The organism is Arthrobacter sp. H35-D1, from assembly GCF_030063185.1.
Taxonomy (GTDB): Bacteria; Actinomycetota; Actinomycetes; order Actinomycetales; family Micrococcaceae; genus Specibacter.
In genome coordinates, this window is sequence record NZ_JASISP010000024.1 from 1 (window position 1) to 56894 (window position 56894).

Below are 56894 nucleotides of genomic sequence, written 5' to 3' on the forward strand. Positions count from 1 at the left end.
AACCGCCGGCAAACTGTCCGCGGGCCGAGCGCTTGGACAAATCTTCCGGCAACGTGACGGCAGCGAGGACTTTTTCCTTTTCGGCACGCAGGTGGTCGGCGTTGAAGGAGATGGGTTCCTCCATGGCTGTCAGCGCCAGCAGCTGCAGCAGGTGGTTCTGCATGACGTCGCGGGCCGCACCCACACCGTCGTAGTAGCCTGCACGGCCGCCGGTGCCAATGTCCTCGGCCATGGTGATCTGCACATGGTCCACGTAGTTGGCGTTCCACAACGGCTCGAAGAGCTGGTTGGCAAAGCGCAGGGCCAAAATGTTCTGGACCGTTTCCTTGCCCAGGTAGTGGTCAATCCTAAACACTGCATCCGGCGGGAAGACCGACTCCACAATGTCGTTCAGGGCCCGTGCAGAGGCCAAGTCGTGGCCGAAGGGCTTTTCAATGACAACACGGCGCCAGCTCTCGTCCTGGGTCTGTGCCAGTCCGTGCTCGGAGAGCTGGCGGCACACCAATTCAAAGGCCTTGGGTGGAATGGAGAGATAAAAGGCGTGGTTGCCGCGCGTGCCGCGCACTTCATCAAGCTCGGCAAGCGTCGTCTTCAACCGTTCAAAAGCGTCGTCGTCGTCAAATTCGCCCTGGACAAAACGGATGCCCTCGCGCAGCTGGTTCCACACGCTCTCGTCAAAGGGGGTGCGGCAATGCGCCTCGACGGAGGCCTTGACCTCCGCGGCGAAATCTTCATCCGCCCAGGAACGGCGGGCAAAGCCCACCAGGGCAAAACTGGGCGGCAACAAGCCACGGTTGGCCAGGTCGTACACGGCAGGCATGAGCTTCTTGCGTGCCAGGTCCCCCGTGACTCCAAAGAGCACCAGGGACGAAGGACCCGGAACCCGGGACAGCCGCCTGTCGCGACTGTCCCGGAGCGGGTTTCCATTGGAGGTTGAGGCAGAGTTGGACATCTGTTGGAAGGTACCCTTATGCGTCGAAGGGGCGGCCGGCAAGTGCGGCCACCGCGGTTTGAAGTTGAGCCACGCCGGCGGCCACATCCGTCATGTGCAAGCGCAGCACCGGACGTCCATGGTCTGCCAGCACGGCGGCATCGCCGGCGGCTTGGGCGGCAATCAGCTCCCCAAAGCTAAACGGCCGCTGCGGAATTGCCAAGTCCTGTGCGGCGGCACCGGTAACTTGCAGGAAGACGCCAACGGCCGGGCCACCCTTGTGGAACTGTCCCGTGGAGTGCAGGAAACGCGGGCCCCAGCCAAACGTGACGGGACGGTCCGTTGCTTCCGCCAGCCCGTCCCGGATCTCCGCCATGGAAGCGTGGGCCAGCCGGTCAAGGTACGCCTGAACGCTGAGGTAACCATCGGCCGGGAGCGCTCCGGCCAAGACGGTGAGCGCCTGGGCCAGCGTGGCGGCGCCAGCCAGCCATCCGGCGTCGTGGTTGGCTGTGCGCACCTCGATGGCACCGTCGGTGAACAGTGCCGGCGTGGGGGCCGGGGTGGCGTCCAGCATGCCGCGGGCCGCGGTCTTGGCCGCCTCTACGTCGGGCTGGTCGAAGGGGTTGATGCCGAGCAGGCGGCCGGCGACGGCGGTGGCAAATTCCCACACCATCATCTGCGCGCCCAGGCTGCCGGCAATGCTCACTTCATTTTCGCCCAGCTCAACGTCGGCATCCCCGGACACGAGGCGGACCACAAGTACATCCGCAGCGCCTGCACCGACCTCGGGCGATGCAGGTTCGGCGACGACGGGCAGCACGCCCGTGCCCTGCTTGCCGGTGGATTCGGCGATGAGCTGCTCGGCCCAGTCGGCGAAGCCAACGATGCCCGAGCCTTCATCGACGATGACAATTTTGTTGCGCAAGGGCGCGGTTCCGCCCAGGGCGGCGCCGAGGCGCAGTCCCACGTTGTCAACGTCGTCGTCGCGCAGCATTTCAGCGGCTTCTTCGGCCGAATCAAGCAGTGCGGCGATGTCCACGCCGGCCAGGCCGGAGGGGACCAGGCCAAAGGCTGTCAGCCCGGAGTAACGCCCGCCCACGTTGGGGTCGGCGTTGAAGACCTTGCGGTATCCGGCTTCGCGGGCCGCACAGTCAAGGGGCGAGCCCGGATCGGTGACAATGATGATGCGCGAAGCGGCATCGATGCCGGCCTTCGTGAACTCCTGCTCGAAGATGCGGCGCTGGGAATCAGTTTCCAGGGTGGAACCCGATTTGGAGGACACCACAATGGCCGTGGTGGACAAGCGGTCGCCCACCGCCGCCCGGACCTGGTCGGGATCCGTGCTGTCCAGGACGCCGAGTTCGACTCCGGCGGTGGCCGCTATGACTTCGGGTGCCAGGGAGGAACCGCCCATGCCGCAGAGCACGATGTGGTTGATGCCCTCGGCCCGAAGTTCATCGCGCAGGGCAATGATCTCCGCAAGCAGGGGTGCGGAAACTTCGGGTGCCTCGACCCAGCCAAGCCGGACGGCAGACTCGGCTTCGGCGTCGGCGCCCCACAAAGTGGGGTCCTTGGCGAAGATCCGGGAGGGCACCTGGTCGGCAACAAGGGACATCAGATGGGTGGCGCCGGCTTCCTGCGCGGCGCCGGTCGCTGCAAATGCCAGTGATGTCATGGTGCTTAGGATTCCGCACCTGCAGCATCCAGGGCGTCCTGGACATGCTTGAGCAATTCTTTCCAGCTGGCAACGAACTTCTCCAGGCCTTCAGTTTCAAGCAGTGCCACAACCTCGTTGTAGGAGATGCCGAGGCCTTCGAGCTGGTTGAGCAGGGAGTTGGCTTCCGCGTAGGTGCCGGTGATGGTGTCGCCGGTGACAACGCCGTGGTCGAAGGTCGCGTCGAGGGTCTTCTCCGGCATCGTGTTCACCACGTTGGCTGCCACCAGTTCGGTAACGTACAGCGTGTCCGGGTAGGCCGGGTTCTTGACTCCGGTGGAGGCCCACAAGGGACGCTGGGGGAGGGCGCCGGCGTCGGCCAGCAGTGCCCAGCGCTCGGAGCTGAAGACTTCCTCGAACACTTGGTAGGCAAGCCGGGCATTGGCCAGCCCGGCCTTGCCCTTCAGCGCTGCCGCCTCTTCGGTGCCAAGGGCGTCCAGACGGCTGTCAATCTCCGAGTCCACGCGGGAGACGAAGAAGGATGCCACGGAGTGGATGTCGGCCAGGTTGTGGCCGTTGGCCTTGGCCAGTTCCAGGCCGCTGAGGAAGGCGTTGACAACCGCGCGGTAGCGCTCAAGGGAGAAGATCAGGGTGACGTTGACGCTGATGCCTGCGCCGATGGTGGCAGTAATGGCTTCAAGGCCCTCAACCGTTGCCGGGATCTTGATGTAGACGTTCTTCTTGTCCACCTTGGCGTAGAGACGCTTGGCCTCGGCAATGGTGCCTTCGGTGTCCCAGGCCTTGCGTGGGTCGACTTCGATGGAGACGCGGCCGTCAACACCCTGGGTGGCTTCGGCGACGGGGGCAAAAAGATCGCAGCCGTCGGCAACGTCGGCCGTGGTGAGTTCAAAGACGGCATCCTCGGCACCGACGCCTGCGGCGGAGAACTTCTTCAGCTCCGGCTTGTAATCGGCACTCTTGGTGATGGCTGCTTCGAAGATGCTGGGGTTCGTGGTGACCCCTACAACGTTCTTTTCCGCAATGAGCTTGGCCAGGCTGCCGCTGTTGAGGCGGGTGCGGGACAGGTCGTCAAGCCAGATGGAGACACCGGCGGCGGAGAGAGCGGCGGTGGGTGTTGAGTTTGTCATATTGCTACTTCCTTAAGTTCGAGGGTCCTGCATTCTTCAGCACTGCAGGCGGGGGTTCCATTCCCCGTGCCGCCGGGAATCGCCGACGGCACAGAGGACGGGAGGAACAGGGCAGGCGGTTTTTGCTCCGCCTGGCGCGCCGGTGGGGCTAGGCGCTTGCTGCGACCAGGGAATCCTTGGCCGCGGCGGTGACGGCTTCGGCGGTGATGCCAAATTCGTTGAACAAGACCTTGTAGTCGGCGGAGGCGCCGAAGTGTTCCAGCGAGATCGACCGGCCTGCGTCGCCGACGATTTCCCGCCAGCCCAGGGCAAGTCCGGCTTCGACGGAGACACGGGCTTTCACGGCCTTCGGCAGAACCCGCTCCCGGTACTCGGCGGTCTGGGCGTTGAACCACTCGACACAGGGCATGGAGACAACGCGGGCGGCGATGCCTTCCGCGGCCAGCGCCTCGCGTGCCTCCACAGCCAACTGGACCTCGGAGCCGGTCGCGACGAGAATCACGTGGGGGGCGACCACTGCGCCGTCGGACACTGCCTCGGCCAGCACATAGCCGCCCTGTGCCACGCCGTCGGCCGATGCGAATTCGGTGGCGGTGGCTGCGCCGGTGCCGCGTGCATAGGTGGGGATGTTCTGGCGGGTCAGCACGATGCCGGAGGGGTTGGCAGTGGTTTCCAGGATCTTCTTCCAAGCTCCAGCCACTTCGTTGGCGTCGCCTGGGCGCACCACGGCCAGGCCCGGAATGGCGCGCAGGGTAGCGAGTTGTTCGACCGGCTGGTGGGTGGGTCCGTCCTCGCCCAGGCCGATGGAGTCGTGCGTCCACACGTAGATGGAGGGCACGCCCATGAGGGCGGAGAGGCGGATGGCCGGGCGCTGGTAGTCGCTGAAGATCAGGAACGTTCCAGAGTAGGCGCGGGTGGGGCCGCCCAGGTGGATGCCGTTGACAATGGCGGCGGCCGCATGCTCCCGGATGCCAAAGTGCAGGACGCGGCCGTAGGGTCCGCCGGACCAGGCAGCGGTCTGCCGTGAAGCGGGCACGAAGGAGCCGGTGCCTTCAAGGGTGGTGTTGTTTGAACCGGCCAGGTCGCAGGAGCCGCCCCAGAGTTCGGGCAGCACCTCGGCGATCGCGTTGAGCACCTTGCCGGAAGCGGCGCGGGTGGAGACGTCCTTGCCGCCTTCAAAGGCCGGAAGGTTCTCTTCCCAACCGCTCGGCAACTCCTTGTTCCTGATGCGCTCCAGCAGGGCTGCGTTCTCGGGATTGGACTGGGCCCAGGCGTTGAATTCCGTGTCCCAGTCCTTGTGGGCTGCGGCGCCTCGCTGCACAAGCTGGCGGGCGTGGTCCAAGACATCCGGTTCAACGTCGAAGTGCTTTTCCGGGTCAAAGCCGAGAGCTTCCTTCACTGCGGCAACTTCGGAAGCGCCCAGGGCAGAGCCGTGGATCCCGCCGGTGTTCTGCTTCTTCGGCGCCGGGTAGCCGATGATGGTGCGCAGGGAGATGATGGAAGGCTTGTTCGTCTCGGCCTTGGCTGCGGCCAACGCCGAGTGCAGCTCTTGCACGTCCTCGACGTATTCGCCGGTCTTCGTCCAGTCCACCCGCTGCACATGCCAGCCGTAGGCTTCATAACGCTTGAGCACGTCTTCGGAGTAGGCGATGTTGGTGTCGTCTTCAATGGAGATGTGGTTGGAGTCGTACACAACCACCAAGTTCCCCAACTCCTGGTGTCCGGCCAGGGAGGACGCTTCGCTCGTGACACCTTCTTGCAGGTCGCCGTCGGAGGCAATGACCCACACGGTGTGGTCGAACGGGCTGGTGCCCGCTGCGGCGTCGGGGTCCATCATGCCGCGCATGCGGCGCTGGGAATAGGCAAAGCCAACGGCGGAGGCAAGGCCCTGGCCCAGGGGGCCGGTGGTGATCTCAACGCCCTTGGTGTGCTTGTATTCGGGGTGTCCCGGGGTCAAGGAACCCCAGGTGCGCAGTGCTTGAAGGTCGGAGAGTTCCAAGCCGTAGCCGGAGAGGAACAGTTGCACGTACAGGGTGAGCGAGGTGTGGCCGGGGGAGAGAATGAAGCGGTCGCGGCCCAGCCAGTCGGGATCCGAGGGGTCCAGACGCATGATTTTTTGGAACAACAGGTATGCGGCGGGCGCCAGGGACATGGCGGTTCCGGGGTGTCCATTGCCCACCTTTTCAACGGCGTCGGCAGCCAAAACGCGGGCAGTGTCCACTGCACGCTGATCGTTGGCGGTCCAGGTGAACGATGGCAAATCCAAATGTGACACTGACGGGTCCCTCTCGTTATGGGCATAGATGGTGCGGGTGCATGCAGGCATGCACAACAAACTAAAAACCTGTCGCGACCGTTCTTTCACGAAAACCCCTGCCACCCCCATGATGCTTGGGGGTCATGGGTGGGGGAAGTGGATTCCCGCACGCCAAGGCTGCAGCATGCTCCGGCCGGGTCGGACGTCTCTAAAGTTACACGAGTTGGGGCCCCACATGCGATTAGTTTTCATATGTTGAGAATTTCCATCTCAATCCGTCCCTTGTGCGGCCTTGGTGCAGTAGTCGGGGGAACGGCTATGATATGTAGAGTCCCAAACCTGTGCGTTGGCCTTTCCTTGTGGGAGCGGCGGCGTCATGGGTGAATTATCTGCGCCGAATCAACAACGAAACATGGTGACATTACCCGTGAGTGCAACGCATCGCCCGGCCGCCGAAACTTCTGCAAAAGTTTCGATCGGTTTTTCGGAAAAGGCCAAGGGCTACCTGGCCCTGACAAAACCGAGAGTCGTGGAACTGCTTCTCGTCACCACTTTGCCCACCATGTTTTATGCGCACGGCTTTGCCGGCAACATTGGCGTGCCGAGCCTGTGGCTCATGGTTGCCACCATGGTGGGCGGCGCCTTGGCAGCGGGTGCCTCCGGCGCCTTCAACTGCTACATCGACCGCGACATTGACAAGGTCATGCACCGCACCTCCAAGCGGCCGCTGGTGACGGGCGTCATCACCCCGCGTGAAGCGCTGGTGTTCTCCTGGATCCTGACGGTGCTGGCGGTGGTCCTGCTGTGGAGCATCAACCCACTCACGGGAATGCTCGGAATCGGTGCCATCTTCCTGTACGTGGTGGTGTACTCCCTGATTCTCAAGCGGCGCACCACGCAGAACATCGTGTGGGGCGGAGCGGCCGGTTGCATGCCGGTGCTGATCGCCTGGGCGGCCGTGACGAACACTGTTCAGTGGCCCGCCGTGATTCTTTTCATGATTATTTTCCTCTGGACCCCGCCGCACTACTGGCCCCTGTCGATGCGGTACAGCGACGACTACAACGCCGTGAACGTCCCCATGCTCGGCGCCGTGGCCGGTTCACGCACTGTGGCAGTGCAGGTTGTGCTTTACACCTGGGCCATGGTGGTCTGTTCGCTGCTCATGGTCCCGCTGGGCGGGGCCGGGATCGTCTACACGGTGACCACCGCTGCCGCCGGCATCTGGTTCCTGTACGAAGCCCACACGCTCTACAACAACTCCACGAAGAACCTTGTCACCAAGCAAAACGCCATGAAGGTCTTCCACGTCTCCATCACGTATTTGACGCTCGTGTTCCTGTCCCTGGCCGTGGACCCCTTCGTCGGGTCGCCCTTGATGGGCTAGCAGGTTCTTGCAGAACGACGGCGGACGGTGCCTCCCAGCGCGGGGGCACCGTCCGTTTTTTTGTGCCCGCAACTGCTGTGTCACGGGGGCGAACGTTGTGTTGACACGTCGGGACGACACCGGAAGGTGCCACAACGCCAGGGGTTTGGTGGCGACGCAACTCACTTCGAACGCGGGAGGTCACGTGGAACTGTTGACCAGCGCCGACACTGCTGCCTTGGCGAAGCCTGGAGCCGGGAAAACAAACGTTTCCCTGTTCATGCCGACGCACAGGTTTGGCAGGGGAGTCGAGAGGGACCGGCCTAGATTCAAGAACCTCGTGGCCGGCGTCGAGGCGGTGCTGGAGAAAACGATGCGGTGTCCCGAGATCGACTCGCCACTCGCCCCCAGCGCACCTTCCGGGTGGCGGCACCGCTGCCGACACTTGCCACGGTTGGGGACAAGCCGGTGCTGGGCCCATGCTCCGGCTGCTCTCCGGCGACGGCCAGTTTCTGGTGCTGGCACTGAGCCAGCGTGAGATTCGTTGGATGGAAGGCAGCCGCAACACGGTGGAGGGTGTCCAGCTGACCGCCGTGCCCACCAGCCTGAAGGATGCGGTCACCCCCAAGGAGCCCCGTTCGGACACCATGGCCCGGCCAGCGGCGACAGGCGGCCGTGGCGGCGGTTCCGCCATCTTCCACGGGCACGGAGCAGGGGATCGTCACGTGAAGACCATAGAGGTGGAACAGTTCCTTCGGGACGTTTCCAATGGGCTGAAGGAGGTGCTGGCAGGCCAGACCGTCCCGAGGGTGTTGGTCGGGCCTGATCACCTGGTCTCCGCCTACCGCGAGGTCAACACCTACGCGAACGCCGTCGAAGGGGCTGTCAAGCACAATCCGGACAAGCTCTCCATCGAGGAACTGCACAAGATGGCGTGGCCGCTGATCGAACAACGGCTGCGCGCCGACCGGGCACGGGTGATCGACCGATTCCACGAACTGCAAGGTACCGGGCGTGTCTCCGGCGATCTGGCGTCCGTTGCCGAGGCGGCAGCTGCCGGCCGTGTGGAGACGCTCTTCGTCAAGGCACACCCGTGGTGCTGGGAACGAGTTGTCGGCGAAGACGTGCCTGTCGTGGAGCTCGGCGCGGACCCGCGGTTCGCGGACTATGAATTGGTTGATGCAGCGGCGGTGGCGACGCTCGCCACGAATGGGCGAATCTTCACAACCTCCGAGACAGTCGCTTCCGGCAGCGAAGTTGCGGCAATCCTGCGGTACTAGGAGCCGGCTGCGACGACGTCCTTGCCGCGTCGCAGCGCCACGTCGATCAAGTTGGTGGCCACGGCCAGCGTCAACGAAGCACCCAGCATGTGAACCCCCACGAGGATCACCGGGATGCCGGTGAAGTACTGCCAATAGCCGATGAAGCCTTGGAACAGCACCGAGACAACGAGCAAGAATGCTGCGTTGCGGAGCATGTCGCCGCGGGGACTGCGCCAGAGCAGGATCACCAGCAGGACGGCGGTGGCCACCAGCACATAGACGGGCACCACGTGGATGCGCGTGGTGAGGTATCCGTCCAGTTCCATGCGGGGGGAGGTGGAATCGCCGGAATGCGGCCCCGATCCGGTGACAAGGGTCCCGAGCACCACGGCCAAGTAGCTTGCGACAGCGGCGACCACGCTGAGTTGGCGCACCAGTGGTCGGGCCCGGACAGCCGTGGCCGGGGACGTGCTTCCCGTGCGTCCATAGGCGCGGTTCACAAGCAACATGGAGACCACAACCAGGGCCGCCGAGACCAGGAAGTGCAGGCTCACCACATACGGGTTCAGGCCCGTCAGCACTGTGATGCCGCCGATGACGGCCTGCGCCGGAATGCTGGCCAGCAGCCCAAAGGCCAGCCAGAACAAGTCCTTGCGCTCCTTGCGCAGATTCCACAGCATCACCAGCAAGGCAAGCCCGACGGCGGCCAGGGCGAAAGTGAGCGTGCGGTTGGCGAACTCGATGAAGCCGTGAATGCCCATTGCCGGAGTGTTGGTCAGCGATTCGGCCGTGCACTTGGGCCAGGTGGGGCAGCCAAGCCCGGAACCCGTGACACGAACAACGCCGCCGGAGACAATCAGCACGCCCTGGCCGAGCAGCGAGGCAATGCTCAGGCGCCGGATGGCAGGGGTGACCGCTGTGGGAAGTTTGCCGGTGATGTTCCGCACCGTATTTGGCAATGGTGGTTGCGGCGCTCCCTGCGATGTTCCTTGTGATGCCTTGCTGCTATGACTCACTTCAGTGACGCCTTTCAATTCCATTTGAACCATTTGACTGCAGCGACGGAGGCCATTGCTGCCCACGCCAGCAGAACGAGGAGACCCCACAGGTCAAGCCGGCTTTCGATCAGGGCCGCCCGCATGAGGTTGCCCAACGCCCCCGAGGGCAGCCACTGCACGATTCCTTCGAGGGTGCTGGAGAACTTGCCCGCCGGCAGCACAATCCCGCCCACGGCTGCAAACAAGATCCAGCCCAGGTTGGTGATGGCCAACGTGGCTTCCGGGCGCACCGTGCCAGCAATGAGCAGGCCAAGGGCGGTGAATGCGGCAGCGCCCAAGACCAACAGGGGGATGCCCAGCAGTACCCCGGCCAGCGGCGGACGCCAGCCCATGAACGCGGCAACTGTGGAAATCAACACCACTTGAAGACTCAATGCCACCAAAACGGCCAGGACCTTGCCCGCTATCAAGCCGCCCTTGCCCAGTGGAGTGGTGGAGAGGAATCGCAGCACGCCGTAGCGCCGGTCGAATCCGGTGGCAATGCCCTGGCCCGTGAACGCGGTCGAAAGCGCGCACAACGCAAGGATGCCCGGAGCCGCGATGGCCACGCGCGAATAACCCATGCCGTCAAGCAGGGGAGTGGCGACCAAGGCCACCAGGCCCAACAACGGCATGACCACCATCAGCACCAATTGTTCCCCGTTGCGCAGCATGGTGGCTGCTTCATACTTGCCTTGGCTGATGATTCGGCTCGTCAGTGATGCCGCCTGGCCGCCAGGGGCTTGGTGGAATAGCGTGCTCATGAAATCCCCATGGTTTCAGTTTTGGCGGCCAGATCCGATTCAGCTGGTTCGTCCGGTTCAGCTGAAAGGCCGCCGTTGGAGATGGCCAGGAACACATCCTCCAGCGACTGCGACGCCAGGTGGACCGCAGTGGGCATGATGTGGTGCTGTGCGCACCAGGAACCGAAACGGCCCAAGTCCGCCGATTCCAGCTCGCCGGCAAGGCTGTAGCTCCCGGGACGGGTCTCGGTGCAGGAAAGTCCGGGGCGCAGCAGGGCAGAGACGTCCAGCCCCGCGGCAGCTTCAAAAGTCATGACGCGGTGCTTCTGGGCCGACGTCGAGTGTTCCAGCAGCTCCTGCACGGTGCCTTGGGCCACGGACTCGCCCCTGTCGACGATGTAGACGTAGTCGGCGAGGCGCTGGGCGTCGTCGAGCAGGTGGGTGGTGAGAACAATCGCCTTGCCGCTGTCGCGCAGTTCCCTGATCAGCTCAAAGACCATCAGACGCGACTGCGGGTCCAATCCGGCGCTTGGCTCGTCAAGGAACAGTACCTCGGGATTGCCCAGCAGGCTCGCTGCCAGGGCGACGCGCTGCTTTTGCCCCCCGGAGAGTCGACGGATGGTGGTGTCGGAAAAATCGCCGATGCCCAGTCGGGCAACCAAGGCGTCGACACCGAGCGGGTTGGCATACAGGCCGGCAACGTGGCGCAGCAAAGGAAGCGGGCGGGAGGCAGGAGGAAGCCCTCCATCCTGCAACATGACGCCCACCCGGGCACGAAGGCCGGCGTCGGCGTGTTGCGGATCATGCCCGAGCAGCGAAATGCTGCCTCCGGTCCGCTCCTGCAGGCCCTGCGCACACTCAATGGTGGTGGTTTTGCCTGCCCCGTTGGCGCCGAGCAGCGCGGTGACTGCCCCGAAGTGCGCTTTGAGGCTAATGTTGGAAACGATGCGTTTCATCCGGCCGTCCAACGCCGCAAGGGGCCCCACGTCCTTGATGAGCCCCGAGATTTCCAGGGCAGGGGAAAGTGTCTTTGTCACGCGGCCATTGTACGCGAAACACTTGGGTGTTCCGTCCGCAAATGCGGGGACGGGGCGACGTCGGGGCGTGGGTAGGCTCACCTTAGTGGAAACGGTACCTCAATTACGGCATACTTGTGTTGTCTATTGTTGTGCATTATTTCCATTGTGCGGAGGTGTTAATGAGTCAGCACGTTGAACCCGGGAAGCTTCCCGCGCTCGAGCCGGATGAACGGACCCGAGACCGCGTCTTAACAGCTGTGCTTGAACAAGGACCTGTCAGCGCGGCACAACTGGGCACCTTTTTGAAGTTGACCCCGGCAGCCGTGCGCCGCCACTTGGACACGCTCACGCGTGAAGGGTTGATCGAGGTCAAGCTCATCAGCAACGCCAAATCAGGTGCCGGACGGCCCGCGCGACGCTATGTTGTTTCGCGCCGCGGGCAAACGGAAATTGGCGACGACTACCTGGAGATCGCACGGCTAGCACTGGAAGAAATTTCCGGTCTTCGCGGCGAGGCAGGCGTCATCGAATTTGCCCGGCGCCGCTTTGCGAAGATGGAGGCGAAATACCAGCCTCTCGTTGACGCCGCCGGCAGCGACGTTGCGGCACGGTCCAAGGCCTTGGCTGCAGCATTGAACACCGACCAGTTTGTGGCCAGCTCCAATTCCCTCAACGCGGGAACGGCCATGGCAGCGGAGCAATTGTGCCAGGGGCACTGCCCCATCCAGGAACTGGCCAGTACCTTTCCCCAATTTTGCGACGCGGAGACCGAAGTGTTTGCCCGGCTCGTAGGCGTCGACGTTCGCAGGCTCTCCACGATGGCGAGTGGCGGACATGTCTGTACCACGCACGTGCCCACCGGCCGTGCCGTGGTCCGAAAACTTGCCGGAACACCGGCACAGAATGTTCCGACGGGTGCTCAGAGCCCGTCGAAGCGAATTTCCACCCATCAGCAAGAAAGGCCGTGATGACGGATCAACTAGCGCAGGATGTAGGCGCCGAGGCTGCTGTCGAAGACACCACACTCCACCACATCCTCGATGCAAACCCCGAACTGGAAGGCTTGGGAAACTATGCCTTCGGCTGGTCGGACAAGAACGAGGCCAGTGACAACGCACGCCGAGGCATCAATGAAGAGGTAGTCCGCGACATCTCAGCCAAGAAGGACGAGCCGGCATGGATGCTGGACATGCGCCTGAAGGGCTTGAAGTACTTCGACCGCAAGCCCATGCCCACATGGGGTGCGGACCTGTCGGGCATTGACTTCGACAACATCAAGTACTTTGTGCGCTCCACGGAGAAGCAGGCCACCACGTGGGAAGAACTGCCGGAGGATATCCGCAACACCTACGAAAAGCTGGGCATCCCGGAAGCTGAGCGCAACCGCCTTGTCGGTGGTGTGACGGCACAGTACGAATCCGAGGTTGTCTACCACCAGATCCGCGAGGATTTGGAGGAGCAGGGCGTCATCTTCACCGACACCGACACCGGCCTGCGTGAATACCCGGAACTGTTCCAGGAATACTTCGGCACCATGATTCCGGTGGGCGACAACAAGTTCGCCTCGTTGAACACCGCTGTTTGGTCCGGCGGTTCCTTCGTGTACGTCCCCCCGGGCGTCCATGTGGAAATCCCGCTGCAGGCCTACTTCCGCATCAATACCGAAAACATGGGCCAGTTTGAGCGCACCCTCATCATCGCCGATGAAGGCAGCTACGTGCACTATATTGAAGGCTGCACGGCACCGATCTACACCTCGGACTCGTTGCACTCCGCCGTCGTCGAGATCGTGGTGAAGAAGAACGCCCGCGTTCGCTACACCACCATCCAGAACTGGTCCAACAACGTGTACAACCTGGTGACGAAGCGCGCCATTGCCCACGAAGGCGCCACCATGGAATGGGTCGATGGCAACATCGGTTCCAAGGTCACCATGAAGTACCCGGCCGTCTACCTTGTGGGCGAGCACGCCAAGGGCGAGACCTTGTCGGTGGCTTTTGCCGGCGAGGGACAGCACCAGGACACCGGTTCAAAGATGGTCCACATTGCGCCGAACACGCAGTCGTCGATCATTTCCAAGTCGGTGGCACGTGGCGGCGGGCGCTCTGCGTACCGCGGCTTGGTTCAGATCCGCGAGGGTGCCAACCACTCGGCCAACACTGTTCGCTGTGATGCGTTGCTGGTGGACACCATTTCACGCTCCGACACCTACCCCTACGTTGACGTTCGCGAAGACGACGTCTCCATGGGCCACGAGGCAACCGTCTCGAAGGTCAGCGAAGAGCAGCTGTTCTACCTGCAGTCCCGCGGCATGCCCGAGGACGAGGCCATGGCCATGATTGTGCGTGGCTTTATTGAGCCCATCGCCAAGGAACTGCCCATGGAATATGCGCTTGAACTGAACCGCCTGATTGAACTGCAGATGGAAGGGGCCGTCGGCTAAATGACCGAGCTCACGCAAGAACACGCAACAGATTCAAAAGCCTGGTCACAGGACTTCATCAAGGGAATGACGGAGGAAGGCGAAAGCCTGTCCGAAATCAACCCCGAATCCGGTCCCCTGGGCGGCAGTGCCGCAAAGGCCCACAGCCACGGCGGCGACAGCCACGGCGGCGGCGTCGGGGTTCCCGACAGCTCAAGGGCAGGTCGGCTGACCTCCTACAAGCTCGCCGACTTCCCGGCCATCACCGGACGCGAGGAGGACTGGCGCTTCACCCCGCTCAAGCGCCTGCGGGGCCTTGACCGGGTTGGCATCAAGGGCCAGGAAATCAATGGCCCGGCACCCCTGGTCGAGTTTTCCTCGCCCGACGCCGTGAGCGTTGAGACGGTGGGCCGCGACGACGTGCGCATCGGCTCGGCCGGCATCCCGGAGGACCGTGTGGCAGCAGCCGCATGGGAGCACTTCAGTGAAGCCACCATTGTCACCTTGCCGGCCAACTACGAAGGCACCATCGATGACATCACCACGCTAACGCTGACAGGCCAGGGCGACGCCCCTGCCGCAGCGCACGTTGTGATCGAAGCCAAGCAGTTCGCCACCGGCGTTGTGGTCCTCGACCACCGCGGTACGGCCGTGTTGAGCGAGAACGTGGAAGTCCTCGTTGGGGACGGCGCCAACCTGACAGTTGTCAGCATCCAGGACTGGAACGACGACGCCGTGCACGCAAGTGCCCAGCACATCAAGGTGGGCCGCGACGCCAAGGTCAAGCACGTTGTGATCAACCTTGGAGGCAACCTGCTGCGCACCACGCCTTCGGCCCGCTACACCAGCACCGGCGGCGACGTGGAAATGTTGGGCCTGTACTTTGCCGATGCCGGCCAGCACCTCGAGCAGCGCTTGTTTGTGGACCACTCCACCAAGCACTGCAAGTCGCGCGTCACCTACAAGGGTGCACTGCAGGGCGATTCCGCCCACGCAGTGTGGATCGGCGATGTGCTGATCCGTGCCGAGGCAGAGGGCACCGACACCTACGAGCTGAACCGCAACCTGATCCTGACCCGTGGAGCCCGCGCCGACTCGGTGCCCAACCTGGAGATTGAGACGGGCCTGATCGAGGGCGCCGGGCACGCAAGTGCCACGGGACGTTTTGACGACGAGCAGCTGTTCTACCTGCAGACCCGCGGCATTGAGGAAAGCGTTGCCCGCCGCCTTGTGGTGCGCGGCTTCCTCAACGAGGTCATCCAGCAGATTCGGGTTCCCGCCCTTGAAGAGCGTTTGCGCGAATCGGTGGAACGCGAATTGGCGGCGACCCCCGTATGAGCGATTCCTCCACGCCCGCCGGCGTCGTGGTCTGTCAGGACGGCGACGTGTCGGTGAAGTCCGCCATGCTGGTCGAGATTGACGACTACCCCGTCGCCATCGTCAGGGACTCCCATGGAGAACTTCACGCGATCGGGGATACCTGCTCGCATGCGGAAATCTCGCTCAGCGAAGGCGACGTGGAGGACTGCACCATTGAATGCTGGGCCCATGGCAGCTCTTTCGACCTGAAAACAGGTCAACCGCTGACCTTGCCCGCGTTCGAGCCCGTGCCCGTCTTCGCCCTGGCGATCCAGGGCAGCGACGTCTATGTCGACGTCACCAACATTCTTAACGGCGTCAGCACGCAGTAGCGTTTGCGACCCGCACAACAAATTTTTAGGAGAAAATAGAGTATGTCTACTCTGGAAATCAAGGACCTGCACGTCAGCATTACCACTGAGCAGGGCACCAAAGCCATCCTCAAGGGTGTCAGCCTGACCATCAAGACCGGCGAAACCCACGCCATCATGGGCCCCAACGGTTCAGGCAAGTCAACCCTCGCCTCCACCATTGCCGGGCACCCCCGCTACAATGTGGACAGTGGCACGATCACCCTCGACGGCGAAGACGTCCTGGCGATGACCGTCGACCAGCGTGCCCGCGCCGGCCTGTTCCTGGCCATGCAGTACCCGGTGGAAATCCCCGGCGTCACCATGACCAACTTCCTGCGCACCGCCAAGACGGCCATCGAAGGCGAAGCCCCCAAGCTGCGCACCTGGACCAAGGACGTCAAGGCGGCCATGGCGCAGCTGCGCATTGAGCCGGAGTTCGCGGAGCGCAATGTCAACGAAGGCTTCTCCGGTGGTGAGAAGAAGCGTCACGAGATCCTCCAGCTGGAGCTTCTCCACCCGAAGTTCGCAGTCCTGGACGAGACCGACTCCGGACTGGACGTGGACGCGTTGAAGGTTGTCTCCGAAGGCGTGAACCGTGCCATCGACGCCGGCGGCCTGGGCACCATCCTCATCACCCACTACACGCGCATCCTGCGCTACATCAAGCCCGACTTTGTGCACGTTTTTGTTGACGGCAGCATTGCCGAGCAGGGTGGCCCCGAGCTTGCCGACCGTCTGGAAGCAGAAGGTTACGACCGCTACCAGGTGGCCGAGACCGCATCCGCCTAATCGACGCGCAACCCAACCACCGCGAAGAAGGAACCATGACTGACATCAGCGAATCAAGCCAGGCCGTTGCGCCGGGTCAGACTGATCTCGAAGACGTTGAAGAAGCACTCAAGGACGTCATTGACCCGGAACTCGGCGTCAACATCGTTGACCTGGGTCTGCTGTACGGCCTGCGGTACGGCGACGATGGAGCCTTGCTGTTGGACATGACGCTCACCACGGCGGCCTGCCCCCTGCAGGACGTCATCGAGGAGCAAGTGGAAAACTCACTGAATCCCATCGTTGACGAATGGCGCATCAACTGGGTGTGGATGCCGCCGTGGGGTCCGGAACGGATCACCGACGACGGTCGCGACCAGATGCGGGCCCTCGGCTTCAACATCTAGCATTGGTGCTGCGGCGCCAACCTTCTGAACCGCCGTCGTGCGTGGCATTTGCCAGGCACGACGGCGGTTCTCTGTTTTGGACGGCGGCACACAGTGTCGTTGATGTGATCTACCATGAAAACCATGCCCTTCATTGACAAGCTCAGGTACTGGGCCAAGAACGACGGCGGCCGGGCGGCGCTGTCGGTGGGCGGTCCCCTGCTGACGTACGCCGAGCTTCTGCAGGCAGCCGAAGCCGGGGCGACAGGTTCCGCGGCTGCCGAGGGTCCCGCTCGCAGCGTAGCCGCCATCGACAGGCCCACGAGCGTTGAGCTGGTGATTGATTTCTGTGCAGCGCTGCTCCGGGGCCGAACCGCCATGGTCATGGACACCGGCTGGCCCGCAACCCTGCGTCGGCAGTTGACGGAGTCGGCAGAAATGTGGGCCGGCTCCCACGACTTCATTGCGCGGCCCTTCCTGCTGGGACTTTCCTCGGGGACCAGCGGGCTGCCCAAGGCCTTTGTTCGCAGTGCAGTCTCCTGGAGTGAATCCTTTGTGCGCAGCACCGAGTACTTCAATCTGGGGGCCACCAGTGTCACGCTTGCGCCGGGGCCGCTGGCGGCCAGCATGAACCTCTATGCGCTGGGGGAGTCGATCCACGCCGGTTCCACTTTTGTGGCGCTGCCGCGTTTCAGCCCGGATGCCGCCTTGGACGCCATGGCAGAGCACCCGGTGAACCGGCTCGTGCTGGTGCCGACCCTCTTGGAGATGATGGCAGCCCGCGGCATGGAGACGGGACGGGACGGTGGGCAACTGGAGTCGATCGTATGCGCCGGCTCTGCGTTGCCCGAGAGGACCTTGGCCCTGACACGACAATGGGCGCCCAATGCACTCGTCCAGCACTACTACGGGGCGGCGGAGCTCGGTTTCGTGGCAGCCTCGACAGTGCAGCCCGCAACGATTGAACCCTCCACCGGAGCAGGTGTGGGCACGGCAGCTGTGGGCACAGCTTTCCCCGGAGTTGAAATCAGCATCCGCGACGACCACGGCCACGAGGCGGCAAGGGGACAGCAAGGCAACATCTGCGTCCGCAGCCCCTACGTTTGCAGCGGTTATGCCTGGGGCGACGACGGCCTCGCCTTCAGCCCCCTGTCCCCGAGCCCCCTGTCCTCGAGCCTCCTGTCCCCAGGCTCTCTTTCTCCGGGCCTGCGTGCCTCCGAACCCCAAACCACACAGTGGCACACGGTCCACGACCAGGGACACGTCGACGGAAACGGGGTCCTGCACGTGGCCGGCCGTGCCAGCGAGATGATCATCAGGTCCGGGGCCAATGTCTATCCGCACGCTGTGGAGGAGGGGCTCGCCGCGGGCTGCGACGAAGCTGCCACCGTGGTGGTGACAGGGGTTGCCGACCCGCTGCGCGGCCAACGCATCGCCGCTGGAATATTTGTCCCGGAGGGCGGCGGACACCTCGACGTGGCGGCACTGCGCAGGGCCGCGGCCCTGCTGCCCGCCCACCATCGGCCGGGCTTGTACTTTTCCCTGGGCGCCATGCCGCTGACCGGAAGTGGCAAACCGAGCCGTGCACTCCTTGGCCAATGGATCACCGAGGGGGACGCCCGTGCGCAACGTATCCGCTAGCCCTACCAACTCTCACACTGCCACCGGCTTTCACGCCGCCACTGAGACTCACACGGACGCCGCCGGCACCACAGCCGTCATCCTTGCCGCGAAGCGGCTGCCCACGGCCAAGGCCGGCGGGCCCTACAAGGAATACCGGGCCCACGAGCTGGCCGCTGCCGTCATCGAAAGTCTCGTGGCCGCCAACCACTTTCCGCCCGAGGAGATCAAGGACGTCATTTTGGGCAATGCCACCGGCGGCGGCGGGAATGTTGCAAGGCTCGCCGCTCTGACGGCAGGCCTGCCCCAGGAGGTGCCCGGCCTCACGGTCGACAGGCAGTGCGGCTCCGGGCTGGAAGCCATTGTGCTGGCCTGCCGGCTTGTTCAGGCTGGCGCGGGGGACCTTTATTTGGCCGGGGGAGTGGAGAGCATCAGCACAGCTCCGGCACGGGCTCATCGCGCCGCGGACGGCACTCTCGAGTTCTTCCAGCGCGCCCAATTCGCCCCGCGGGAAACCGGAGACCCCGATGCCGGGCAAGCTGCGGAAAACGTCGCCGCCCACTACGGGATCACCCGAAAACGCCAGGACGCCTACGCACTTGCCAGTCATGTCAAGGCAGTCTCCGCAGCCCAGCGCGGACACTTCAGCGCCGAGCTCATTCCCTTTGCCGGGCTCAACGCCGACCAAGGCCCCCGCAGGCACCTCACCCCGGAGCTCATGGCCCGTTTCCCGGCCGCGTTTGTCCCCGGCGGAACGGTCACGGCAGGCAATTCATGCCCGTACAGCGACGGTGCCGCAGTGGTGGTCGTCACGTCGCTGGCGCGGGCACGTGCCATCGCGGCGAGCGACAACACAATCGTCATGGGCCTGGTTTTCCGCGACAGTGCCACGGCAGGCAACGATCCCACGTTGCTCGGGGCTGGTGCCGCCCATTCAACGCGGCAGCTGATGGCCCGCACTGGTTGGGGCGCAAAAGAGCTGGGCGGCGCCTTGGTGGAGTTCAATGAGGCGTTTGCCGCCCAAGTCCTTGCCGTTGCCGACCTCCTTGACGTTGATCCCGGCCTGTTCAACCACGACGGCGGCGCGCTGGCCTTGGGGCATCCCTACGGTGCCTCCGGCGCTGTCCTGGTGACGCGGCTGTTGGCGCGGGCGCGTCGCGGGGCCGCAACCGGCACGGACGCACTCGCGATGATCAGCATGGCAGGCGGCATGGGCATTTCCGCCCGGTTCCAATGGCAGTCGCTTTAGCAGACGCTGCAGCAGACGGAAAGGATCATGCACCAAGTTCGGGCGCCCACGCCTGGAGGCCCGGTTTCTACGATTCGTGGGCGAAGACGCGCTTCCAGTCGTTCGCCACGCTGATCGTCGTCCAGCCTTGGTCCTGCGCTTTCTCGAGTGCCGCCTCTGCACCGGCGGCTGTAGGATCCCAAGTTGTCTGTCACCGTCGGATCGCTCTGACCTGCGTCGATGCTCAACGCTGGATCTGCGGAATTCTCAAATTCATGTCACTTTCCTACGGGGCGCATCATCGTTGGTGGAGACGCGCCATCCAGTTCCACGTGCCATGACCAAATCAACTGGGGTCAGGCGGTATTGGCGAGCATCGGGCCAGCGCCTGTCGGAGTCAGAAGAATGGACTCGTGGCGGGCGGAAATTCTGCCCCGGATAAGGTCCGGGCATTATTGCGGGCGGGTCTTACGGGAATCGGAGGTCAGTGGATTATCGTGGATTTCTGTTTGGGAAAATTTTGGTTGCACTTGCGCCTCCGATGGACCGGCTTGCGGGACGCATCTCGCTATCTATATGGGACACCCATTGCGGAACGGTATGGCTCTTGGTGGGATCAAGGTTTGGCGGAATTGGATTCGCTGTTCGCGCTGGCAGCGACTCACCGTCTCTGTTGGCGAATGGGCACTTCGGCTACGCTAATTGCCATGCAACCCTTACCACCGCACGAGGCCATTGCTGATATGGACTTGAGTCTTCGAGCCACGTGGCGGGGCCAGTCTTGCTTGGGAATTTTTGGGCTCACGGCACTGCTGATCGTACTGACAGGGTGCGCCAGCCCTCAACCCGCCCCAACCACATCCCAACCTGTCAGCTCGGCCTCACCTTCACCCATCCGAGTTGCCGCCTTACCAGAGGCCAAAACGACCGTTGACTGTGCCATGTCTCGGCCCCAAAAGGACTCTCTCCCAATCCAAGCGGACGACCTGGCGCTTGGCCCCTTGTTGTATCCAGGAATCCTCGATGGGTATAAATCACCGCGCCCGGATGCGGTGAACGGGATCATCTTTGCCAAGATAGGGCCCGAGCTCTCTCCGGATGCGACTGTTGCGGTGTCCATAGCCCCGGAAGCCAGTAGCTGGGCCAGTATCGTCACTGAAAAGGGTCCGCCAGCCGGCTACCTGTCCGTGACGTACAAAAGCTGCCCCTCCTCCCAGCATGCAGCGGGCTCCTGGTGGGTCGGCGGATTCGCACTCAGGAACCAAACTTCTGGATGCTTACTCCTCAACGTGCAGGTTGAAGGAGAAACTTCTATCCGCAGGGTCAGCATTTCCTTCTGGGATAAGACGTGCGGCTCATAGTTCCACCGACGGACTGTTCCGTCTTCGGTTCCCCAGCGGGCATCTGCTCACTGGGTCGCAACAGGGCTTTTGCGGGCTGCCTGAATCGCCGCCATCTGTTATCAAACGAAGGGCTGGGCGGCTCGTTTATCGAAGAGTTTTTCGTTGCCTCCAAGTGGTTTGGTGCTCTTGGTGATGATCCCGGCCGATATGGAACCTAGCACAATGACGATGCCAGCATCTGCATGGGTGTGAAGACTTCACCGGCGACCGCCCAGCCAAGGAGTATTGCCACAACCGGGCTTAGCAGCCCAAGGAAAGCTGTGGTGCTTGCCGGAAGTCGGGCGATGCCGGGGAACCACATGACGTAGGCGAATGCGGTGCCGACGATGGAAAGATATGCGTATCCGCCAAGATTTGACGGCGTTAGGGGCGTTGTGGGAGGCCCCTCGAAGGTGAGCATCACGATTAGGAGCGTAAGTCCGCCGGTGATGAGGTGCCAGGCTGTCATGGTCAGCGGGGCTGCGGGTTGCCCCCACTTCTTGGAAAGTACGATCCCGGTTGCCATGGAAAGGGTTCCGCCGACTGCGGCCAAGATACCGATGGCATCCAAGCGGGCTTGGGCTTGAAGCGCTATCAAGCCCACCCCGAGGACACCTGTCATCCCAGCCGCCACGATGCGGGTTGTCAGCCGTTCGTGGAGGAGCCGACTGGCCAACAAGGCGACAATGAGCGGCTGAACGCCGCCAACAATCGCTGCAACCCCGCCCGGAAGCCGGTACGCCGCAATGAAGAGCAATGCAAAGAAGGCCCCGATATTCAGCACTCCGAGGATCCAAGATTTCCACCACCATTCACCAAGGGGCAGCTGGCGGCAAACCACCAGGAGCAGGACTCCTGCGGGAAGCGCACGCAACGTCGCGGCCAACAACGGACGATCGTCCGGCAGGAACGTAGTAGTGGTGAGGTAGGTGGTGCCCCAAAGCGCGGGCGCCAGGGCAGTGGTGAGGATGAGGAACCAACGATTACTAAGTACTTAGCCATTATGGCTAAGTGCTTAGCAAAAGCATGGACTTGGTTCATGACCGACCAAGTAGATCGTATTCTTGAGCAGTGGCACGCGGAGAAACCAGGCCTTGATATCTCCTCCATGGCCGTTATAGGACGCTTGAGCCGCACAGCCCTAGCCGTCGAATCCCGCTTGGAGGCTACCTTCGCACGGCACGGCCTGGACGCATCGTCCTTCGATGTGCTCGCAACCCTGCTACGGAGCGGTGGCCCCTACCTAATGACCCCGGTGGAACTGTCACGTGAAGCAATGATCACCACAAGTGCCGTAGCGCAACGATTAAACAAGTTGGAAGGTCGTGGACTCGTTGCGCGCGAGGCCAACCCACACGACGGCCGCGGCACTCTCGTTTCGCTCACCAACGCTGGCAAAGAGCTCATCGACCGGGCATTGCCTGACCACCTCGAAACTGAACGAACCATCGTGACGGCGCTCAGCATCAAAGAGCAAAAGGTCCTCGCCCAACTACTTGCACGGATCAACGACGCGGCAGGTTCCTAAGAACACGGATGCTCCTCGCATGGCTGTTCCGCAGGAGGTTCCCCTTCGGACCTGCCGGAAGCAGGGGGAGACGGCATCGTCTTTGTACGAAAGAACCATCGTGGTAATTGTGTACACAAGTGCTACTGTGGTTACATGAACACGATTACTTCATCCGTCACAATTCGGGCACTTCGCGAGGGTCTCGCTGATGCTGTGGGCCGTGCCAGCTACGGGCATGAACGCGTGCAGATCACGAAGAACGGCAAGCCGGCGGCTGTGCTTATTGGCCCCGATGATTTTGAACTGCTGGAGCAACTGGAAATGCTCCGTGATGTCGCTGAATACCGGGCAGCTAAGTCGGCTGATGACGGCGGGCGCGTCAGCCTGAGTGAACTGCGTGCTGAGCTAGACGCGTGAGTTCTTACCGCATTGAATTTACCACTGCGGCCGCGAAAGAACTCAGAAAGCTTGGCCCTGGAATCCGGCGCCGCATCCTGTCCGGCATCGCCGAACTTGAGCAGGACCCCCGCCCTGCTGGTTGTAAAAAGCTGGCCGGCGAAAGTACCGCTTGGCGGATTCGTGTTGGTGACTACCGGATACTCTACGAAGTTGTCGACAACCCTCTCGTCGTTACCGTGATTCGAGTGGCCCACCGCCGCGAAGTCTACAAATAACCATCCGGTTGCGTGATAATTACTTTGATGTCCAAAACATCGTGCATTCTCAACGCGCATCATCGGATGGGATTGCCAGTAGCAGAACGTGCAGCACCTCTATTCCTGGGGGCCTCAGCCTCGATGAGCGCCAAATCGCAGTAAGCAGTCCCGCAGGGGTTCGGGATACGGGGCTGTGGAGACCGCAAATCGGACCTTCGGTGTAGTGGCCGAACGAAGTCACCGGCTACAGGACATGTCTCGCTATGGAGGGAGTACTCGCGCTCCGCGATTGAAGAAGAATTCCCGGTGTTGTAGTTGCCGGTTACGGACGTTGCCTAGCCCCGTTTTTCCTCCCGGGCGGGTTTGAGGCCTGCCGGCGTTGCATCGCCGACAGTGGCGGGGAATTGGCAGGTGAATTCGCCCTTGTACCCGAAGAGGAAACCAAAACACGGGCTCCGTACCTGCATCTGAATTGTGTACACACCGCGGGCCTCGTCGTAGCTTTCATAGAGGTCGGCGGTGCCGGTGCCGATGGCAGGAAAGTTGAATGCCACCGGTCCCTCGTAGAACCGCTGCCCGCTGGTTTGCAGATGCAGGGACCCATCGGGGAGAACTTCCAGAAGCAGGTCGGTGGCAAGGTGCTGATGAGTGCCGAGGTAATCCACAATTGCGCCGCGACTCTTGTTGTGCACCATGGTGGCGTCGAAACGGCGTTTCTTGGCCCCGGGCAGGTGCAGGGTCCGGACAAAGGTGACGGTATGGCGGCCGAATCCGTCGATGTAGGGATAATTCTCGATCGTGAACGGGATGTTGGTTCCATGATCCGGAAACAGGATGTTACGGAAGGCACCTAAACGCAGAAAGGGCACCGTCCACCAAGCACCACGGCGAACTTCAGAAAAGACGCCTGTCCCCACGCAGGCATAACCAGCCTCCACATCCACACCGAAGCGTTTCTGCATCATGGGATGCAGGCGATGGAAGTCTTCCCCCAGTCCAATTTCAAAGATTGAGGCCACAGCTATTCCATTTCCGTAGGCTGCTTGTTATCAAGACCCGACTGGCCGGGTTCTCGTAGGCTCGCCAGTGTCGAGGGGGCTCGTGCTGATCTTGCATCCGGTGCATGGCGCAGGCATCGACTGGCCCGTGGGACTGACCAATGGGGCTTGGCGAGGTAAGAGAGCGCAACGGCCGCCGCACCCAATGCTGCCATCGTCGCACTGCGTTTAGCGAGGGCTCGGCGGAAAAGCCCAACTGCCACCAGCGCGCCGCCTATCCTGGCTCCGGCGTCCAGGAACCAGCGGTTCCGGGAATGACGGGGGTCCAGGCCCGATTCGGCCCACAACCGCAGCCGATCAAAGCTCAGCGCGGTGGCCCAGCCCAGTGCCGGACGAATGGCCCGGCTATCGAAGGCCTTTCCCGCCAACCCCAGGCCCGGCTCATAGTTGTATCCAGTGATGAACCGGAGTCCGTCATCGGTGGGGATGTAGCGCCAGTATCCCGACCCTGGGCCAATGGGCGAGAGTACGTCTGCCGTATCGAACTTGAGTACCGACGTTGCCTGTCCATCCGCCCGATGACGGTGCCCCAACGACGCCCCTGTCCCCTTGATCGTGTGCAGCGGAAGCAGGAACTCATAGCAAAAGCGGACCTGGCGCTGCTCATCTTCGTCGATAGGAACAATACGTGAGAACCGAAGATCCCATCGGGGGTGTGACTTCGGATCCTGACTCAGCTCCCATACCCGCTCCATAGAGGCCCTGATGCGAATCTCAATGTAGAGCGGCTTGCGGGCCGCTACGGTCCTCCCCAATTTTTCCCCCATCAAATCATCTTAAACCCGGGATATACATTGTCTTCTGCCGGCAGTCGGTCTTGTTCGCGTAGGCGCCGCCCCATCCTTTCAGAATGGCACCAAATCAAGCCGTCGCCCCACTAGCAGCCACAGATATCACCCATCTCGACGCTGCCATAGCAATCAGGAAACGCAAGGACACTCCCGACGGCAAGGGACCATCCGGTCCCGATTGCGGCTACAACGACGTCGCCAACACGCATGGCCTTGTGCCACGAAATCGGGCCTATCCGATCAACCAGTCAGGCCGGCCGACAACCGTCCCGCAGGCGGTTCCCCGTGCAGACGGTGAGTCGATGCCCAAGGGCTTTGGCTCATTCAGGGCCACCGGCCCGTCACTTGCGTACTCCGGAATTCAGTCAGCATCGGACATTGCCTTAGCATGGGAGCAACCGAAACCGGTTGCGGCAGATGAGGCGGGGATTTGGGTGACCGATGGGGACCTTCAGCTAGTGGTGCCGTTGTGGCAAGGCAGCGGCGAACCTAGAATTTCGGAGGGTTCCACTCGTCTGGCCGCGATGCTCGCGTCCTCGGTCGTGCGGCACGTCGTGAATCCGGATCTTGGTACACTCGACGCACCCCCGGACAGCGGTGCTGCCTCCTTGGTCGAGAGCCACGATGCCGTGGAAGCTCATCTGGTCGCGGCATCCGAAATTTTGCAGGACCTTGGGCCGCGCAGTCTACTGACCCTGGGAGGAGACTGCACCGTGGAAGTTGCCTCGGTGTCGCACATGGCCTCTATCCACCCGGATTTGCGCTTGGTGTGGATCGACGCGCACGGGGATTTGAACACCCCGGAATCCAGCCCCAGTGGACATGCGCACGGCATGGCACTGCGCATTCTGTTCGGTGAGGGCCACCCCGCTTGGTACCGACCACTACCATGTCACCGCAGAGATGCGCCCTGATGGGCACCCGCTCCATGGACCCGCCCGAGCAGGCATTCGTCGAATCCCACGAGCTGCCACTACTCGACCCCGAGCAACTGCAGAACGAACCGGACCTCCTGGAACGGCTCCTGGAACAGTGGTTGCCCGACGGTGCGCCGCTCTACGTACACCTGGATCTGGACGTCCTGGACCCACAGGTGTGGCCAGCAGTCGCGGTTCCCGAGCCCGACGGGCTGGACATCAATACCTTGGTCGAAGTTATCAACAAGCTTCGAGCCCGGGGCAAACTCGTAGGTGTCGGCATCACCGAATACGTCCCCGCAGTGGAACACGACCCTTCAATGCTGGGGCCGGTGATGGACGCATTGGTCATCGCCGTCCATGACAGGGAAGACAGCGAAGCTCCCCGGGGATGATGGTGGTTCAGACGAATACCGCGGATATTGAGGAACAGCCGGAACCCGACGTAAGGGTCTGCTTCATCGGCGACTCATTCGTTGCCGGAGTCGGCGACGCCCGGCACCTGGGCTGGGCCGGACGTCTGGCCGCCCACAGCCATGCGCAAGGGCAAGCACTAACCTCGTACAACCTGGGCATTCGACGTGACACCAGCGCCGACATCCTTCGCCGCTTCCAGGTCGAATGCACACCCCGTCTGCCTTTCGGAAGCCACGCGGGAGTCGTGCTGTCTTTCGGCGTCAACGACACCATGAACGAATCCGGCATATCCCGGGTAGAGACCGAAGCGTCGATCTCCCATTTGCGTGAGCTTTTGAAGCAGCTCAGCAAGGCGGGGTGGCCCGTCCTGATTGCAGGTCCGCCAGCGGTTGATGATGAATCGCACAATGAACGCGTCGTTGCCCTGGATACTTTGCTGGAGGCTGAGTGCGCCCGCCATTCCGTGCCCTACGTGAGTGTCGTGAGGCAGCTGCAGGGACATGATGTTTGGCGGCGTGAAGTGCGTGAGGGCGATGGGGCCCATCCCGGAGCGGCTGGCTACGATGTCCTGGCCACGCTGCTGCGCCCGGCTTGGGATAACTGGCTTGTTGCCCTGCAAGCCGAGCGGTCCAGAAAGTAAAATCACCTAACATCAGGGATCGCCTCGGCAGTGTCTCGAGGTAACCGCTCCTCCCGATTCATCCGAAACGCTCCAGCGAGCCGACACGTCACATCGGCTGTACCACGAAAGTTCATTGCCGTCCCATGGGATGTTCCCCTCTGGAACTGCCATGGTGAGATTTTTCAGCACGAGCGCTGGCATAAATCCATAGGGCGGTCTCCGGCCGCTTAGCGGACGGCCCCGAGACTTACGGCCAACACGAAAGCCAGCAGTGCTGACAGAAGAACCCATTTTGGTTTGCGCAGCCCTTTGAGGGAATACCGTCCGACGGCCAGAGCAAGGATTGTGCATGTGACCACAAGCAGCGTAAAAATGACCCATGCCATCGGTTGGTTGAGTCGGATGGACAAAGATAGATAGAACCAAACGGCAATGGCGAGGACTACCCATTGAAGCATTGCTATCGCTGGTCTTGCTCGAGTAAGTTCAGCCAAGGCGGACGCACTCCTTATTGCTGGTGACCCACGGCTAGGGATGCCAAGCCGATTCGATGAATGTATAGCCAACAATATCCGCCAACGGATATATGCGGCCGCAATTCGACGTCTTCGCCCAGGACAGTCATCAAAGCCTGTGCTCTCGATAGAGGTCGCCATTCCCACACCGATCGGTGTAAGAAGCCCCCGACTGCGCCAAGGCCCGACATTTGGACCGAGAAGTTCGGATGCCAAGCGCTCCAGCGCATTGCCCCATGGCTTCTCGCTGTCCCATAGCGGGTTCCCCAGCGGACGCGCCAGCTACGCGGACGACGTCAGAGATTCTGCGCAGTCAGCTTCTGAAAGTGACTATCGTCGCTACGACGTTTTGGCCGGCCGCAGCCGCATGCAAGTATGAATTCATGAAGATTCGATACCCCCGGCCGTTAGTACGAGGCGACGTCATTGGTGTTACGTCACCGTCAAGCGGTGTACCCAAGCCGCTCGTGGGGCGCCTTCACTTCGCTGTGCAGCAATTGCGAGAACGCGGTTTTGAGGTAGATATGGGCGACTGTCTAGATGGTTCCACGCACATCAGTGCACCCGTTGAACAGCGTGCCGGAGAACTCATGCGGATGCTTTTGGACCCGAAGATCAAAGCCGTTGTTCCTCCATGGGGAGGAGCGACGGCCATCGATCTTATTCCTCATCTTGATTTCGATGCGCTCAAGCTCGCTGAACCAACCTGGTTCGTGGGGTACTCCGATATTTCAACCCTACTCACCCCAATCACGCTTAAGGCAGGGTTGGCAACTCTCCACGGGAGCAACCTCATGGACACTCCATATCGGGTCCCAGAGTCGTTGATGTCATGGATCGACATTGCTTCGCTCCCGTCGGGCGCAAGATTTAGGCAGACATCGCCAGGCGTTCATCGTGTCAACGACTGGGACGACTGGGAAAATGAGCCCGAAGTGGCGTATCAGGCATGGAACGGCAACGGGGGCTGGGAACGGCTCGACAAGGGTCAGGAGGACGTTGATGTTACTGGCCACTTGATCGGCGGATGCATTGAGACTTTGGCCAACCTCGCAGGAACCCCGCATCTCAACACCAAGGCGTTGTGGGAGGACCCGGGAGATTCCTTGATCGTCTATGTAGAAGCTTCTGGTGTTGAGGCAACCACGATTTGCCGTCATCTCCACGGGATGCGCTTGGCCGGATTCTTCGACGGAGCTAAAGCCATCCTCGTAGGACGTACCGGCGCACCTGACTCGCCGGCCCTGACCCAGTCTGAAGCGGTCCTCGATGCCCTGGGAATGTTAGGCATACCCATCATCGGCAACGTGGAATGCGGCCACGTTCCGCCACAACTGCCAATCGTCAACGGAGCCCAAGGCCACCTGGTGTTCAACGAAAACGACCAATACCTGGAACAGACACTGGCCTGAGCTGACTCATCGATTTCCCGCAGTCACTCATCGGAACTGAAATTGATGGCTGACAAATGATCATGTCCCGCTCATGGTTCCCCTTACGGAACGACCACCAACTCACGTCTTGCCAACACCACACCGTACGCGTGTGATGGGCGCTGGTGACACGAAACTGGGACAAGTGTCATCCAGCTCGGGATCCTACAGCGGCATAGGCAACTTGGGGTCTGAGTAGTAATGGATCGGTTTTGTGTGGTTAGTGGTTTTGGGTGTAGTTGAGGTAGCCGTTGATCGGGGGACGTTGAGCAGCTCGCTGATTTGTTGGACGGTGGTGGTGTCCGTTGTAGAGCTCTTGGGTGTGGGTGGCTTGTTCTGGGGTGAGTTCTGGGCGGTGGGCTCGTGAGCCGCTCGTGGTCGATGTAGATGTTGGTCGACTCGACGCCGGCGCGGGTGAGGGCGTCGATTTGGTGGTCGACGTTTTTGTTCCGGAGTAGAGACTCTGGCGTATTCAGGCTTGTGAAAGGTGAAATATCCGATGTCATGGTTTTGGTGGATGTCTACTGTATGGCTGGGGCCGGTTAAACCGGGAATCCCAAATGCTTGTGGTTCCGTGGTGGCGAGTCGGCGCCGCGGAATCGTCATTGGTCGAACAGCAAAAGTGCTCCGGCCCTCGCGCTGCCGTCAAGAAATTGGCTGAGCTCGGTGGTCTGCTCATCGCGTGGGGGAATTGACTGCCATCTCATCCATTCACCAGCCACCGCATCCTTAGGCGTGAATATGCGGGCCGATCCTCCGGTTCTTGGTGGGGGCCGGGTGTTCCCCTGCGTCGTGGTGTTATTTCTTGCTGTGGTTTTCCAGGGTCTGGGCAAGGTGTTCCAGGATTGTTGTGAGCTGGTCGATTGGCAGGCCCTCGGTGGTGGCCAGGCTTTGTTTGAGGGCGGCGTCGGATTGCTCGTAGACCCATTCCATGGCGTGCCGCCCGGCGGGGGTGGCGTTGATCAGCAGGCTTCGGCGGTCCTCCGGATTGGTGCCACGCACGATGAATCCGGCTTTTTCGATCCGGTCCAGTAGGGCGGTGATGGTCCCGGATGTCAGGCTCAGTGCCGCGCCCAGTTCCCGGGGCGCGGTGGGTCGGTGGTTGTATACGTGTTCCAGGGCGGCCAGGTCGCTTGTGCCCAGACCCAGCTCTTTCGCGTAGTTGTCCTGGCAGTGTTGGCTGGCCAGGACCAGGCGCCGCAGGCTCATCGTCATGGCCCGCAACTTCTCTTTCTCTGTCATGTGGGGGTTTTCCGCGGTCATTACCATTGCCGTCATTTCATCCTCTTGAAGATCGAGTTACTTGATCCCCCTAGAACAAGAGTACCAGAACGATGAAGAAGAGTACCAGAACGATATCGCATACGAACCAAGAGCAATATTCCTTCGGGCCTTTTGATGAATCATTTTGTTTGTTGGCCAAGCATATTGCTTGTTGGTCTTATTGTTGTTATGGTCAGGGTTGGCTTGTTTTAGCGGTGCTGGGGGGCGTGAAGCCTTGGCCTGTCTGCGGGGAGCCGACTGTAATACCCTTGCCGAGCAAGGGCTCTCCGGGTCGTCTCAACCCGGGGCAATCGATGTCTGTGGGTCCCTGCTGGGGGTGTCCCGGGCAGTACTGATCAGAAGGTCTCATATTATGCGTACATCCATTAAAACCTTTGCCGTCGCCGCGCTCACGGTCGGCGCCCTCGTTGCCGCACCGGCCGCTTTCGCCGCCGATACCACGGTGAGCCAGGCAGTGACCAGCGGAGGGCTCGCCGCGTCGGTCGCCGGCGAGCTGGCGGGGGTCACCGCCTCACACACTAGCCAGTCGAGCGTGGCTTCGTTCACCTTGACCGCGGACGACCTCTCTGGTACCGCCGCTGGCTGGAACGTCACCCAACAGATCACAGAGTTGGCATACGACGGAACCAACGGCACCAACGCTGCCATCGGCGCCGCGAACTTCTCCGTCGCCCCCGGAGCGATCATCGCCAACGGGGGAGCAAGCACCACCGGCGTCGCTGCCGGCATCGGGGGGTCCCTGGAAACGGCTAAGAAGGTGCTGGCCGCCGAGGTCGGCTCCGGGGTGGGAAACTACACGCAGACCATCGCCGCGACCCTGACGGTGCCCGCCGACAGTCGGGTAGGTAACTACACCGGTACGCTGACCACCACCATGACGACCGCTCCGTAAGGCATCCAGCTCAGCTAGTGGAAAAAGGTGCGGGGCCGGACCGGTAACGGGACGGCCCCGCACCTTTGCGTGGTCGCGTGGATCTGCGACACCAGGGCCATTAAATTAGGGGATTTTTCATGTTCACTCATCGGTGGCGTCCGGCCGTGGTGGCGCTCGTACTGCTGGGGGCCGGGTTCTTGCCCCTGGTGGCAGCTGTGCCTGCATCGGCGGACCTGAGTGCCAGCCTGGACGCCCTGACCCTGCCAGCTGTGGTGACCTCCCATACACCCCAGACCACGACGGGCAGGATCGTGCTTACCGCCACCGACACCTCCACCTACACCCCGCCGGACCCGCCGGCGACCGAGGGTGTCGGGTCCGGTGTGGGCTGGCATGTGACCGAACAGGCCTCGGAGCTGGTGTACAGCGGACCGAACCTGGGAACGAACATCCCGGCAGCGAATCTGGCCATCGTCTCCGTTGACACCCCGACCATGGTTTCCGGTCAGCCCGTGGACCCGGTCAACGGGCCCATGGTGCCCGCCACCTCACCGGCTGGCCCGCTGGACAGCCCCCGGATGGTCCTGCACGCCAATTCTGGGTACGGGGCCGGGACCTACGCCCAGGGCATTGAGCTGTCCCTGACGATCCCGGGGGATACCCGGGCCGGTACGTACACCTCCACGATCACCACCACCATCGGGGTCGGGCCATGACAGCCCAGCACGCCGACAGCGATGCTCACCCCGCGATCCTTGCGAAGGAACACACTCCCATGCCCACAGCCACCACCCCCAGCACCAGGTTCGGGACCGTCTGGTTCCTACTCGTCCTCGGTTGCCTCCTGGCTGCCCTGATGGTGCCGGTGGCATCGGCGGTGGCCGATGACCATCAACAGGTCAAACTCAGCCTTGAACCCGTCGATCAGGCCGGCGCCTACTTCGCCCTGACCATGGACCCGGGCCAGTCCCGGGAGCTGAAAGTCGAACTGGGAAATCACGGCACCGGCCCGATTGCGGCACGGACCTATGCAGCGGACGCCTACTCGATCATCAACGGCGGCTTCGGCGCCAAGGGCCGCGAGGGCACCCCCACCGGGACCACGACCTGGCTGTCCTACCCCGAACAGGTCCTGGATCTGGCGGCCGGTCAGGCCAGCATCCGCTCCTTCACGCTCACCGTTCCCCCCGGCACAGCCCCCGGGTACTACCTCAGCAGCCTCATCCTGGAAAATGATGTACCCATCCAGGGCACAGGATCGGTGTCCTTGAACCAGATCGTCCGTCATGCCCTTGCGGTGTCCATTCAGGTACCGGGGCCGCTCCAGCCCGCCTTCGGATTCGGGCAAGCCGGCCACAAGATCTCCGCAGAGCATTCGGTGGTCGATATCGGCATCGCCAATACCGGCAACACCAATCTCAAACCCGCCGGAAACCTGACAATCACTGACGACAACGGAAAAACCGTGTCCCAAGCCCCCATCACCATGGGCTCGTTCTACGCGCATTCGGACACCAAGGTCGAAACCATCCTCGACGGTATACTCCAGCCCGGGGACTACACCGTCAGCATCACCTTGACCGACGCTGGGACAAAAACCACCGCCACCGGCACGGACTTGCCCTTCACCGTCGCCAAGCCCCAGGCCAACACGGACAACAAAGCCCAACCCCGGCCACTGCCCCAGATCATCCAGGACGCCGGCACCGGAATCACCCCCTACCTCATCGCAGCACTCCTCCTAGTCGTCCTGGCCGTCTTGTTCCTGCTCGTTCGCAGAAACCGGCGCTTGCGTCCACGCGACGGCGAGAGCACAAACACGACACAGGAGCCAGTATCCCCACCGACAGAACACGACCGTGCTGACTGATCAGCACGATCTTTCCGTCCCCGGCAGCAGGGAAGAAGCCGGGGTTTGAGTAGTAATGGATCGGTTTTGGGTGTGGTTGAGGTAGCCGTAGATCGTTGATCGGGGGACGTTGAGCAGCTCACCGATTTGTTGGACGGTGTGGTGGTGTCCGTCGTAGAGCTCTTGGGCGTGGGCGGCTTGTTCCGGGGTGAGTTTGCGGCGTCGTCCGCCAGTGCGTCCGCGGGCCCTTGCGGCGGCGAGTCCATCGCGGGTGTTGGCGATGATGAGTTCACGTTGGAACTCGGCGAGTACGGAGAGCATCCCGAACATGGCCCGTCCTTCGGCGGTGGTAGTGTCGATGCTTTGTTCCAGGACGCGCAGGCCGACGCCTTGTTCTTGGAGTGCGGCGCCGAGGGTGACGAGGTGGAGCACGGAGCGGCCGAGCCGGTCCAGGCGGGTGATAACGAGTTGGTCACCGACCCGGTTGGCAGAGGCCAGGGCCTTGTCCAGTTCCGGGCGGCTGGCGCGTGAACCGCTGGCGTGGTCGATGTAGATGTTGGCCGGCTCGACGCCGGCGCGGGTGAGGGCGTCGATTTGGTGGTCGACGTTTTGTTCCGGTGTAGAGACTCTGGCATATCCGATGAGCATGTGCCGAGAATAGCAGTGGGCGGGGTTTTTCGTCGTTGATTTCCGACGCCGGTTATCGACGCCATTTTGTGGGCGTGTCGCGGGTAGGGTGTGAGTGTCGGCAGAGGATCGTTTGTCGACATGGGCGAATGTCGAGGAATCCAATGCCGGTCAACTTTGTTCCCGAGGATCAGCGCGAGCACTATGGCCGGTATTCCACTGACCCGGATCAGGGACAGTTGGACCGCTTCTTTCATCTGAGCTCTACCGATCGCGAGCTCATCGCCCGGCGGCGTGGTCCCCACAATAGGCTCGGGTTCGCGGTCCAGATTGGAACCGTGCGTTTCCTGGGTGTGTTTCTCCCGGACCCGTCGGATGTGCCGGACGTTGTTGCAGCGTATGTTGCATCTCAGCTTGGAATCTCCGATTGGCGTGCAATTGAGAACTATCCGCGCGATGGAACGAACCGTTTGCATGCAGCGGAAATTCGTGCGGCCTTCGGGTATCGAGACTTCACAAATGAGGACAGCCAGGCGGTGTTCTTGGGGTGGTTGCGTGCGCGGGTGCAGATTGGTGCGGAGCGGCCGTCAGTGCTGTTCGATGTGGCGACGGCGTGGCTATTGGAGGCGAAGATTCTTCTACCGCGGCCCTCAACCTTGATGAGGACGATTTCTCAGGCCCGCGAGGAGAGTAACGCACGAGTATGGGACGAGCTCGCAGCGCTGCCGAACCGGGTACAGCGGTCGCGGCTGGAAGGACTGGTGGTGGTGGATACCGGGGCAAGGTCTTCGCCTTTGGACCGGCTACGCCGGGCACCAACGAGGGTATCAGCGGTGGGACTGTTGGGGGCACTGACCCGGCTGGAAGAGATTCGAGCGCTGGGCGTTGGTGGCCTGGACGTGTCCAAGATCCCGCCCAGTCGAATCGCCGCCCTGGCCCGCCATGGGGTCGCGGCAAAAGCACAGACGATAGAACGGATGACCACGAAGCGGCGGATCGCGACACTTCTCGCGGCCGCTCAACAGCTGGAGATTGTGGCAACCGATGATGCGTTAGATCTCCTGGACCAGGTCCTCAACGCGCTCTTATCCCGTGCGGCGAAGGCGGGGAAGAAGGATCGTATCCAGTCCCAACCGGCGATGGACAGTGCGGCGTCCGCCTTATCAAAAGCCGTTCAGATACTCCTTGACCCGCCCGAGGGTGACGTGACGGTGTTGTGGGCTGCGATCATCGGGCAAGTCTCACGCAACGAGCTCGAAGCCGCGATCGCGACGGTGGCTCGGATCGACATTGAACCGGTCGACGCGCATCTGAATGATCTCATGAGTCGCTACAGCTCGGTGCGTCGTTTTCTCCCGACGCTGCTGCGGACAATGGACCTCCGGGCCGCCCCGGGCGGCCAATCGGCACTGGAAGCATTCACCGCTCTGAATCGTTTGGAGGGCCGTCACACCATCCGGGTCGATGATGTGCCCATGGATCTTGCCACAGCGGCGTGGAGGCAACGTATCGAAGGTGAAAATGGGGTCCTGGACCGCCGGTCCTATACGTTCCTGGTGCTGGAGAAACTACGAGAGGGGCTGCGTCGACGTGATGTATTCGCGCCGGGAAGTGAGCGCTGGGGTGACCCGAGGGCGAAGCTTCTTCACGGCGCAGCCTGGGAAGCCGCACGCCCGGCGATCGCCGCCGGCTACGGACACCACCTCGATGCCCGCGAACAGATCAACGCCCTCGCGTCCGAGCTCGACGACGCCTACCACGCCGTGGAAAGCCGTATCAACGACAACCCGGCGGTGCGCATCGACTTCGTTGACGGCCATGCGAAACCGGTCCTCACCCCTCTTGACCGTCTGGAGGAACCTGACTCCCTCATCGCTCTTCGCGAGGCTGTCAACGCGCTGATCCCTCACGTTGACCTTCCCGAGCAGATCCTGGAAGTCGCTGACTGGACCGGCTGCATGGCCAAGTTCACCCACATCTCCGAAGGTTCCACCCGTGCCAAGGACCTGGACCTGAGTATCTGTGCCGTGCTGCTCGCCGAAGCCTGCAACATCGGTTTGGAACCTGTGGTCCAACCCGGTAATCCGGCCCTGACCCGTGCCCGTCTATCCTGGGCCGACCAGAACTACATTCGCAGTGAAACGATCACCGCCGCCAACGCCCGCCTTGTCGAGGTGCAAAGCAAAATTCCGATCACGACCGCTTGGGGCGGAGGCGACGTCGCCTCCGCTGACGGCATCCGCTTCGTTGTTCCCGTCCGCACGCTCAATGCCGGCCCCAACCCGCGATACTTCGGCGCCGGCCGCGGAATAACCTACCTGAACTTCCTCTCCGATCAATTCGCCGGATTCCATGGCATCGTCGTCCCAGGCACCCTCCGCGACAGCCTGTATATCCTCGATGGCCTCCTGGAACAACAAACCAGCCTCCAACCCACCGAGCTCATGACCGACACCGCAGGCTACTCCGACCAAGTCTTCGGCCTCTTCCGCCTCAACGGATACCAATTCAGCCCCCGTCTGGCCGACATCGGCGCCACCCGATTTTGGAGGATCAACCGCGAAGCCGACTACGGATCTCTCAACGAACTCGCCAGACACCGCATCAACACCGATCTCATCGCCACCCACTGGGACGACCTGCTACGCATCGCCGGCAGTCTGGCCACCGGCACCGTTAAAGCCTCTGAACTCCTCCGTGTCCTCCAAGGCGGCGGGCGCCCCACACCACTTGGCCGTGCCCTGGCCGAATACGGCCGCATCGCTAAAACGACCTACCTGCTGGCCTACCTCAACGATGAGAGTTACCGACGCAGGATCCTCACCCAACTCAACCGCACCGAAGGACGCCACGCGCTAGCCCGCAACGTTTTCCACGGACACCGAGGACAGCTCAGACAACGCTACCGAGAAGGCCAGGAAGACCAGCTCGGAGCCCTCGGTCTCGTCGTCAATGCCATCGTTTTATGGAACACCCAATACATCAACGCCGCCATCGAACAACTACGATCCGAAGGCTTCCCGATCAACGACGAGGACTTGAAACGGCTCTCACCACTAGCGGGAGTTTCCGAGTTTTCTGGTGAAACGCGGCGTTTTACCGTGTGATCACGCGAAAAATCGTGTATTACCTATATATGACTTCCATCGTATCCAAGAAGCAGGGAAACAAGACCTACCTGTACGCCGTGGAATCGGCACGCGTCGATGGGAAACCCCGCATCGTCTCGCAAACGTATCTGGGCTCCTCCGAGGAGGTCCTGGCCAAACTCACCGGTGCCGAAGCTTCCGGCACCACGCTGCGCAGCGCCCACCACACGTTCGGTGACAGCGCCGCCGTCTGGGGCATGCTCGAATCCCTGGGCATCGCAAAGATCATCGACGACGTCGTCTCCGGCACCGATCCGGTCAAGGGCGTTAGCGTGGGCCAGTTCCTGGCCATCGCAGCACTGAACCGGGTCGTGGCCCCCTGCTCCAAAGCGCAAATCGCCGATTGGTGGGCCACTACCGCCGGACCTCGCTTCACCAAAATCAGTGCCGCGAAACTGGACCACCGCCGCTTCTGGGACGCGATGAATCAACTCACCCCCACCCATCTGGAGGACATCAGCGCCCGCATCGCGGCCCGCATCGTGAAGGAGCACGACCTGGACACCTCCGCCCTGGCCCTGGACATGACCAACTTCGCGACGTGGGTCGATACCAACAATGACGCCGCCGCCTTGCTGGCCCGTGGCAAATCCAAGCAGAAACGCGCCGACCTGCGCCTACTGGGTCTGGGCCTGGTCGTCACCCGCGACGGGTCCGTCCCGCTGGCCTGGCACCCGTACCCGGGCAACCGGCCCGATGTCTCGGTGTTCACCCAAACCCTGAACACCCTCACCAAGAGCTTCCATGCCATCACCGGCACCCCGGAGCCCACCCAAGACGGCGCGGTGGTGCCCGGCTACGAGGGCATGACCGTGGTCTTCGACGCCGGACAAAACAGCGCCAAGAACTTCACCCACCTCATCAACACCGGAGCCCGCTACGTCGGATCCACCCCGCCCTCGGACCACCAGGAACTCCTGAAAGTCCCCAAGACCCGCTTCACCGCCGTTGAGGACTACCCCGGGGTCACCGCCCACGAAACCACCAAGACCGTTTACGGGCACGCCCAACGCATCGTGCTCACCCATTCCGATACCCTGCACCGGGCCCAGTCCCGCGGTTTCGACCAGACCCTGGCCAAGGCCACCGCCAAGCTGGAGGAACTGGCCGACACGCTGACCCGTGGCAAGTCCCGTCGCAACGCCACGGCACTGGCCGCGCACATCAACTCCATCACCCATGACACGTGGGTGAACGAGGTTCTTCACACGACCCTGACCGGGGACACGCCCGCCACGTTCATCCTCACCCACACCGTGGATGCCGGAGCCCGCAAGAAACTGGAGCACCGGGTGTTCGGCAAGCGGATCCTGATCACCAACCAACCGGATTGGTCCCCGGCCCAGATCGTGGCGGCCTACCGTTCACAGTCCCATGTTGAAGATTCCTTCCGGCAGCTCAAGGACCGCCAGGTAGTCTCCTTCTCACCGATGCACCACTGGACCGATGACCACATCCGTGTGCATACCTTCACCTGCGTCCTGGCCTTGCAGATCGCGCACCTGATGACCCGCACCGCGGCCAAAGCCGGTCTCCCGCTCTCGACCCGGGCGTTACTTGATGAGTTGGGAAGCATCCAGGAGACCGTCCTGCTCCACCATGACGGCGCCAAGGGACGTCCTCGTGCCCAACGCCTGCTCACCGAGCATTCAAAGACAGCCGAGAAACTCAGTGGACTTTTCACTCTGGAAACCTACGCACCAAACCGCTGACAACCACCGAAAGGAAGCCACTGGGTAATACACCCCTAAAGTGAACCTGACTAGGACAAACAAACCAAAATCAGGTCACCTTTCGGAAACTCCCGCTAGGACATGACCACATCAACCTCCTGGGCCGCTACCACTTCAGCACCAACGACTTACCCAAAAAAGGCCTCCGACCCCTCCGAAACCCCACCACCTCAAACTAGCCAAACCGCTAACCACACAAAACCGTTCCATTACTACTCAGACCCCAACTTCGCGCGTTCCATCGTCGTGGTGGACCAGCAGCGCAAGCGTCGGGCCGGGCTGGTCCGTTGTGAACTGCAGCATCGGCACATCACCGTTGGCTTTTCCAGGGGCAAGAATGGGGCGGTGCCCAATGGGCTCCCATTTCTGGAGCGGCTTCGTCGGGCCGTCGTCCAGGATTCCCAACGCGGTGGTGCGGATGATCCGCGTCCCCGAATCATCGGCCATGAAACGCAGCCCGGGGGAGCTGCCCGCCACCCGGTCGGCGGGAACCCCCTACATCACCTCGGTCACGGGCCGCATGAAGTCGCGCCCACCGCCGGACACGATGTAGCTCGTGAACTCGTGAACTCGTGTGCTTCGAGGTAGCCGAGCAGCTCGATCATGGGAACGAACCCGAGCTCGGTGTACGGGCGCCGATGGCCTGGGTGCTCCGCTGTTGCCAGGAAGTCTGCGGCCGACCTCGCGAAGTCTTCAACGTCGACGTCACCGAACGCGCCTTCCACGGCTGGGCCTGCTGCAGGGACGGATCTTCACGAGCCATCCCTGCCAAGCGTTGGGCGATGAACACCCCTTGTGCAAGCGGCTTTTCACACCACAAGGTGCCGTCGTTGTCGAGGACGGCAACCCGATCGCGTGGCTGCTCGTGGGGCGAGAGATCTTGGCGACGGGCGACACCGGCCAAATGGTTCAGAGTGCTGCAGAAGTCGCTGAACTTCAAATCTTCCAAGGACACGCGACAGGCGCATCATCCATCCGGGGTGAGGTTACGTGCTCCGGCCACCAACGAGACCGGCCCGGTTGGTGGCGTGAAGCTATTCGCCGTCGTCGGCAGAATCCACCGAATCTACAGGACCTACAGGGTCGGCAGGGTCGCCAAGCCCGCGGGCGGCGAGGGCCTCGCCGGTGGCGCGGGCATAACCCACCGTGGCAATCACCACGGGAAGGGAACGGGCCACGAGGTTGCGTTCCAGGCCCCTGGCACGGGCGGCGTCGCGCACGTCGCCAAAGGCCCCGATGACAAAGGGGATGCTGCGCAGCATCAGTGCCACGGTGAGCGCGAAACGCTCGGGGTCGGCGCCAAACCTGGCCAGCGGCTGCACCATTGCAGCCAGCCCGTCGAGAAGCTCGTCAACGGGGGTGGTGGCCGTGAGAATATTCGAGGCAAGCACCGTGGACACAATGGCTGCAATGACCTGCCAGGCAACCCATGGCCCGTTCTGCCACCATTGGTAGCCGCCAATGAGGACAAGAAAGATCAGCATCATGCGCACGGCCCGCCACATCCGCAGCCAGGGAAGCCCGGCCAGGAAATGTGCGCCGGCGACCACTGCCAAGGTTGCGGTCGTGGCGATCACGCCCGCCCACAGCGAGACAAACGGCGAGGCCAGGCACAATACGGCCACCGCCAACAACAGCACAGCCTTCGCACCCAGCGGCATCCGGTGGACGGGGGAGGTGCCCGGCACATATCCGGCGACCAAAAAGGCGTGTCCGCGCACTACGCGCCCACCAGCGTCCTGTACCGGGCAATCGCTTCCCGGGGGTCGCCGTCGTACGCCACGTCACCGTTGTCAATGACCAGGACACGGTCAAAGCCTGCCGCCAGGGCGAGGTCGTGGGTGGACATGACGATTTGTTGCGGTAGGGCGTCGAGCCGGTCCATGAGCAGTTTCGTGTTGCGCAGGTCGAGCAGCGTGGACGGCTCGTCAAGGACCAGGATGTCGGGTGCCACGGCCAGCACCGTGGCCAGGGCTGTGAGCTGGCGTTCGCCGCCGGACAGCTCGAAAATGCTGCTCTGTGCCAGGTGCCCCAGCCCATGGTCGGCAAGGATCGCCGCGGCCTTGTGCGCGCGTTCCTTCTTGCCCAATTTTTGCCGCCGCAGGGACAGTTCAAGATCCTCCTGCGGGGTGGGCATCACCAGCTGGGACAGGGGATCGGTGAACACGAAACCGACGCTGCGCCGCACGGCCGTGGCCTCGGTGCGGGTGTTGCGCCCATTGACGTGCACTGTCCCGGTCGAAGGAAGCACAAGTCCATTGATGAGGCGCAGCAGCGTTGACTTCCCTGAACCATTGGCACCAATCACGGCAATGCGCTGTTCGGCCAGGGTCAGGGAGAGCGGTGCAAGGATGACCTTGTCTTCGGCGACGCGCGGGTCCGACGGCGGAATGCTCACCCCGGCACCGGCCATGACTATCGAGTTTGGTGCTGACGTGTTCACTTGCGGCGGCGCACCAAGAGGTCGGGGAAGGCACGGTGCAGGCTGAGCGCGACCACCACGGCCAAGACGTTCTTCAGGATGTCTCCCGGCAGGAAGACGACGTCGGCAAGCACGGCAGTTTGGACGCCCATGCCCTTCATGACAAATCCCACAATGCCGAAGATGTGTATGACGACGGTGCCGGCCATGGCAGCACCGAACAAAGCCGCGGTACGCCACCGGCTGCGAACGGCCAAAACTGCAAGCAAACCGACCACCGCAGCACCGAAGACGAAGCCCACAATGTAGCCGGCCGAGGGGCTTGCCAGGACGGCCGGACCGGCGCGGAAACCGCTGAAGATGGGCAGCCCCACCAGTCCCAGCAGCACGTACAGGCCCACTGCGGCGGTGCCGCGGCCAAATCCAAGGACAAGTCCGCACAAGCTGACCACCAGTGTCTGCAACGTGATGGCGACGCCGAATGGGCCCACGTTGATGCCCGGAACGGCGATGGAGGCGGCCAGCAGCGCCGCAAAAACGGCAATGAGTGACAAGTCCATGGCGCCCCAGCGTTGACGCACAAAGCCACGCTGCGGCTTGCCTGGGCCGGCCCCGGGGAGAGGGTTTGGTGTGTTCAAGGTCTCATCCACAGGCCGTGAAGAAGTCATTATTGCTGCTTTCGCTAGATTTGGAACAGGCGGGGATTTCCACTGTCCCGGAACCTCGTTAGACTGGATTGGTTGTTCAACGCTGCTCGCTGCCGATTTGCCGGGGGGTTCGTTTCTCGGCATCTACCCACTTACGTGAAAGGTTACTACGTTGATATCGGTCCAAGACCTTGAGTTACGTGCCGGAGCGCGCCTGCTCATGGACGAAGTATCCTTCCGCATCGACAGCGGTGACAAGATCGGACTGGTGGGTCGCAACGGTGCCGGCAAGACCACCCTGACCCGTGTTTTGGCCGGAGAGGGGCTCCCCGCCGGTGGCAAGGTCACCCGCACGGGCGAGATCGGCTACCTGCCGCAGGACCCCCGCACGCCTGACATGGAGCAGCTGGCCAAGGACCGCATTCTCTCCGCACGCGACCTGGACAAGGTCATCACGAAGCTGCGCAAGGCCGAAAGCGACATGGCCAGCGAGGACAATGGCATCCGCGACAAGGCCATGCGCCGCTACGACAGGCTTGAAGTCGAGTTCCTGGCCAACGGCGGCTATGCCGCCGAGGCCGAAGCCGCTGCGATCTCCTCCAACCTGGCCTTGCCCGAACGCATCCTCAACCAGCCGTTGAAAACACTTTCCGGTGGCCAGCGCCGACGCGTGGAGCTGGCCAGGATCCTGTTTTCCGGCGCCAAGACCATGCTGTTGGATGAGCCCACCAACCACTTGGATGCCGACTCCATCGCGTGGCTGCGCGACTTTTTGAAGAACCACAACGGTGGCTTGATCGTGATCAGCCACGACACCGAGCTGCTTGAGGCGACGGTGAACAAGGTCTACCACCTTGACGCCAACCGGGCCACCATCGACCAGTACAACCTGGGCTGGAAAAAGTACCTGGCACAGCGTGAAACCGACGAACGGGCACGACGTCGGGAACGCGCCAATGCTGAAAAGAAGGCCGGCGTCCTGATGGACCAGGCCAACAAAATGCGTGCCAAGGCCACCAAGGCCGTGGCAGCACAGAACATGGCCAAGCGCGCCGAGCGCCTGTTGGCCGGGCTGGAAGAGGTCAGGGCGCAGGACAAGGTTGCGGCGCTGCGCTTCCCCGATCCTTCCCCTTGCGGCAAGACACCGCTCATGGCCGAGGGCCTGAGCAAGTCCTATGGTTCGCTGGAGATCTTCACCGATGTCAGTTTGGCCATCGACCGCGGATCCAAGGTGGTGATCCTCGGCCTGAACGGTGCGGGGAAGACCACCTTGCTGCGCATGCTTGCCGGCGTGGCTGCGCCTGACACCGGCGAAGTCATTGCCGGCCACGGACTCAAGGTTGGCTACTACGCCCAGGAGCACGACACCCTTGACGTCACCCGGACCGTGCTTGAAAACATGCGTTCGTCAGCCGGGGGCATGAACGACGCCGAGGTGCGCGGCATCCTGGGCTCGTTCCTGTTCTCCGGCGATGACGTGAACAAGCCCGCCGGTGTGCTCTCCGGTGGAGAGAAGACTCGTCTGGCCCTTGCCACCATCGTGGCTTCGAGCGCCAATGTGTTGCTGCTCGATGAGCCCACCAACAACCTTGACCCCGCGAGCCGTGCGGAAATTTTGGGTGCGTTGAAGAACTACACGGGCGCCGTGGTGCTTGTCAGCCACGACGAGGGCGCTGTTGCCGCCCTTGACCCCGAACGCGTGGTTTTGTTGCCCGACGGCGACGAGGACCTGTGGAACCAGGACTACCTGGACCTCATCACGCTGGCCTAACCAGCCGGGCCTGATCAGCCAGGCCTAGCCAGCCGGGCCTAGCGCACGGCCGTTTCCGTTGCCCCGGTAACTTCCAGAAGCGCCGGATAGGCCATGGAAAGCATGGCCTGGTGGCTGCCTGCCCCGGCCCACAGGACCGGATACTGGGCCAGCTCGGTGTCAAGAAAAGCGCGGATGGGCCGGGGGTGGCCCAGCGGGGCCACCCCTCCCACGGGCTGTCCGGCGTGCGCCAAGACGAATTCGGGGCCCGCCCGATTGATCTTGGGCAGTCCGTGCTCTTGCGCGAGTTTTTTCACGTTGACTTTGGCGGCTCCGCTGGCCAGAATCAGCAATGGTTCCCCGGCGCACTCAAAGATCAGACTGTTGGCGATCGCCCCGACGTGGCAGCCAAGCACAGCCGCAGCGGTGGCAGCAGTCGCCACGGAATCCGGGACAACCACCACGGTGTCGGCCAGCCCAGCGGCGAGCAGCGCCGAGCGCACATTCTCAACAACGGGGTTCACCGGGTTGCCCTGGTTTACGGACGGCATTCTAGAAGCCCTGCGAATCCAAGAGGGCGTCCTCGGCTTCTTCAGCGGTGGGGCGTGCGCCGGGCTTGCGCACCTTCTGGTGCTTGCGCGGGTGGAAGGCCGAGCCCCTGCCATAAAGCTCCTCCACGGGAACTCCGGATTCGGCCGCCTCGAGGGCGTCAAAGTCGTCATTGCGTCGTTGCATGCGCGCCGCGTAGCCAAAGCCAACGAAGGCCAAGATGCCAAAGGCAATCCACTGCAGGGCATAGCTCAGGTGGGAGCCTTCATCAATGGACGGCGCCGGGAAGGCAACAGGGTTGCGGGCAGCAGCGGGGGATTCGCTGGCCAGTTGCCCGTAGGCTCCGGTTTTGATGGGATAGTCAAGCTGCGCGGCGTAGTCGTCGAGCTCAATGGAAGCCAACTGGCCTTCAGGGGCACCGCGATCTAGTCGGGGTTCAACCGGCTTGAGCCGGGCAACCACTGTGACAACGCCGGGTTCCGGTTGCGGGACTACATCAGGGTGGCCGGGCTCCTTGTTGCCAATGGGCAGCCAGCCGCGGTCGATGACAACGGTGTCGCCGTTCTCCAGTTTCAGCGGCACCAGCACCTCGTAGCCGGCGGCCCCGTTGAGCGGCCGGTTGCGCACAATCCGCTCATCGGCAGTTTGATAGGTGCCCTTCAAGCGCACCTGGGTCCACTCCTTGGCCGGATCCAGCGTGTCAAAGTTGGCGGCCTCATCCGGATAGTCCACTGCTGTGCCGGAGTAGTTTTGCTGGATCTTGTTGATGTTCTCCACCACGGCATTGCGGCGATTCATCTGCCAGTTGCCCAAGGCCACACAGGCCACTGCAAAGACCAACGCCATCGCAAAATAGCCCAGCCACCTGCTGGAGAACAAAAATTTGTACGTCTTCATGAATTAGGCGGAATCCTTAGGGCTCAAGGGCAGGGTTTCCTTCCACAGGGACCGGCTTTTCAGATAATCTGCCAGCCATTCCGCATGGTCGGTGCAGGCCAGCCAAATCTTACGGCGGTCAGCTGTGTGAATCTTGGGATTGTTCCACAACAGTTGCGTGGTGGCGTGGGCACGGCAGCCCTTGCGCGAGCAGATGGGCGCTTCCGGTTCTGTTTGCCCCGCGCCGGGGAGCATGTCAAGGATGTCCATGGTCCTCTTCCTTCGTGTAATTGCCATGCTGCGGATCGGCAGCACTCTCCTCCGCAGCACTCTCCTCCGCAGTACTCTCTTGCGCGGCACTGCCTTCCTCGGCGCTGTTCGCCACAGGGCGCTCTTCATCGGGGACAATTTCCCCGTCGAGGATGTCGCCCGGGGCGGGGGCACCATCGTCCATGGCAGGATCGGTGCCAGTCACCGCATACAAGGGAGCCTCATCGAGAAGATCCACACTTTCCTGGTGGTTGACGTCGGCGCCCCCGTTGGCCAGGATTACGGCAACCCATGGCAGCAGCACTGCGCCGACGATGGGGATGATCTTGTACCAGCCGTCAAAGACGAAGATGGCAACCAAACACACCATGCGAATGCCCATGGTGACTGAGTACTTCACCATGCGCTGGTGCATTTCTTCGCTGTGTGGCGCGGCGGCGTTGGTAATTGCCTGAACTTCGGGTGCGGAGGAGGCATGGCGGAACTTGTTGTGCCGACCGCCACCGAACTTCGGCGTAGCTGATTGCTGTTTCATCACCCTCCAAGGGACAAGCCCATTCTCTCACTGCCGGGTTGCACGGCCAAAAGCAAACTGTGTTCCGCGGCAGCTTTCCCCGTAGGATTCGGTAACTAGACTTGTCCTATTTACGTTTGTTTTTTACTGGAGGAATACATGAGTGCACCGGCAGGCGAAGAGCGCCAAGGTCGCAGTGTCTTGGTCACCGGCGGCAACCGCGGCATCGGGCTGGCCATAGCCCTTGCCTTTCTGGCCAATGGGGATAAGGTCGCCGTGACGTACAGGAGTCCGTCCGAGCTGCCCGAGGGGATCATGGGCGTCCAGGCCGATGTCACGGACACGGACTCCATCGACGCGGCGTTTTCCGAGGTTGAGGCCGCGCACGGCCCAGTTGAGGTGCTGGTGGCCAATGCCGGCATCACCAAGGACACCTTGCTGATGCGCATGAGCGAAGAAGACTTCACCTCGGTGGTGGACACGAACCTGTCAGGGGCGTTCCGCGTCGTCAAGCGCGCCTCCAAGGGCATGATCCGCAAGCGCAAGGGCCGCGTGGTGCTTATTTCATCGGTGGTTGGCCTCTACGGTTCGCCGGGACAGATCAACTACGCTGCGTCCAAGGCCGGGCTTGTCGGCATTGCCCGTTCCTTGACTCGCGAGCTTGGCTCCCGCGGCATCACAGCCAATGTGGTGGCGCCCGGGTTTGTCAGCACAGACATGACGGCGGCACTGCCCGAAGCGACACAGAAGCAGTACTTGGCCACGATTCCGGCCGCCCGCTTTGCCACGGCCGAAGAGGTGGCAAACGTGGTGCGGTGGGTTTCCAGCGACGAGGCCGCCTACATTAGCGGCGCCGTCATCCCTGTTGACGGCGGACTCGGGATGGGCCACTGAGGCCTGCTCCTCGACAAGAGGCCGGTGTACGGGCGCGCACCGGCACTGGTGCCCAGTTTTTTGAATTGCATTAGCTAAAACGAAGGAAGTTCTTTATGGGAAAGCTTGATGGAAAGACAGCCATTGTCACCGGTTCCTCACGGGGCGTTGGCGCTGATGTGGCCAAGTATTTGGCTGCAGAAGGCGCAGCCGTGGTGGTCAACTACCGCCAGAAGGCGCCGCGCGCCAACAAGGTGGTGGCCCAGATCGTTGAAGCCGGTGGACGAGCCGTGGCCGTGGGAGCCGATTTGACCACGCAGGAAGGCGTGCAGGGGCTTGTCAGCGCAGCACTGGAGAACTTTGGCTCCCTTGACCTGGTGGTCTTGAACGCGTCAGGGGGCATGGAAAGCGGCATGGCAGAGAACTATGCGCTCATGCTCAACCGCGACGCCCAGGTGAACCTGCTCAACGCGGCGTGGCCCGTTCTCACACCCGGCTCACGTGTGGTGTTTGTCACAAGCCACCAGGCGCACTTCATTGAAACCGTGCCGACCATGCCCGAATACGAGCCCGTCGCCAAGAGCAAGCGCGCCGGCGAGGATGCGCTGCGCGCGTTGATCCCGAATCTGGCCACCGAGGACATCTCCCTTGTGGTCGTCTCGGGCGACATGATTGAGGGCACTGTGACGGCCACTCTGCTGGACCGCGCCAACCCGGGCGCCATCGAGGCCCGACGCGCGGAGGCCGGCCGGCTGTACACAGTGGCCGAGTTTGCCGCCACGATTGCTGCGGCGGCCACCGCAGAGGTCCCCAGCGGGCACACGGAGTACGTGGGCGGCGCCGACTACTTCAAGTAGCTCATCCGCCACAAACACAACAAGCCTGTGCTGAACTGCTTCTTGCAGTTCGGCACAGGCTTGAAACTTTTTAATGCCCTTGGTCGCTCTGGGTTGCCCTCAATGCCCCTGGCCACCGAAGTGTGGAGTCTCAGACATCCGGGATGTTGGCCAGGGCCAGCGCTATGTCAAGGTTGGGCATGTTGATCTGGGCATCGGCAGCTTCCCTGACGGCAGGCTGGGCGTTGAAGGCTACACCCAGTGCGGCTGCGGCCATCATGTCGAGATCGTTGGCGCCGTCGCCCAGGGCCATGCAGGCACCCGGGGAAATGCCCGCTTCGGCGCTCCACTCGCGCAGCTTTGCAGCCTTGGTGGCGCGGTCCACAACGGCACCGCTGACCTTGCCGGTAAGGTGGCCGTCAACGATCTCCAGGTCGTTGGCCAGTGCGTGGTCCAGGCCCAGCCGCTCGGCCAGGGGTGCCAGAATTTGGGAGAATCCCCCCGACACGGCAGCAACAACATGTCCTGCCGCCTTGGCATGTGAAACGAGCCGCTCGGCACCAACCGAGAGCTTGATTTTGGCCCCCACCTCGGCCAGCACGCTCTCCGGCAGGCCAGCGAGAGTGGCCACGCGGTGATGAAGACTTTCGGCAAAGTCGAGCTCCCCGCGCATGGCAGACGCCGTGACCTTGGCCACTTCGGCCTCCGTGCCTGCGTGGGCCGCCAGCAGCTCAATGACTTCCTGCTGGATCAGGGTGGAGTCAACATCCATGATGATGAACTTGCGTGCCGCGCTGCGCAGCGAGTCGGGCACAATGGCGGTACTGACGTCTTGTGCCCCGGCGGCAGCAATGGCTTTGCGCACTCGTGCCAGGCGGGCCGCCGCCTGGGCGTCACTGGTCCCGCTGGGGTTCAAGGAGCCCAGTTCACGCACCACGGCTTCAAACCCGGTGTGGTTTTCACGCCGTTCCGAGGCAATGGTGTAGCCGTGGTCGACAAGGACCACCCTGACCTCTTCGAGGGCTTCGGGGGAGAGCGTTTCGGCATAGCTGACTGCTGTAAATGTGGAGGGCATGCTCACGATTCTATCCATTGTCTGCTGTGCACCGACGATTCTCGTGCTCGCGCGTCATGTTCACCGCCCTTCCGGGCGCTCCAAAGGCAGGGCCGCCGGCTCCGGCAGGCCTGCCGCTATGGCCTGGAGTGCGGCCATGTGGCGTTGCAAGGCTTGGCGTCCTTGGGGCGTCGCCATCAGCCAGGTGCGCGGCTTGTTGTGGACATATCCCTTGCGCACCAAAACATAGCCACGTTGTGAGAGCACAGTCATGGACTTGCTCAGTGCCGAGTCTTCGGTTTCCAGCAGGTCCCGCAGTGTCTTGAAGTCAATTTCTGCTGGCTGCCCCAGCGCTGCCATCAGCGACAGCCTGATGGGAGTCATGAGGGCATCGTCAAGCTGGTGGCGGGGGTGGTTCCTTTCGGCGCCGGCTTTCAAGTCGCTTCCACCTCGACGTCCCGGAGGACGATACCACCAACGGTGAGGGGCAGCGCCCCAATGATCCCGGCTGCAATGGTCCATGGCAGCCACCCGGCGGAAGTCGGCGGACTGCCCATGCCCAGGGCGGCAGCCACGGCGGATCCCCCCATCACAACGGCTCCCACGGCGAAGGCCACCCAGTGTCCGGCTCGCCAGTACGAGGACACGTTGGCGAGGCCCCACTGCCGTCCAGTGAATGAAATTGCGACTGCGGCGAAGAGGGCCAGGACGAATCCGGCTGCTGCGTGCCAGCTCAAGCCAGCTGCTGCCGTTCCCGCGCCAAGGTAGAGGCCCATTGCGCCGGTCATCCACCGAACGATGCCCGGAGCGGTCCTTCCACTGGCGGCGGGCCGGGGCAGGAACGTTTTGTGTGCGTCCGGCTGCTGGACATGGCCAGAGGACCGCAGGACCCTCAGGGCGCCGAGCGTCATGGGACTAACAAGAACTGCTGCCACGAGTCCAAGCAACCACCACGGGGCCGTGTATCCGGCACTGACAGCTGCAAAGGCTGCGACCGGTCCCAGCAGGGCCGGGACGGCGGAGGCCACATGCCACAGCGAGATCCGCAGCACTGGCGCCTCGGGGAACTTGTTCCGGATGCCTTGCAGGAGTACTACGAAAGGGACTACGGGCAACAGCAAAAAGACCGTGTAGGAACTGCGAGAAGCTGCGGTCAAGTTCTCGTTGCCGAAGGCGGTGGCAGCAAAGAGCATCATGAACCCGGCGAGGAAGAGGAACGCGGCCAATGAAGCCCAAAGCTGAAGAATGGCAACCTTACGGTGGCCATCGGTCCTTGCCCGCCCCGTGGCGAACAACTTCGTCTCCTCGAGCATTTTTTGGGCCTGCTCGGGGGTCGGATTCCTGTTCGCCACGTCCGTCTCCTGCCTGTTCGTCCAATAATTTGGCTTGCATTGCCAAATCCATCTGTTTGCAGACTAGCATTAACTTTCCATGTGGAAAGTAGAGTGTCCAAGCGAGCTGGTTAGCGCTGGCCGCCCCTCGTGCCATAGGCTCAGTCCTTATGAGTGAAGTTTTGGGATTGGCCGGTGTCAGCGTGGTTCGCGGCACCAAAACACTGTTGGACAACATTGATTGGCGCGTTGCGGAAGGCGAACGGTGGGTGATCCTTGGGCCCAACGGGGCAGGCAAAAGCACCCTGCTGCAAATTGCCGGTGCGCGCATGCACCCCACCCGCGGCGTTGCCGGGATCCTGGACGAGGTATTGGGCGCCGTCGACGTCTTTGAGCTGCGCCCGCGCATCGGGGTGGCCTCCGCCAGCCTGGCGCACCAGATCCCGGAGAGCGAAAAAGTCCTCAACGTGGTTGTTACCGCCGCCTACGGAGTCACGGGACGCTGGCGCGAGGCCTACGAGCGCGACGACGAGCGCCGTGCCTTTGGGTTGCTCGATGAGTGGGGAGTTTCCACGTTCTTCAACAGGGCCTTCTCTTCCCTCAGCGACGGCGAACGCAAGCGTGTGCAGATCGCTCGCGCGCTCATGACCGACCCTGAACTGCTGCTCCTGGACGAGCCCGGAGCCGGCCTGGATCTGGCCGGGCGCGAAGGCCTGGTCCGGCGCCTCAGCGAACTGGCTGCCGATCCGATGGCCCCCAGTACCATCCTGGTGACGCACCACCTGGAGGAAATTCCTCCGGGCTTTACCCATGCGTTGCTTATGCGCGAGGGGGGCATCGTGGCCCAGGGCCCCATCGCCGAGGTCCTGACCGAAGACAACCTCAGCACCACCTTTGGCCTGCCGTTGGCCGTGACAAGCAGCGCCGGCCGTTACACGGCAACGGCACGCAGCTAGCCCGCCCCGCACCAGCTCGCCCCCGCACCGCTGCGGGCCAGTGAAGCCCAAAGAACCCGGTGAGGGGCCTGCATGAACGCGATTGAGTCATTCTTCATCCTGCTTGGCGGGCTCTGGGCAGGCACCATCAACACCGTGGTGGGCTCGGGAACCCTTGTTACGTTCCCTATCCTGATAGCTCTGGGCATCACGCCCGTCATGGCAGTTGTCAGCAACGCCATGGGCCTGATCGCCGGGGGAGTCTCCGGTGTCTGGGGATACCGCAGCGAGCTGCGCGGCATGAAGCACAACCTCCTGCGCCTCATGCCCGCCTCGCTGCTGGGCGGGGTCACCGGCGCCTACCTCTTGCTGCACCTGCCTGAAAAGGTGTTTCTGTATGTGGCGCCCATACTGATCGTGCTCGCGTTGCTGCTCGTGATCTTCCAGCCAAAACTGCAGCGGGCCATCAAGGCTCGCCGTGCCGGAGCCCCCTCGGCCCGTTCGCATGAAGTGCTCATGTTCGCGCTGATATTTCTGACCGGCGTCTACGGCGGATATTTTGTGGCAGCCCAGGGCGTGCTGCTCGTGGCCATTCTGGGCATCTTCATGAGCGGCACACTGCAAAACGCCAACGCCGTCAAAAATGTGCTGACCCTGACGGTCAACTGCGTGGCGGCCGTTTCCTACCTGATATTTGCCCCCGACAAGATCATCTGGATCGTCGTGGGCCTGATCGCCGTCAGCTCTCTGGTCGGCGGATTCGTTGGTGCAAAGATCGGCCGACGACTGTCGCCGATCGTCCTGCGCAGCGTCATTGTGACCCTTGGCCTGGTGGCTTTGTACTTCATGGCCATTAAGCTACTCGAGGCATGATCATCCCCATCGAGGACGCGGGCGATCCGCGCCTCAGTGACTACCGCAACCTCACCGATGTGCAATTGCGCAAAATCAAGGAGCCTGCCGAAGGACTGTACATTGGTGAAAGCAGCAAGGTCATCCGCCGCGCCCTTGCCGCGGGGCATGTGCCTCGTTCGTTTTTCCTGAGCGAAAAATGGCTCCCTGCGCTTGCCGACGTGCTCGGCGAATGGGACCACGTGCCGACTTTCCTTGGCACGCCGGGCATGCTCGAGCAGGTCATCGGATTCAACCTGCACCGCGGTGCCCTCGCAGCCATGGAGCGTCCGGCACCGGTCGACGTCGGGACGCTGCTGTCCGGTGCCCGCCGCGTTGCCGTGCTGGAGGACATTGTGGACCACACCAACATTGGGGCCGTTTTTCGCTCGGCTGCGGCGCTGGGAATCGACGCTGTCCTCGTCAGCCCACGCTGCGGGGACCCCTTGTACCGCCGCAGCATCCGGGTCAGCATGGGAGCCGTTTTCCAGGTCCCGTGGGCACGGCTGCCCGAGTGGCCGGCAGGCCTGGAATTGCTGCATTCGGCCGGATTTGCGACGGCGGCGCTTGCCTTGGCGGACGACTCGCTCACCATCCATGAGCTGGCCGCGCGCAACGAGGAAAAACTTGCCCTGATCCTGGGCACCGAAGGCGACGGGCTCAATGCCGCGACACTGGCAGCTGCCGACTTCTCCGTCATGATCCCCATGGCTGCCGGCGTGGATTCGCTCAATGTGGCGGCAGCCAGTGCCGTGGCCTTTTTCGCTACGCAATTTCCGCAGGCCAGCCGGTAGGGTGAAGGCATGAAGATTGGTGAGAAAGCCCAGGATTTCCAGCTGCCCGACCAGCACGGCAACCTTAGGAAGCTCTCGGAGCTGCTGGCAGCCGGTCCGCTGGTCATTTTCTTTTACCCCCTGGCAAGCAGCGGCGGCTGCACCAAGGAAGCCTGCCACTTCCGTGACCTTGAATCCGAGTTTGCCGCGGCGGGAGCATCCCTGGTGGGCATCAGCACGGACTCGCCCGCCAAACAGCTGGCTTTCGCCACTGAGAACCATTTTTCCTACCCGCTGCTCAGCGACACCAAGGGTGAGGTGGCAGACCAATTCGGCGTCCGGCGTCGTCTGCTGGCAAGGACGCTGCCCACCAAGCGGGCCACTTTTGTTCTCGACGGCGACGGCACACTCCGCTTCCAGGTCTCCAGTGAGACGAACATGAGCGTGCATGCCAATGAGGCGTTGGCCGCACTGTCCGGCCGGGCTTGGTGATTTCGCCGCGAACCGGTAAAGTTTCCAGCTGGACCTTGTGTCCATAACATTCATCAGTCTGGCAAAAACCAGACGATTACACTTTGAGGTTTACAGTGAAGCAGAACGCCCACCCCAAGTATGAAGCAATCGTTTTCAACGACCTGGCTTCAGGCACCAAGTTCCTGACGCGCTCCACCGCGACGTCCAAGAAGACCATTGAGTGGGAAGACGGCAACACCTACCCCGTCATCGACGTGGAAATCTCCTCGGAGTCGCACCCGTTCTACACGGGCAAGCAGCGCATCATGGACAGCGCAGGCCGTGTGGAGCGCTTCAACGCCCGCTTCGCAGGCTTCGGCGGCAAGAAGTAACTCTTCTTCCCCAGTATTTTCAAACAGGGCCCGCACCGTCTGGTGCGGGCCCTGTTGTCGTTTAACAACCCGGTTTTGGCTATCTGACGGATTGCCGGGGAAAATGAAGCCATGGCTTCTCAACTTCACGGTGAATACAAGGTCCACGGCGGCAAATTGGTGGTGGTGGACTGCTCGGTGGCGGACGGGGTGCTCCGGGACGTGCGCGTCAGCGGGGACTTCTTCCTTGAACCCGACGAGGCGCTCGAGGACATCAACGCAGCTCTCAACGGCCTGCCCGAGGACCTTTCCGCTGCTGCCCTGGCCGACGCCGTCACCGACTCCCTGCGTTCCGGGGCAGTGCTCTTTGGTTTTTCCGCACAGGCAGTGTCCATCGCCGTCCGCCGCGCACTGACACGGGCCAGCAGCTGGGTGGACCACGAATGGGACATCATCGCCCCCACCATCCTGCCGACCGCCGTCAATGTGGCGCTGGATGAGATTTTGACGGAGGAAGTAGGGGCGGGTCGGCGCAATCCCACCTTGCGCTTCTGGGATTGGGAGGAGCCCTCGGTGGTCATCGGAAGCTTCCAGTCGGTGCGCAATGAGCTGGACGCGGAAGGCGTTCAAAAGTACGGCATCAAGGTGGTTCGCCGGATTAGCGGCGGTGGCGCCATGTTCATGGAAGCCGGAAACTGCATCACCTACTCCTTGTACATCCCGCAAACCCTCGTGGACGGGCTCAGCTTCGAGGACTCGTACAAGTTCCTCGACGCGTGGGTGCTGGCAGCCCTTGAATCCATGGGAATTGAAGCGTTTTACATTCCGCTCAACGACATCGCCACCGCACAGGGAAAGATTGGCGGGGCGGCACAAAAGCGGCTCAGCAATGGCGCCATGGTCCACCACGTCACCATGAGCTACGACATCGACGCGGAAAAAATGGTCAAGGTGTTGCGCATTGGCAAGGAGAAGCTCTCCGACAAGGGCACCCGCTCGGCCAAAAAGCGGGTGGACCCGCTGCGTCGCCAAAGCGGACTGGCCCGCGAAGAAATCCTGCAGCGCATGTCCGCGACGTTCGTCGACCGCTACGGTGCACGCCCGTCCGTCCTCCGCGACACCGAACTGCAGGAAGCCCGGCGCCGGGTGGAGAGCAAATTTGGCACGGACGAATGGTTGCTGCGCATCCCATGAGTCCACACACTGAGCAAGGATCGGCCAAGGTCTCCCACTGGCCCAACCAGCCACCGGCTTCCTTTGCCTTCGTCATGGCCACGGGCATAGTTTCATCCGCGCTGCTCGATGCCGAGTGGCCGCTTGCCGCGGCGGTGCTGTTGTGGATAGCCGTTGCCGGCCTCGTGCTGTTGCTGGTGGGCTTGGTGGGTCGGATCATCCTCCACACGGCCGATGCTGTGGCGGACTTCCGCGACCCGCACAGGGGCTTCGGCTACCTGACAATGGTGGCTGCCATCAATGTGGTCGGCATCGGGTTCCATCCCGTGGCGCCGAGCGTGACCTGGATTCTTGCGTTTTCCAGCATTCCGCTGTGGCTGTTTCTGGCCTATGGGGTGCCGCTTTCCATGATGCTCCGGACGGAGATCGGCGAAAGCCTGCGTCCCCGTCTGCTGCCTGTGGACGGCACATGGTTCCTGTGGGTGGTCTCGACCCAGTCCCTGTCGATGGCCGCAGCGTCGCTGGCTTCCGGGGGCAGTTCGGTGCGCCTGCTCAGCGATGCTGCCGTGGCGTTCTGGGGCATTGGCATCATGCTGTACCTGACACTGACCACCTTGGTGATCCTGCGCCTGTTGACGGGCGGTGAAAACCTGGGCGGCATTGTGCCAACCAACTGGATATTCATGGGTGCCACCGCCATTACAGTTCTGGCCGGCTCCATGATCCTGCACCTGCCCGGGGAACTTCCCGTGGTGCACATGGCAGGGCCCACGGTGGGCGGTATCAGCTACCTGCTGTGGGCCTTCGGGCTGTGGTGGGTTCCGCTGTTGGTGGCGTTCGGTTTTTGGCACCATGTGGTCCGGCGCGAACCGCTTCGGTACACCACAGCGTTGTGGTCGATCGTGTTCCCGCTGGGCATGTTTGCCGTGGCCACTTTCAGGTTTGGGCGCGAAAATGAGATGCCGCTCGTGCAGTTCGTTGGACAAGGCGCCACCTGGATTGCCGTCTTCGCGTGGGTTGTGGTGGCTGGAGGCATGGCCATGGCCTTTCTGCGCTGGTTGCGGCGACTTTGGCATAGGCGCGTGCAGGCCAGGCGCCTCCCTGCCTAGCCTGCCACTTGGGCCAAGCACCTGTGGCCTGGGTTAAGCGCCTGCGGCCTGTGCCCGGAGCGCGCGGAGCAGGTGGTCGCGCTTTTCGAGCACGATCCGACGCAGCCCGTTGGCGGCGTTCGGGTGGCAGGCCAGCCAGGCATCCGTGCGAACAAGCACGGGGTGCGCTTCCGGGCTGGATCCCGCTGCAAGGTCCTGCCGGGCTGGGAAAAGTCCGCGAACGATTCGTCCGGAAATCTCAAGGCTCCGTTCATCCCAAACCCCTGCGATGGAGGCAAAGTAAGGCTCCACGAACACCTCGAGGGCTTCCACCGGGGCCATGTTGAACCCGGCAATGGTGGCGCTAAGCAGTTCATTGCTGAGGGCGTTCCCGGCAACTGCACCGTCCCAGAGCTCCTGCCTGCGCCCGGCATCCGGAAAAGCCGCCAGCGCAGTGCGACGGGCAGCACGGTATTCGGCTGTGGTCTCCGCCGCCAGTTCGCCGTCAAGTTCGGCAGTGCTCGCCGCACCGCGGGCAGACAGCGCCTGCCACAGAAGCCAGCGCAAGTTCCTGTCGACCAGCAAGCCATCGGGTACATTCACGCCGTCCAGGAGCCCGCGGAGGCGTGGTACCAAGGCGTCGCTGCTGCGTCCAAGGGCGGCCAGGGCACGGGCCCAGACAAGCTGTTCATCGCTGCCGGGCAGGGCACCGACCAAGTGGCGTTCGACGCCGTTTGCCAGGCGCTCTGCTTCCTCGGCCCTGAGCTGCGGGGGAGTGTAACGGCCCAAGGCGAAAAGTGCGTTGTCCACAAGGGTCTGGAGGAGGTTGATGTCCCTTTCCCCCGTGGTCTGCTCCACGACGGCTTGCAGGTAGCTGACGGCGGGCAGAATGCTATCGCGGCAAGCGTTCCACAGCGCGGACCAAACAAGGCTTCGGGCCAATGTGTCGCGCACAGTGCCCACGCCAGCCAGTGCCGTGGCGAGCGACCCGGCGTCGAGCCTGACCTTGGCATAGCTGAGGTCCTGGTCGTTGAGCAGGACGAGATCCGGGGCCGGCAGTCCTGCTGCGGCTCCCACTTCCGTCACTTCGCCCACCACGTCCAAAGGCAGCGAATGGCCGCGCACCAATCCTTCGCCGTCGTAGTTGAAAAGGCCGACGGCGAGGCGGTGCGGTCGCACGGACGAAAGGCCGGTGATGGGATCCACCGAATCCTGGCCGATGGAGAGGGAGGAAATGCGGCCGTCGGTGGTGGTAAGTGCAGGTGTCAGGGTGGACATGCCGGAAGTTTGCAGCCAATGGCCGGCCCAGGTGCCCAAATCTCGTCCCGAGGCGGTGCCCAGCGGGAGCAGCAAGTCCTGCAGCGACGTGTTGGAGTAGGCGTGCGCCTTGAAGTATTCGCGCGAGCCGGCGATGAAGGCATCACGTCCCACGTAGGCCACCAATTGTTTGAGCACCGAGGCGCCCTTGGCATAGGTGATGCCGTCGAAGTTGGCCTTGGCGGCTTCGAGATCGGGGATGTCGGCCACGATGGGGTGTGTGGTGGGCAGCTGGTCCTGGGTGTAGGCCCAGGCCTTGCGGCGGCTGGCGAACAAGGTCCAGGACTTCTCCGCCCAGGGGGTGGCTTCGGCGACGGCCAAGTGGCCCATGTAGTCGGCGAAGGACTCCTTTAGCCACAGGTCGTCCCACCAGCCCATCGTGACAAGGTCGCCGAACCACA

At 62.5% G+C, this 56894-nt stretch carries 57 protein-coding genes (1 of these 57 running past the window's edge); 32 read left to right on the forward strand and 25 right to left on the reverse strand.

From position 1 onward, the window contains the following. The 4 genes from QMG25_RS17310 to tkt form a co-directional block, all read right to left on the reverse strand. Positions 1-952, reverse strand: a 952-nt coding sequence (locus QMG25_RS17310) for a glucose-6-phosphate dehydrogenase (protein WP_283462295.1), incomplete at its 3' end; no start/stop codon positions are given. A gap of 16 nt (positions 953-968) precedes the next feature. Continuing rightward, positions 969-2606, reverse strand: a complete 1638-nt coding sequence (locus QMG25_RS17315) for a glucose-6-phosphate isomerase (RefSeq protein ID WP_283462297.1) — start codon at positions 2604-2606, stop codon at positions 969-971. 5 nt (positions 2607-2611) lie between these two features. Then, a complete protein-coding gene (gene tal, locus QMG25_RS17320; RefSeq protein WP_283462299.1) occupies positions 2612-3733 on the reverse strand; it encodes a transaldolase in 1122 nt (373 codons plus the stop codon). 148 nt (positions 3734-3881) lie between these two features. Further along, entirely contained in the window at positions 3882-6059 is a 2178-nt protein-coding gene (gene tkt, locus QMG25_RS17325; protein WP_502866436.1) for a transketolase, read from the reverse strand. A gap of 346 nt (positions 6060-6405) precedes the next feature. On the opposite strand from tkt, the gene QMG25_RS17330 reads away from it, so the two are divergent. Beyond that, the gene (locus tag QMG25_RS17330; protein ID WP_502866438.1) at positions 6406-7377 is read left to right on the forward strand and encodes a heme o synthase; all 972 of its coding nucleotides are present in this window, start codon (positions 6406-6408) and stop codon (positions 7375-7377) included. Positions 7378-7835: 458 nt separating this feature from the next. Next, positions 7836-8636, forward strand: a complete 801-nt coding sequence (locus QMG25_RS17335) for a baeRF3 domain-containing protein (RefSeq protein WP_283462304.1) — start codon at positions 7836-7838, stop codon at positions 8634-8636. Here QMG25_RS17335 and QMG25_RS17340 read toward each other — a convergent pair. The 3 genes from QMG25_RS17340 to QMG25_RS17350 are packed head-to-tail and all read right to left on the reverse strand — an operon-like array spanning position 8633 to position 11435. Beyond that, a complete protein-coding gene (locus tag QMG25_RS17340) occupies positions 8633-9634 on the reverse strand; it encodes a COX15/CtaA family protein (protein ID WP_502866437.1) in 1002 nt (333 codons plus the stop codon). The genes QMG25_RS17335 and QMG25_RS17340 overlap by 4 nt on opposite strands. Positions 9635-9648: 14 nt before the next feature. Further along, positions 9649-10419, reverse strand: a complete 771-nt coding sequence (locus QMG25_RS17345; RefSeq protein WP_283462305.1) for an ABC transporter permease — start codon at positions 10417-10419, stop codon at positions 9649-9651. After that, positions 10416-11435: an ABC transporter ATP-binding protein gene (locus tag QMG25_RS17350; protein WP_283462307.1), complete on the reverse strand. Its 1020-nt coding sequence runs from the start codon at positions 11433-11435 to the stop codon at positions 10416-10418. Before QMG25_RS17350 ends, QMG25_RS17345 begins: the two co-directional genes overlap by 4 nt. Positions 11436-11596: 161 nt before the next feature. On the opposite strand from QMG25_RS17350, the gene QMG25_RS17355 reads away from it, so the two are divergent. The 8 genes from QMG25_RS17355 (at position 11597) to QMG25_RS17390 (ending at position 19574) form a co-directional block, all read left to right on the forward strand. Next, positions 11597-12385 (forward strand): helix-turn-helix transcriptional regulator, encoded by a 789-nt coding sequence (locus QMG25_RS17355; RefSeq protein ID WP_283462308.1) that lies wholly within the window; start codon positions 11597-11599, stop codon positions 12383-12385. Then, positions 12385-13860, forward strand: a complete 1476-nt coding sequence (gene sufB, locus QMG25_RS17360) for a Fe-S cluster assembly protein SufB (RefSeq protein WP_283462309.1) — start codon at positions 12385-12387, stop codon at positions 13858-13860. The genes QMG25_RS17355 and sufB overlap by 1 nt, the downstream gene beginning before the upstream one ends. Beyond that, entirely contained in the window at positions 13861-15177 is a 1317-nt protein-coding gene (gene sufD, locus QMG25_RS17365) for a Fe-S cluster assembly protein SufD (protein ID WP_283462310.1), read from the forward strand. Continuing rightward, the gene (locus QMG25_RS17370; protein ID WP_283462311.1) at positions 15174-15530 is read left to right on the forward strand and encodes a non-heme iron oxygenase ferredoxin subunit; all 357 of its coding nucleotides are present in this window, start codon (positions 15174-15176) and stop codon (positions 15528-15530) included. Before sufD ends, QMG25_RS17370 begins: the two co-directional genes overlap by 4 nt. Positions 15531-15572: 42 nt before the next feature. Beyond that, complete coding sequence (sufC, locus tag QMG25_RS17375; protein WP_283462312.1) at positions 15573-16340, forward strand: Fe-S cluster assembly ATPase SufC; 768 nt, start codon at positions 15573-15575, stop codon at positions 16338-16340. A 35-nt stretch (positions 16341-16375) separates the two neighbouring features. Then, positions 16376-16726, forward strand: coding sequence for a metal-sulfur cluster assembly factor (locus QMG25_RS17380; RefSeq protein ID WP_283462313.1), 351 nt, complete (start codon positions 16376-16378; stop codon positions 16724-16726). Between the two features lie 123 nt (positions 16727-16849). Then, positions 16850-18346: a class I adenylate-forming enzyme family protein gene (locus QMG25_RS17385; protein ID WP_283462315.1), complete on the forward strand. Its 1497-nt coding sequence runs from the start codon at positions 16850-16852 to the stop codon at positions 18344-18346. Next, positions 18327-19574, forward strand: coding sequence for a thiolase family protein (locus QMG25_RS17390; RefSeq protein WP_283462316.1), 1248 nt, complete (start codon positions 18327-18329; stop codon positions 19572-19574). The genes QMG25_RS17385 and QMG25_RS17390 overlap by 20 nt, the downstream gene beginning before the upstream one ends. 1536 nt (positions 19575-21110) lie before the next feature. On the opposite strand, the gene QMG25_RS17395 is transcribed toward QMG25_RS17390, so the two are convergent. After that, a complete protein-coding gene (locus tag QMG25_RS17395; RefSeq protein WP_283462367.1) occupies positions 21111-21905 on the reverse strand; it encodes an EamA family transporter in 795 nt (264 codons plus the stop codon). Positions 21906-21974: 69 nt separating this feature from the next. On the opposite strand from QMG25_RS17395, the gene QMG25_RS17400 reads away from it, so the two are divergent. The 3 genes from QMG25_RS17400 to QMG25_RS17410 all read left to right on the forward strand — a co-directional run bounded on the left by QMG25_RS17400 (position 21975) and on the right by QMG25_RS17410 (position 23119). After that, complete coding sequence (locus QMG25_RS17400; RefSeq protein ID WP_283462318.1) at positions 21975-22463, forward strand: MarR family winged helix-turn-helix transcriptional regulator; 489 nt, start codon at positions 21975-21977, stop codon at positions 22461-22463. A 135-nt stretch (positions 22464-22598) separates the two neighbouring features. Beyond that, positions 22599-22862, forward strand: a complete 264-nt coding sequence (locus QMG25_RS17405; RefSeq protein ID WP_283462320.1) for a type II toxin-antitoxin system Phd/YefM family antitoxin — start codon at positions 22599-22601, stop codon at positions 22860-22862. Next, positions 22859-23119: a type II toxin-antitoxin system RelE family toxin gene (locus QMG25_RS17410; protein WP_283462322.1), complete on the forward strand. Its 261-nt coding sequence runs from the start codon at positions 22859-22861 to the stop codon at positions 23117-23119. The genes QMG25_RS17405 and QMG25_RS17410 overlap by 4 nt, the downstream gene beginning before the upstream one ends. 317 nt (positions 23120-23436) lie before the next feature. On the opposite strand, the gene QMG25_RS17415 is transcribed toward QMG25_RS17410, so the two are convergent. Further along, positions 23437-24120: a DUF4166 domain-containing protein gene (locus tag QMG25_RS17415; RefSeq protein ID WP_283462324.1), complete on the reverse strand. Its 684-nt coding sequence runs from the start codon at positions 24118-24120 to the stop codon at positions 23437-23439. Positions 24121-24122: 2 nt separating this feature from the next. Then, on the reverse strand, positions 24123-24926 hold the full coding sequence (locus QMG25_RS17420; RefSeq protein WP_283462325.1) for an SRPBCC family protein: 804 nt from the start codon (positions 24924-24926) through the stop codon (positions 24123-24125). Positions 24927-25009: 83 nt separating this feature from the next. Between QMG25_RS17420 and QMG25_RS17425 the strand changes: the two genes are divergently transcribed. From QMG25_RS17425 to QMG25_RS17440, 4 genes are all read left to right on the forward strand, one after another. Beyond that, positions 25010-25864, forward strand: a complete 855-nt coding sequence (locus QMG25_RS17425; RefSeq protein WP_283462326.1) for an arginase family protein — start codon at positions 25010-25012, stop codon at positions 25862-25864. Next, positions 25840-26262: an arginase family protein gene (locus QMG25_RS17430; protein ID WP_283462327.1), complete on the forward strand. Its 423-nt coding sequence runs from the start codon at positions 25840-25842 to the stop codon at positions 26260-26262. The genes QMG25_RS17425 and QMG25_RS17430 overlap by 25 nt, the downstream gene beginning before the upstream one ends. Continuing rightward, positions 26259-26924 carry a DUF459 domain-containing protein gene (locus tag QMG25_RS17435; protein WP_283462329.1) on the forward strand — a complete coding sequence of 222 codons (666 nt, stop codon included), beginning with the start codon at positions 26259-26261 and terminating at the stop codon, positions 26922-26924. The genes QMG25_RS17430 and QMG25_RS17435 overlap by 4 nt, the downstream gene beginning before the upstream one ends. A gap of 880 nt (positions 26925-27804) precedes the next feature. Beyond that, a complete protein-coding gene (locus tag QMG25_RS17440; RefSeq protein WP_283462331.1) occupies positions 27805-28833 on the forward strand; it encodes a S66 family peptidase in 1029 nt (342 codons plus the stop codon). 819 nt (positions 28834-29652) lie between these two features. On the opposite strand, the gene QMG25_RS17445 is transcribed toward QMG25_RS17440, so the two are convergent. Then, positions 29653-30096: a MarR family winged helix-turn-helix transcriptional regulator gene (locus tag QMG25_RS17445; RefSeq protein ID WP_283462332.1), complete on the reverse strand. Its 444-nt coding sequence runs from the start codon at positions 30094-30096 to the stop codon at positions 29653-29655. A gap of 394 nt (positions 30097-30490) precedes the next feature. Between QMG25_RS17445 and QMG25_RS17450 the strand changes: the two genes are divergently transcribed. The 3 genes from QMG25_RS17450 (at position 30491) to QMG25_RS17460 (ending at position 32882) form a co-directional block, all read left to right on the forward strand. Then, the gene (locus QMG25_RS17450) at positions 30491-31030 is read left to right on the forward strand and encodes a hypothetical protein (RefSeq protein WP_283462333.1); all 540 of its coding nucleotides are present in this window, start codon (positions 30491-30493) and stop codon (positions 31028-31030) included. A gap of 119 nt (positions 31031-31149) precedes the next feature. Beyond that, positions 31150-31728, forward strand: a complete 579-nt coding sequence (locus QMG25_RS17455; RefSeq protein ID WP_283462334.1) for a hypothetical protein — start codon at positions 31150-31152, stop codon at positions 31726-31728. 59 nt (positions 31729-31787) lie between these two features. Further along, positions 31788-32882 carry a WxL protein peptidoglycan domain-containing protein gene (locus tag QMG25_RS17460; RefSeq protein ID WP_283462335.1) on the forward strand — a complete coding sequence of 365 codons (1095 nt, stop codon included), beginning with the start codon at positions 31788-31790 and terminating at the stop codon, positions 32880-32882. On the opposite strand, the gene QMG25_RS17465 is transcribed toward QMG25_RS17460, so the two are convergent. Beyond that, positions 32883-33509: a recombinase family protein gene (locus QMG25_RS17465; protein ID WP_283462337.1), complete on the reverse strand. Its 627-nt coding sequence runs from the start codon at positions 33507-33509 to the stop codon at positions 32883-32885. Between the two features lie 35 nt (positions 33510-33544). On the opposite strand from QMG25_RS17465, the gene QMG25_RS17470 reads away from it, so the two are divergent. Together QMG25_RS17470 and QMG25_RS17475 are read left to right on the forward strand one after the other, a co-directional pair. Next, the gene (locus QMG25_RS17470; RefSeq protein WP_283462338.1) at positions 33545-36595 is read left to right on the forward strand and encodes a Tn3 family transposase; all 3051 of its coding nucleotides are present in this window, start codon (positions 33545-33547) and stop codon (positions 36593-36595) included. Positions 36596-36624: 29 nt separating this feature from the next. Beyond that, positions 36625-38349, forward strand: a complete 1725-nt coding sequence (locus QMG25_RS17475; protein WP_283462339.1) for an IS1634 family transposase — start codon at positions 36625-36627, stop codon at positions 38347-38349. A gap of 237 nt (positions 38350-38586) precedes the next feature. Here the strand turns inward: QMG25_RS17475 and QMG25_RS17480 are convergent, their stop codons facing one another. The 5 genes from QMG25_RS17480 to QMG25_RS17500 all read right to left on the reverse strand — a co-directional run bounded on the left by QMG25_RS17480 (position 38587) and on the right by QMG25_RS17500 (position 41460). Continuing rightward, complete coding sequence (locus QMG25_RS17480; protein ID WP_283462340.1) at positions 38587-38817, reverse strand: hypothetical protein; 231 nt, start codon at positions 38815-38817, stop codon at positions 38587-38589. A gap of 154 nt (positions 38818-38971) precedes the next feature. Continuing rightward, complete coding sequence (locus tag QMG25_RS17485; RefSeq protein WP_283462341.1) at positions 38972-39325, reverse strand: hypothetical protein; 354 nt, start codon at positions 39323-39325, stop codon at positions 38972-38974. A gap of 79 nt (positions 39326-39404) precedes the next feature. Then, complete coding sequence (locus QMG25_RS17490; protein ID WP_283462342.1) at positions 39405-40091, reverse strand: energy-coupling factor transporter transmembrane component T family protein; 687 nt, start codon at positions 40089-40091, stop codon at positions 39405-39407. After that, entirely contained in the window at positions 40091-40783 is a 693-nt protein-coding gene (locus QMG25_RS17495; protein ID WP_283462368.1) for an energy-coupling factor ABC transporter ATP-binding protein, read from the reverse strand. Before QMG25_RS17495 ends, QMG25_RS17490 begins: the two co-directional genes overlap by 1 nt. A gap of 26 nt (positions 40784-40809) precedes the next feature. Beyond that, positions 40810-41460, reverse strand: coding sequence for a biotin transporter BioY (locus QMG25_RS17500; RefSeq protein WP_283462343.1), 651 nt, complete (start codon positions 41458-41460; stop codon positions 40810-40812). A gap of 151 nt (positions 41461-41611) precedes the next feature. Here QMG25_RS17500 and QMG25_RS17505 point away from each other — a divergent pair, with 151 nt between their 5' ends. After that, positions 41612-43210, forward strand: a complete 1599-nt coding sequence (locus QMG25_RS17505; protein WP_283462345.1) for an ABC-F family ATP-binding cassette domain-containing protein — start codon at positions 41612-41614, stop codon at positions 43208-43210. 38 nt (positions 43211-43248) lie between these two features. Here QMG25_RS17505 and QMG25_RS17510 read toward each other — a convergent pair whose 3' ends face one another. From QMG25_RS17510 to QMG25_RS17525, 4 genes are read right to left on the reverse strand one after another with little or no spacing between them, the layout of a single operon-like run. Continuing rightward, positions 43249-43740 carry a YbaK/EbsC family protein gene (locus QMG25_RS17510; RefSeq protein ID WP_283462346.1) on the reverse strand — a complete coding sequence of 164 codons (492 nt, stop codon included), beginning with the start codon at positions 43738-43740 and terminating at the stop codon, positions 43249-43251. Position 43741: 1 nt separating this feature from the next. Continuing rightward, positions 43742-44635, reverse strand: coding sequence for an SURF1 family cytochrome oxidase biogenesis protein (locus QMG25_RS17515; RefSeq protein WP_283462347.1), 894 nt, complete (start codon positions 44633-44635; stop codon positions 43742-43744). 3 nt (positions 44636-44638) lie between these two features. Further along, complete coding sequence (locus tag QMG25_RS17520) at positions 44639-44884, reverse strand: hypothetical protein (RefSeq protein ID WP_283462348.1); 246 nt, start codon at positions 44882-44884, stop codon at positions 44639-44641. Continuing rightward, on the reverse strand, positions 44871-45419 hold the full coding sequence (locus QMG25_RS17525; RefSeq protein ID WP_283462349.1) for a DUF3099 domain-containing protein: 549 nt from the start codon (positions 45417-45419) through the stop codon (positions 44871-44873). The genes QMG25_RS17520 and QMG25_RS17525 overlap by 14 nt, the downstream gene beginning before the upstream one ends. A 138-nt stretch (positions 45420-45557) precedes the next feature. Here QMG25_RS17525 and QMG25_RS17530 point away from each other — a divergent pair, with 138 nt between their 5' ends. Then, positions 45558-46292: a beta-ketoacyl-ACP reductase gene (locus tag QMG25_RS17530; RefSeq protein WP_283462350.1), complete on the forward strand. Its 735-nt coding sequence runs from the start codon at positions 45558-45560 to the stop codon at positions 46290-46292. 95 nt (positions 46293-46387) lie between these two features. Next, positions 46388-47128: an SDR family oxidoreductase gene (locus QMG25_RS17535; RefSeq protein WP_283462351.1), complete on the forward strand. Its 741-nt coding sequence runs from the start codon at positions 46388-46390 to the stop codon at positions 47126-47128. Between the two features lie 130 nt (positions 47129-47258). Here the strand turns inward: QMG25_RS17535 and serB are convergent, their stop codons facing one another. The 3 genes from serB to QMG25_RS17550 are packed head-to-tail and all read right to left on the reverse strand — an operon-like array spanning position 47259 to position 49513. After that, positions 47259-48182 (reverse strand): phosphoserine phosphatase SerB, encoded by a 924-nt coding sequence (gene serB / locus QMG25_RS17540; protein WP_283462352.1) that lies wholly within the window; start codon positions 48180-48182, stop codon positions 47259-47261. Positions 48183-48242: 60 nt separating this feature from the next. Further along, on the reverse strand, positions 48243-48545 hold the full coding sequence (locus QMG25_RS17545; RefSeq protein WP_283462353.1) for a winged helix-turn-helix domain-containing protein: 303 nt from the start codon (positions 48543-48545) through the stop codon (positions 48243-48245). Between the two features lie 50 nt (positions 48546-48595). Next, positions 48596-49513, reverse strand: coding sequence for a hypothetical protein (locus QMG25_RS17550; RefSeq protein WP_283462354.1), 918 nt, complete (start codon positions 49511-49513; stop codon positions 48596-48598). A 149-nt stretch (positions 49514-49662) separates the two neighbouring features. On the opposite strand from QMG25_RS17550, the gene QMG25_RS17555 reads away from it, so the two are divergent. The 7 genes from QMG25_RS17555 (at position 49663) to QMG25_RS17585 (ending at position 55197) form a co-directional block, all read left to right on the forward strand. Beyond that, positions 49663-50448 carry an ABC transporter ATP-binding protein gene (locus tag QMG25_RS17555; protein ID WP_283462355.1) on the forward strand — a complete coding sequence of 262 codons (786 nt, stop codon included), beginning with the start codon at positions 49663-49665 and terminating at the stop codon, positions 50446-50448. Between the two features lie 72 nt (positions 50449-50520). Continuing rightward, positions 50521-51300, forward strand: a complete 780-nt coding sequence (locus QMG25_RS17560) for a sulfite exporter TauE/SafE family protein (RefSeq protein WP_283462356.1) — start codon at positions 50521-50523, stop codon at positions 51298-51300. Beyond that, positions 51297-52112, forward strand: coding sequence for a TrmH family RNA methyltransferase (locus QMG25_RS17565; protein WP_283462357.1), 816 nt, complete (start codon positions 51297-51299; stop codon positions 52110-52112). The genes QMG25_RS17560 and QMG25_RS17565 overlap by 4 nt, the downstream gene beginning before the upstream one ends. A gap of 9 nt (positions 52113-52121) precedes the next feature. After that, complete coding sequence (locus QMG25_RS17570; protein WP_283462358.1) at positions 52122-52583, forward strand: peroxiredoxin; 462 nt, start codon at positions 52122-52124, stop codon at positions 52581-52583. A gap of 95 nt (positions 52584-52678) precedes the next feature. Beyond that, entirely contained in the window at positions 52679-52936 is a 258-nt protein-coding gene (locus QMG25_RS17575) for a type B 50S ribosomal protein L31 (RefSeq protein ID WP_283462359.1), read from the forward strand. 111 nt (positions 52937-53047) lie between these two features. Then, complete coding sequence (lplAB, locus tag QMG25_RS17580; protein ID WP_283462360.1) at positions 53048-54109, forward strand: lipoate-protein ligase LplAB; 1062 nt, start codon at positions 53048-53050, stop codon at positions 54107-54109. Next, on the forward strand, positions 54106-55197 hold the full coding sequence (locus QMG25_RS17585) for a tellurite resistance/C4-dicarboxylate transporter family protein (protein WP_283462361.1): 1092 nt from the start codon (positions 54106-54108) through the stop codon (positions 55195-55197). The genes lplAB and QMG25_RS17585 overlap by 4 nt, the downstream gene beginning before the upstream one ends. 33 nt (positions 55198-55230) lie before the next feature. Here QMG25_RS17585 and pepN read toward each other — a convergent pair whose 3' ends face one another. After that, positions 55231-56894, reverse strand: partial view of an aminopeptidase N gene (gene pepN / locus QMG25_RS17590; RefSeq protein WP_283462362.1) — the 3' portion only. It continues 979 nt past the right edge of the window; 1664 of the gene's 2643 nt are visible here — the last part of the coding sequence; the start codon falls outside the window, past its right edge; it ends in the stop codon at positions 55231-55233.

Coding starts and splice junctions, on each gene's coding strand:
- QMG25_RS17315 (WP_283462297.1), bottom strand. CDS start 2,606: ATGACATCACTGGCATTTGCAGCGACCGGCGCCGCGCAGGAAGCCGGC.
- tal (WP_283462299.1), bottom strand. CDS start 3,733: ATGACAAACTCAACACCCACCGCCGCTCTCTCCGCCGCCGGTGTCTCC.
- tkt (WP_502866436.1), bottom strand. CDS start 6,059: ATGCCTGCATGCACCCGCACCATCTATGCCCATAACGAGAGGGACCCG.
- QMG25_RS17335 (WP_283462304.1), top strand. CDS start 7,836: ATGCTCCGGCTGCTCTCCGGCGACGGCCAGTTTCTGGTGCTGGCACTG.
- QMG25_RS17345 (WP_283462305.1), bottom strand. CDS start 10,419: ATGAGCACGCTATTCCACCAAGCCCCTGGCGGCCAGGCGGCATCACTG.
- QMG25_RS17355 (WP_283462308.1), top strand. CDS start 11,597: ATGAGTCAGCACGTTGAACCCGGGAAGCTTCCCGCGCTCGAGCCGGAT.
- sufB (WP_283462309.1), top strand. CDS start 12,385: ATGACGGATCAACTAGCGCAGGATGTAGGCGCCGAGGCTGCTGTCGAA.
- sufD (WP_283462310.1), top strand. CDS start 13,861: ATGACCGAGCTCACGCAAGAACACGCAACAGATTCAAAAGCCTGGTCA.
- QMG25_RS17370 (WP_283462311.1), top strand. CDS start 15,174: ATGAGCGATTCCTCCACGCCCGCCGGCGTCGTGGTCTGTCAGGACGGC.
- sufC (WP_283462312.1), top strand. CDS start 15,573: ATGTCTACTCTGGAAATCAAGGACCTGCACGTCAGCATTACCACTGAG.
- QMG25_RS17380 (WP_283462313.1), top strand. CDS start 16,376: ATGACTGACATCAGCGAATCAAGCCAGGCCGTTGCGCCGGGTCAGACT.
- QMG25_RS17385 (WP_283462315.1), top strand. CDS start 16,850: ATGCCCTTCATTGACAAGCTCAGGTACTGGGCCAAGAACGACGGCGGC.
- QMG25_RS17400 (WP_283462318.1), top strand. CDS start 21,975: ATGACCGACCAAGTAGATCGTATTCTTGAGCAGTGGCACGCGGAGAAA.
- QMG25_RS17405 (WP_283462320.1), top strand. CDS start 22,599: ATGAACACGATTACTTCATCCGTCACAATTCGGGCACTTCGCGAGGGT.
- QMG25_RS17420 (WP_283462325.1), bottom strand. CDS start 24,926: ATGGGGGAAAAATTGGGGAGGACCGTAGCGGCCCGCAAGCCGCTCTAC.
- QMG25_RS17425 (WP_283462326.1), top strand. CDS start 25,010: ATGGCACCAAATCAAGCCGTCGCCCCACTAGCAGCCACAGATATCACC.
- QMG25_RS17430 (WP_283462327.1), top strand. CDS start 25,840: ATGTCACCGCAGAGATGCGCCCTGATGGGCACCCGCTCCATGGACCCG.
- QMG25_RS17435 (WP_283462329.1), top strand. CDS start 26,259: ATGATGGTGGTTCAGACGAATACCGCGGATATTGAGGAACAGCCGGAA.
- QMG25_RS17440 (WP_283462331.1), top strand. CDS start 27,805: ATGAAGATTCGATACCCCCGGCCGTTAGTACGAGGCGACGTCATTGGT.
- QMG25_RS17445 (WP_283462332.1), bottom strand. CDS start 30,096: ATGACAGAGAAAGAGAAGTTGCGGGCCATGACGATGAGCCTGCGGCGC.
- QMG25_RS17450 (WP_283462333.1), top strand. CDS start 30,491: ATGCGTACATCCATTAAAACCTTTGCCGTCGCCGCGCTCACGGTCGGC.
- QMG25_RS17455 (WP_283462334.1), top strand. CDS start 31,150: ATGTTCACTCATCGGTGGCGTCCGGCCGTGGTGGCGCTCGTACTGCTG.
- QMG25_RS17460 (WP_283462335.1), top strand. CDS start 31,788: ATGCCCACAGCCACCACCCCCAGCACCAGGTTCGGGACCGTCTGGTTC.
- QMG25_RS17465 (WP_283462337.1), bottom strand. CDS start 33,509: ATGCTCATCGGATATGCCAGAGTCTCTACACCGGAACAAAACGTCGAC.
- QMG25_RS17475 (WP_283462339.1), top strand. CDS start 36,625: ATGACTTCCATCGTATCCAAGAAGCAGGGAAACAAGACCTACCTGTAC.
- QMG25_RS17480 (WP_283462340.1), bottom strand. CDS start 38,817: ATGGCCGATGATTCGGGGACGCGGATCATCCGCACCACCGCGTTGGGA.
- QMG25_RS17495 (WP_283462368.1), bottom strand. CDS start 40,783: ATGGCCGGTGCCGGGGTGAGCATTCCGCCGTCGGACCCGCGCGTCGCC.
- QMG25_RS17500 (WP_283462343.1), bottom strand. CDS start 41,460: ATGACTTCTTCACGGCCTGTGGATGAGACCTTGAACACACCAAACCCT.
- QMG25_RS17510 (WP_283462346.1), bottom strand. CDS start 43,740: ATGCCGTCCGTAAACCAGGGCAACCCGGTGAACCCCGTTGTTGAGAAT.
- QMG25_RS17515 (WP_283462347.1), bottom strand. CDS start 44,635: ATGAAGACGTACAAATTTTTGTTCTCCAGCAGGTGGCTGGGCTATTTT.
- QMG25_RS17520 (WP_283462348.1), bottom strand. CDS start 44,884: ATGGACATCCTTGACATGCTCCCCGGCGCGGGGCAAACAGAACCGGAA.
- QMG25_RS17525 (WP_283462349.1), bottom strand. CDS start 45,419: ATGAAACAGCAATCAGCTACGCCGAAGTTCGGTGGCGGTCGGCACAAC.
- QMG25_RS17530 (WP_283462350.1), top strand. CDS start 45,558: ATGAGTGCACCGGCAGGCGAAGAGCGCCAAGGTCGCAGTGTCTTGGTC.
- QMG25_RS17535 (WP_283462351.1), top strand. CDS start 46,388: ATGGGAAAGCTTGATGGAAAGACAGCCATTGTCACCGGTTCCTCACGG.
- serB (WP_283462352.1), bottom strand. CDS start 48,182: ATGCCCTCCACATTTACAGCAGTCAGCTATGCCGAAACGCTCTCCCCC.
- QMG25_RS17545 (WP_283462353.1), bottom strand. CDS start 48,545: ATGACTCCCATCAGGCTGTCGCTGATGGCAGCGCTGGGGCAGCCAGCA.
- QMG25_RS17555 (WP_283462355.1), top strand. CDS start 49,663: ATGAGTGAAGTTTTGGGATTGGCCGGTGTCAGCGTGGTTCGCGGCACC.
- QMG25_RS17560 (WP_283462356.1), top strand. CDS start 50,521: ATGAACGCGATTGAGTCATTCTTCATCCTGCTTGGCGGGCTCTGGGCA.
- QMG25_RS17565 (WP_283462357.1), top strand. CDS start 51,297: ATGATCATCCCCATCGAGGACGCGGGCGATCCGCGCCTCAGTGACTAC.
- QMG25_RS17570 (WP_283462358.1), top strand. CDS start 52,122: ATGAAGATTGGTGAGAAAGCCCAGGATTTCCAGCTGCCCGACCAGCAC.
- lplAB (WP_283462360.1), top strand. CDS start 53,048: ATGGCTTCTCAACTTCACGGTGAATACAAGGTCCACGGCGGCAAATTG.
- QMG25_RS17585 (WP_283462361.1), top strand. CDS start 54,106: ATGAGTCCACACACTGAGCAAGGATCGGCCAAGGTCTCCCACTGGCCC.